Annotated in this window: 44 protein-coding genes (2 of these 44 running past the window's edge); 22 read left to right on the top strand and 22 right to left on the bottom strand. The window is 60.4% G+C overall.

The features are described from left to right. The 3 genes from xdhB to guaD form a co-directional block, all read left to right on the top strand. On the top strand, positions 1-1,560 hold the 3' portion of the coding sequence (gene xdhB, locus PSH90_RS09125; RefSeq protein ID WP_305382549.1) for a xanthine dehydrogenase molybdopterin binding subunit. The gene continues 840 nt to the left of window position 1, outside the view; 1,560 of the gene's 2,400 nt are visible here — the last part of the coding sequence; the start codon falls outside the window, past its left edge; the stop codon is at positions 1,558-1,560. A 118-nt stretch (positions 1,561-1,678) separates the two neighbouring features. After that, a complete protein-coding gene (gene xdhC, locus PSH90_RS09120; RefSeq protein ID WP_186565761.1) occupies positions 1,679-2,536 on the top strand; it encodes a xanthine dehydrogenase accessory protein XdhC in 858 nt (285 codons plus the stop codon). Between the two features lie 13 nt (positions 2,537-2,549). Next, positions 2,550-3,854 (top strand): guanine deaminase, encoded by a 1,305-nt coding sequence (gene guaD, locus PSH90_RS09115; RefSeq protein WP_305382547.1) that lies wholly within the window; start codon positions 2,550-2,552, stop codon positions 3,852-3,854. Positions 3,855-4,032: 178 nt separating this feature from the next. On the opposite strand, the gene PSH90_RS09110 is transcribed toward guaD, so the two are convergent. Continuing rightward, positions 4,033-4,797 (bottom strand): GntR family transcriptional regulator, encoded by a 765-nt coding sequence (locus PSH90_RS09110; RefSeq protein ID WP_007918375.1) that lies wholly within the window; start codon positions 4,795-4,797, stop codon positions 4,033-4,035. 358 nt (positions 4,798-5,155) lie between these two features. On the opposite strand from PSH90_RS09110, the gene PSH90_RS09105 reads away from it, so the two are divergent. Then, the gene (locus PSH90_RS09105) at positions 5,156-6,346 is read left to right on the top strand and encodes a benzoate/H(+) symporter BenE family transporter (protein ID WP_305382546.1); all 1,191 of its coding nucleotides are present in this window, start codon (positions 5,156-5,158) and stop codon (positions 6,344-6,346) included. Between the two features lie 141 nt (positions 6,347-6,487). Here the strand turns inward: PSH90_RS09105 and PSH90_RS09100 are convergent, their stop codons facing one another. Further along, entirely contained in the window at positions 6,488-6,832 is a 345-nt protein-coding gene (locus PSH90_RS09100) for a YggL family protein (protein WP_056784184.1), read from the bottom strand. A 234-nt stretch (positions 6,833-7,066) separates the two neighbouring features. Between PSH90_RS09100 and dacB the strand changes: the two genes are divergently transcribed. Beyond that, on the top strand, positions 7,067-8,527 hold the full coding sequence (gene dacB / locus PSH90_RS09095; RefSeq protein ID WP_056784182.1) for a D-alanyl-D-alanine carboxypeptidase/D-alanyl-D-alanine-endopeptidase: 1,461 nt from the start codon (positions 7,067-7,069) through the stop codon (positions 8,525-8,527). 159 nt (positions 8,528-8,686) lie between these two features. Here the strand turns inward: dacB and PSH90_RS09090 are convergent, their stop codons facing one another. Continuing rightward, complete coding sequence (locus tag PSH90_RS09090) at positions 8,687-11,071, bottom strand: diguanylate cyclase (protein ID WP_305382545.1); 2,385 nt, start codon at positions 11,069-11,071, stop codon at positions 8,687-8,689. Between the two features lie 144 nt (positions 11,072-11,215). Continuing rightward, a complete protein-coding gene (rlmKL, locus tag PSH90_RS09085; protein WP_150741382.1) occupies positions 11,216-13,486 on the bottom strand; it encodes a bifunctional 23S rRNA (guanine(2069)-N(7))-methyltransferase RlmK/23S rRNA (guanine(2445)-N(2))-methyltransferase RlmL in 2,271 nt (756 codons plus the stop codon). A 530-nt stretch (positions 13,487-14,016) separates the two neighbouring features. Here rlmKL and rmf point away from each other — a divergent pair. After that, positions 14,017-14,232: a ribosome modulation factor gene (rmf, locus tag PSH90_RS09080; protein WP_003223300.1), complete on the top strand. Its 216-nt coding sequence runs from the start codon at positions 14,017-14,019 to the stop codon at positions 14,230-14,232. 300 nt (positions 14,233-14,532) lie between these two features. Here the strand turns inward: rmf and PSH90_RS09075 are convergent, their stop codons facing one another. Then, a complete protein-coding gene (locus PSH90_RS09075; RefSeq protein ID WP_252877767.1) occupies positions 14,533-15,552 on the bottom strand; it encodes a quinone-dependent dihydroorotate dehydrogenase in 1,020 nt (339 codons plus the stop codon). Between the two features lie 218 nt (positions 15,553-15,770). Here PSH90_RS09075 and PSH90_RS09070 point away from each other — a divergent pair, with 218 nt between their 5' ends. From PSH90_RS09070 to cobA, 8 genes are all read left to right on the top strand, one after another. Next, positions 15,771-16,982 carry a CmpA/NrtA family ABC transporter substrate-binding protein gene (locus PSH90_RS09070; RefSeq protein ID WP_258707840.1) on the top strand — a complete coding sequence of 404 codons (1,212 nt, stop codon included), beginning with the start codon at positions 15,771-15,773 and terminating at the stop codon, positions 16,980-16,982. 15 nt (positions 16,983-16,997) lie between these two features. After that, entirely contained in the window at positions 16,998-17,573 is a 576-nt protein-coding gene (locus tag PSH90_RS09065; RefSeq protein WP_007916390.1) for an ANTAR domain-containing response regulator, read from the top strand. Between the two features lie 562 nt (positions 17,574-18,135). Continuing rightward, on the top strand, positions 18,136-19,347 hold the full coding sequence (locus PSH90_RS09060) for a NarK/NasA family nitrate transporter (protein ID WP_305382544.1): 1,212 nt from the start codon (positions 18,136-18,138) through the stop codon (positions 19,345-19,347). A 7-nt stretch (positions 19,348-19,354) separates the two neighbouring features. Beyond that, positions 19,355-21,025 carry a bifunctional protein-serine/threonine kinase/phosphatase gene (locus PSH90_RS09055; RefSeq protein ID WP_305382543.1) on the top strand — a complete coding sequence of 557 codons (1,671 nt, stop codon included), beginning with the start codon at positions 19,355-19,357 and terminating at the stop codon, positions 21,023-21,025. Between the two features lie 418 nt (positions 21,026-21,443). Continuing rightward, on the top strand, positions 21,444-23,897 hold the full coding sequence (nirB, locus tag PSH90_RS09050) for a nitrite reductase large subunit NirB (RefSeq protein ID WP_016773837.1): 2,454 nt from the start codon (positions 21,444-21,446) through the stop codon (positions 23,895-23,897). After that, positions 23,894-24,211, top strand: coding sequence for a nitrite reductase small subunit NirD (gene nirD / locus PSH90_RS09045; protein ID WP_016773836.1), 318 nt, complete (start codon positions 23,894-23,896; stop codon positions 24,209-24,211). The genes nirB and nirD overlap by 4 nt, the downstream gene beginning before the upstream one ends. Continuing rightward, on the top strand, positions 24,211-26,922 hold the full coding sequence (locus tag PSH90_RS09040; protein WP_305382542.1) for a nitrate reductase: 2,712 nt from the start codon (positions 24,211-24,213) through the stop codon (positions 26,920-26,922). Before nirD ends, PSH90_RS09040 begins: the two co-directional genes overlap by 1 nt. A 13-nt stretch (positions 26,923-26,935) precedes the next feature. Then, on the top strand, positions 26,936-27,706 hold the full coding sequence (gene cobA / locus PSH90_RS09035; RefSeq protein WP_305382540.1) for a uroporphyrinogen-III C-methyltransferase: 771 nt from the start codon (positions 26,936-26,938) through the stop codon (positions 27,704-27,706). A gap of 69 nt (positions 27,707-27,775) precedes the next feature. Here cobA and PSH90_RS09030 read toward each other — a convergent pair whose 3' ends face one another. From PSH90_RS09030 to ppsA, 8 genes are all read right to left on the bottom strand, one after another. Further along, on the bottom strand, positions 27,776-28,810 hold the full coding sequence (locus tag PSH90_RS09030; protein WP_039762998.1) for an OmpA family protein: 1,035 nt from the start codon (positions 28,808-28,810) through the stop codon (positions 27,776-27,778). Between the two features lie 107 nt (positions 28,811-28,917). After that, entirely contained in the window at positions 28,918-29,508 is a 591-nt protein-coding gene (gene sigX / locus PSH90_RS09025) for an RNA polymerase sigma factor SigX (RefSeq protein ID WP_016773832.1), read from the bottom strand. 90 nt (positions 29,509-29,598) lie between these two features. Then, positions 29,599-30,423: a mechanosensitive ion channel domain-containing protein gene (locus tag PSH90_RS09020; protein ID WP_016773831.1), complete on the bottom strand. Its 825-nt coding sequence runs from the start codon at positions 30,421-30,423 to the stop codon at positions 29,599-29,601. A gap of 2 nt (positions 30,424-30,425) precedes the next feature. Then, positions 30,426-30,674 carry a hypothetical protein gene (locus tag PSH90_RS09015; RefSeq protein WP_003223293.1) on the bottom strand — a complete coding sequence of 83 codons (249 nt, stop codon included), beginning with the start codon at positions 30,672-30,674 and terminating at the stop codon, positions 30,426-30,428. 63 nt (positions 30,675-30,737) lie between these two features. Next, positions 30,738-31,733 carry a zinc transporter ZntB gene (locus PSH90_RS09010; RefSeq protein WP_016773830.1) on the bottom strand — a complete coding sequence of 332 codons (996 nt, stop codon included), beginning with the start codon at positions 31,731-31,733 and terminating at the stop codon, positions 30,738-30,740. Positions 31,734-31,754: 21 nt separating this feature from the next. Beyond that, positions 31,755-32,246, bottom strand: a complete 492-nt coding sequence (gene rraA, locus PSH90_RS09005) for a ribonuclease E activity regulator RraA (RefSeq protein ID WP_039762996.1) — start codon at positions 32,244-32,246, stop codon at positions 31,755-31,757. A 211-nt stretch (positions 32,247-32,457) separates the two neighbouring features. Next, the gene (locus PSH90_RS09000; RefSeq protein WP_252877761.1) at positions 32,458-33,447 is read right to left on the bottom strand and encodes an alpha/beta fold hydrolase; all 990 of its coding nucleotides are present in this window, start codon (positions 33,445-33,447) and stop codon (positions 32,458-32,460) included. Positions 33,448-33,632: 185 nt separating this feature from the next. Then, positions 33,633-36,008, bottom strand: coding sequence for a phosphoenolpyruvate synthase (gene ppsA / locus PSH90_RS08995; RefSeq protein ID WP_056784146.1), 2,376 nt, complete (start codon positions 36,006-36,008; stop codon positions 33,633-33,635). A 174-nt stretch (positions 36,009-36,182) separates the two neighbouring features. On the opposite strand from ppsA, the gene PSH90_RS08990 reads away from it, so the two are divergent. Continuing rightward, positions 36,183-37,001: a pyruvate, water dikinase regulatory protein gene (locus PSH90_RS08990; RefSeq protein WP_016773826.1), complete on the top strand. Its 819-nt coding sequence runs from the start codon at positions 36,183-36,185 to the stop codon at positions 36,999-37,001. Positions 37,002-37,134: 133 nt separating this feature from the next. Here PSH90_RS08990 and prpD read toward each other — a convergent pair whose 3' ends face one another. The 6 genes from prpD to PSH90_RS08960 all read right to left on the bottom strand — a co-directional run bounded on the left by prpD (position 37,135) and on the right by PSH90_RS08960 (position 45,719). Beyond that, positions 37,135-38,619 (bottom strand): 2-methylcitrate dehydratase, encoded by a 1,485-nt coding sequence (prpD, locus tag PSH90_RS08985; RefSeq protein WP_305382539.1) that lies wholly within the window; start codon positions 38,617-38,619, stop codon positions 37,135-37,137. 186 nt (positions 38,620-38,805) lie between these two features. Next, positions 38,806-39,996 (bottom strand): 2-methylaconitate cis-trans isomerase PrpF, encoded by a 1,191-nt coding sequence (gene prpF, locus PSH90_RS08980; RefSeq protein WP_305382537.1) that lies wholly within the window; start codon positions 39,994-39,996, stop codon positions 38,806-38,808. Positions 39,997-40,049: 53 nt separating this feature from the next. Continuing rightward, positions 40,050-42,644 carry a Fe/S-dependent 2-methylisocitrate dehydratase AcnD gene (gene acnD, locus PSH90_RS08975; protein ID WP_305382536.1) on the bottom strand — a complete coding sequence of 865 codons (2,595 nt, stop codon included), beginning with the start codon at positions 42,642-42,644 and terminating at the stop codon, positions 40,050-40,052. A gap of 198 nt (positions 42,645-42,842) precedes the next feature. Then, complete coding sequence (gene prpC / locus PSH90_RS08970; RefSeq protein WP_076566881.1) at positions 42,843-43,970, bottom strand: 2-methylcitrate synthase; 1,128 nt, start codon at positions 43,968-43,970, stop codon at positions 42,843-42,845. 136 nt (positions 43,971-44,106) lie between these two features. Continuing rightward, a complete protein-coding gene (gene prpB, locus PSH90_RS08965) occupies positions 44,107-45,000 on the bottom strand; it encodes a methylisocitrate lyase (RefSeq protein ID WP_150635869.1) in 894 nt (297 codons plus the stop codon). Then, the gene (locus PSH90_RS08960; RefSeq protein ID WP_177180867.1) at positions 44,997-45,719 is read right to left on the bottom strand and encodes a GntR family transcriptional regulator; all 723 of its coding nucleotides are present in this window, start codon (positions 45,717-45,719) and stop codon (positions 44,997-44,999) included. Before PSH90_RS08960 ends, prpB begins: the two co-directional genes overlap by 4 nt. A gap of 404 nt (positions 45,720-46,123) precedes the next feature. Between PSH90_RS08960 and PSH90_RS08955 the strand changes: the two genes are divergently transcribed. From PSH90_RS08955 to pabB, 4 genes are all read left to right on the top strand, one after another. Then, a complete protein-coding gene (locus PSH90_RS08955; RefSeq protein ID WP_016773819.1) occupies positions 46,124-46,660 on the top strand; it encodes an ATP-dependent zinc protease in 537 nt (178 codons plus the stop codon). A 5-nt stretch (positions 46,661-46,665) separates the two neighbouring features. Next, the gene (locus PSH90_RS08950) at positions 46,666-48,201 is read left to right on the top strand and encodes an inactive transglutaminase family protein (RefSeq protein ID WP_024012295.1); all 1,536 of its coding nucleotides are present in this window, start codon (positions 46,666-46,668) and stop codon (positions 48,199-48,201) included. Further along, positions 48,201-49,187 (top strand): alpha-L-glutamate ligase-like protein, encoded by a 987-nt coding sequence (locus PSH90_RS08945; RefSeq protein WP_056784132.1) that lies wholly within the window; start codon positions 48,201-48,203, stop codon positions 49,185-49,187. The genes PSH90_RS08950 and PSH90_RS08945 overlap by 1 nt, the downstream gene beginning before the upstream one ends. A 303-nt stretch (positions 49,188-49,490) precedes the next feature. Then, entirely contained in the window at positions 49,491-50,834 is a 1,344-nt protein-coding gene (gene pabB / locus PSH90_RS08940) for an aminodeoxychorismate synthase component I (protein ID WP_305382535.1), read from the top strand. A gap of 94 nt (positions 50,835-50,928) precedes the next feature. Here pabB and thrH read toward each other — a convergent pair whose 3' ends face one another. Then, positions 50,929-51,546, bottom strand: coding sequence for a bifunctional phosphoserine phosphatase/homoserine phosphotransferase ThrH (thrH, locus tag PSH90_RS08935; protein ID WP_305382533.1), 618 nt, complete (start codon positions 51,544-51,546; stop codon positions 50,929-50,931). 165 nt (positions 51,547-51,711) lie between these two features. On the opposite strand from thrH, the gene PSH90_RS08930 reads away from it, so the two are divergent. From PSH90_RS08930 to PSH90_RS08915, 3 genes are all read left to right on the top strand, one after another. Further along, positions 51,712-52,452: a phosphoadenylyl-sulfate reductase gene (locus PSH90_RS08930; protein WP_243241704.1), complete on the top strand. Its 741-nt coding sequence runs from the start codon at positions 51,712-51,714 to the stop codon at positions 52,450-52,452. 576 nt (positions 52,453-53,028) lie between these two features. After that, complete coding sequence (locus PSH90_RS08920) at positions 53,029-54,567, top strand: NCS1 family nucleobase:cation symporter-1 (protein WP_236169904.1); 1,539 nt, start codon at positions 53,029-53,031, stop codon at positions 54,565-54,567. Between the two features lie 54 nt (positions 54,568-54,621). Continuing rightward, entirely contained in the window at positions 54,622-55,350 is a 729-nt protein-coding gene (locus PSH90_RS08915; RefSeq protein ID WP_305382532.1) for an aspartate/glutamate racemase family protein, read from the top strand. Positions 55,351-55,481: 131 nt separating this feature from the next. Here the strand turns inward: PSH90_RS08915 and PSH90_RS08910 are convergent, their stop codons facing one another. Together PSH90_RS08910 and PSH90_RS27485 are read right to left on the bottom strand one after the other, a co-directional pair. Beyond that, a complete protein-coding gene (locus PSH90_RS08910) occupies positions 55,482-56,405 on the bottom strand; it encodes a LysR family transcriptional regulator (protein WP_150741370.1) in 924 nt (307 codons plus the stop codon). A gap of 1,070 nt (positions 56,406-57,475) precedes the next feature. Beyond that, on the bottom strand, positions 57,476-57,671 hold the 3' portion of the coding sequence (locus tag PSH90_RS27485; protein ID WP_370695121.1) for a retron Ec48 family effector membrane protein. 176 nt of this gene lie beyond the right edge of the window; the window shows 196 of its 372 coding nt (coding positions 177-372); its start codon lies beyond the right edge, outside the window; it ends in the stop codon at positions 57,476-57,478.

Below are 57,671 nucleotides of genomic sequence, written 5' to 3'. Positions count from 1 at the left end.
CCGCGCGTCGAAGACATGCTGATGACGGGCAAGCGCCACCCGTTCTACGTTGAATACGACGTCGGCTTCGACAGCAGCGGCCGTCTGCACGGGATCAACATGGAGCTGGCCGGCAACTGCGGCTGCTCGCCGGACTTGTCCGCCTCGATCGTTGACCGGGCGATGTTCCACTCGGACAACTCCTACTATCTCGGCGATGCGACCATCAACGGTCACCGTTGCAAGACCAACACCGCCTCGAACACCGCTTATCGTGGTTTCGGTGGCCCGCAAGGCATGGTCGCCATCGAGGAAGTGATGGACGCGATTGCCCGGCACCTGAAGCTCGACCCGCTGGCGGTGCGCAAGGCCAACTACTACGGCAAGACCGAGCGCAACGTCACCCACTACTACCAGACCGTCGAGCACAACATGCTCGAAGAGATGACCGCCGAACTGGAAGAAAGCAGCCAGTACGCCGAGCGCCGCGAAGCGATCCGTCGCTACAACGCCAACAGCCCGATCCTGAAAAAAGGCCTGGCGCTGACCCCGGTGAAATTCGGCATTTCCTTCACCGCCAGTTTCCTCAATCAGGCCGGTGCGCTGATCCACATCTACACCGACGGCAGCATCCACCTGAACCACGGTGGTACGGAAATGGGCCAGGGCCTGAACACCAAAGTCGCTCAGGTCGTGGCGGAAGTTTTTCAGGTCGAAATCGATCGTGTACAGATCACCGCGACCAACACCGACAAAGTGCCCAACACCTCGCCGACCGCTGCTTCCAGCGGCGCCGACCTGAACGGCAAAGCCGCGCAGAACGCAGCACAGACCATCAAGCAACGCCTGGTCGAATTCGCCGCGCGGCACTACAAGGTCAGCGAAGAAGACGTCGAATTCCGCAACGGCCACGTGCGGGTGCGCGAGCAGATCCTGACGTTCGAAGCGCTGATCCAGCAGGCGTATTTCAATCAGGTTTCGCTGTCGAGCACTGGCTTCTACAAGACCCCGAAAATCTACTACGACCGCAGTCAGGCGCGGGGCCGTCCGTTCTATTACTTCGCCTTTGGCGCAGCCTGCTGCGAAGTGATCGTCGACACCCTGACCGGCGAGTACAAGATGCTGCGCACCGACATCCTGCATGACGTCGGCGCCTCGCTGAACCCGTCGATCGACATCGGTCAGGTCGAGGGTGGTTTCGTGCAAGGTATGGGCTGGCTGACCATGGAAGAGCTGGTATGGAACAACAAGGGCAAGCTGATGACCAACGGCCCGGCCAGCTACAAGATCCCGGCGGTGGCGGACATGCCGCTGGATCTGCGAGTGAAGCTGGTGGAAAACCGCAAGAACCCGGAAGACACGGTGTTCCATTCCAAAGCTGTCGGTGAACCGCCGTTCATGCTCGGGATCGCCGCGTGGTGCGCAATCAAGGACGCGGTGGCGAGCCTCGGTGATTATCAGCATCAGCCGAAAATCGACGCCCCGGCCACGCCGGAGCGGGTGTTGTGGGGCTGCGAGCAGATGCGTCAGCTCAAAGCGGTGAAGGCTGTCGAAGCTGAAACCGAGCTGGCTCCGCTCTAGGACCGAGGCGCGGCCATTCGCGAGCAGGCTCGCTCCCACATTTGGAATGCATTGCCAATGTGGGAGCGAGCCTGCTCGCGAAGAGGCCGGCACAGACAACGAAGATGTCGAGGTGAACATGTACAACTGGATCGACGCCCTCGCCGACCTGCAGAATCAGGGCGAGCCCTGTGTGCTGGTGACGATCATCGAAGAACTCGGTTCGACGCCACGCAACGCCGGCTCGAAAATGGTCGTCAGTGCCGACCGCATGTTCGACACCATTGGTGGCGGGCATCTGGAATTCAAAGCCATGCAGATCGCCCGCGAAATGCTCGCCAGCGGCAAGCAGGACACCCATCTGGAGCGCTTCAGCCTCGGTGCCAGTCTCGGCCAGTGCTGCGGCGGCGCCACGGTGTTGCTGTTCGAACCGATGGGCCAGGTCCAGGCGCAGATTGCCGTGTTCGGTGCCGGCCATGTTGGTCGCGCCCTCGTGCCGCTGCTGGCCAGCCTGCCCTGCCGGGTGCGCTGGATCGATTCGCGCGAGGCCGAGTTCCCTGAACACATCCCCCACGGCGTGCGTAAAATCGTCAGCGAAGAGCCGGTGGACGAAGTCGATGATCTGCCCGCCGGCAGCTACTGCATCGTCATGACCCACAACCATCAGCTCGATCTGGAGCTGACCGCGGCGATTCTCAAGCGTAACGATTTCACTTGGTTCGGCCTGATCGGCTCGAAAACCAAACGCGCCAAATTCGAACACCGTCTGCGTGATCGTGGTTTCGACCCGAGCGTGGTGCAGCGCATGCGCTGCCCGATGGGCATCGGCGAAGTCAAAGGCAAATTGCCTGTGGAAATCGCCATCTCCATCGCCGGCGAAATCATCGCCACTTACAACGCCAATTTCGGCCAGCACAGCGCCCGCGCCGAACCGATTGCCCGATTGCTGCCAGCTTCGCGCCGCAGTCAGGCCGCCAAACTCAAAGCCTCAAACTGATTAGAGAACTCTCATGCCTCTGACTCGCAAAGCCTACCGCGCCGCCATCCTGCACAGCATCGCCGACCCTGCCGAAGTGGGCATCGAAGCCTCCTATGAATATTTCGAGGATGGCCTGCTGGTGGTCGACGACGGCAAGATCAGCGCCCTCGGCCACGCCAGCGAACTGCTGCCAACCCTGCCGGCGGATATCGAGATCAACCATTATCAGGATGCGCTGATCACCCCCGGCTTTATCGACACGCACATTCACCTGCCGCAAACCGGCATGGTCGGCTCCTATGGCGAGCAACTGCTCGACTGGCTGAACACCTACACCTTTCCCTGCGAAAGCCAGTTTGGTGATAAGGCTCACGCCGACGAAGTGGCCGATAATTTCATCAAGGAACTGCTGCGCAACGGCACCACCACGGCGCTGGTGTTCGGCAGCGTGCATCCGCAATCAGTGAATTCGTTTTTCGAAGCGGCGGAAAAGCTCGACCTGCGCATGATCGCCGGCAAGGTGATGATGGACCGCAATGCCCCGGACTATCTGGTCGATACCGCTGAATCCAGCTACGTCGACAGCAAGGCGCTGATCGAGCGCTGGCACGGCAAGGGCCGCTTGCACTATGCGGTGACGCCGCGCTTCGCTCCCACCAGCACCCCGGAACAACTGACCTTGGCCGGGCAACTGCTGACGGAATACCCGGATCTGTACATGCAGACCCACATCAGCGAAAACCTCAAGGAAATCGAGTGGGTCAAAGAGCTGTTCCCGGAGCGCAAGGGTTACCTCGACGTCTACGATCATTACCAGTTGCTCGGCGAACGCTCGGTGTTCGCCCACGGCGTGCACCTGTGTGACGAAGAATGCGCGCGACTGGCAGAAACCGGCTCGGCAATCTCGTTCTGCCCGACCTCAAACCTGTTCCTCGGCAGCGGCCTGTTCAACCTGCCGATGGCCGAGAAACACAAGCTCAATGTCGGCCTCGGCACCGACGTCGGCGGCGGCACCAGTTTCTCCCTGCTGCAAACCCTCAACGAAGCCTACAAGGTCATGCAACTGCAGGGCGCGCGGTTGAGCCCGTTCAAGTCGCTGTACCTGGCAACCCTGGGTGGTGCGCGGGCGCTGCGTCTGGAAGACAGGATCGGCAATCTGCAACCGGGCTCCGATGCCGACTTCCTCGTGCTGGATTACAACGCCACGCCGCTGCTGAGTTATCGCTTGAAGCAGTCCAATAACATTGCCGAGACGTTGTTTGTATTGATGACGCTGGGGGATGACCGGACTGTGCAGCAGACGTATGCGGCGGGGGCGCTGGTGCATCAGCGCTAACCTCTTCGCACTGATCGTTCCCACGCTCTGCGTGGGAACGATCATCCCCGGTGGTGTTTACCACGGAGGATTTTTGTTGCCTGTCAGATTGTCTTCGCGAGCAGGCTCGCTCCCACCTTTGAAATGCATTCCCCTGTGGGAGCGAGCCTGCTCGCGAAAGCCGCGACTCGGTTTCAGCTTAGAGCTTGGCCGCTGGACGCCCCGGCTTCTTGGTCTGCAACAAATGCGAGAACACCGCATGCAGATCATCCGACGCGCCTTCCTCGTCGAGGTTGAGCTTGCTGTCGATGTGATCCATGTGATGCATCATCAGATTCACCGCCAGTTCGCCGTCGCGCTTTTCAATGGCGTCGATCAACTGCGTGTGTTCGTCGTACGAGCAGTGTGAACGGTTGCCGCTTTCATATTGGGCAATGATCAGCGAGGTCTGCGAAACCAGGCTGCGCTGGAAGCTGATCAACGGTGCGTTCATCGCCGCTTCCGCCAGTTTCAGGTGGAATTCGCCCGACAGACGAATACCGGCACCGCGATCGCCACGGGAGAAGCTGTCGCGCTCATCGTTGACCATCTGCCGCAGTTCGGCGATCTGCTCGGCCGTGGCGTGCTGCACGGCCAATTCAGTGATCGCACGCTCGACCAGACGGCGGGCGAGGAACACTTGACGCGCTTCTTCAACACTCGGGCTGGCGACCACGGCGCCACGATTCGGCCGCAACAGCACCACGCCTTCATGGGCCAGACGCGACAGCGCGCGGCGAATGATGGTGCGGCTGACCCCGAAGATTTCCCCCAGCGCCTCTTCGCTCAACTTGGTACCGGGCGCCAGACGCTGTTCGAGGATGGCCTCGAAGATATGCGCGTAGACAATATCGTCCTGGGTTCCGCTGCGGCCGGCTTTGCCTGCTCGCGGTTGTTTCTTGAGGGGTTGCAACTGTTCGTTCATGGGCACTCGAGTCGGGAAAACTGCGGCGAATAGACCGTGACTGTAATACGGCACAGTAGGTCGCTGGCAAGTATCGCGTAAAAAACAGCGCGATTGTACACAATGAATGGTGGCAACACGACTGTACGGCTGTTTGCGCCTGCGGCTGTATTGCAACGGTTTGTCAGGTTTGAGTTTAGGCTTGATCGCAGAATCCGCTGCATGACCGCAATCCCCCGTGGGAGCGAGCCTGCTCGCGAAAGCCATTTCACATTCACTATGAATGTTGACTGACATAGCGCTTTCGCGAGCAGGCTCGCTCCCACAGAGGTTCTGTGTTGTGGCGGACATCTCCATTGGTATAAGGAACACCGCCGTCATGACCGACGCCACCCACGCCCGCCTGCGCCCTCTGGCCGACACTTCGCCTTCCGCCATCGTCGCCGGTTTCATCGCGATGATGACCGGTTACACCAGTTCGCTGGTGCTGATGTTCCAGGCCGGGCAAGCCGCCGGCCTGAGCAACGGGCAGATTTCCTCGTGGATCTGGGCGATTTCGATCGGCATGGCGGTGTGTTCGATCGGCCTGTCGCTGCGCTATCGCACGCCGATCACCATCGCCTGGTCGACACCCGGCGCAGCGTTGCTGATCACCAGCCTGGGCGGAGTCAGTTACGGCGAGGCGATCGGCGCCTACATCACGTGCGCGGTACTGGTGACGATCTGCGGCCTGACCGGCAGCTTCGAACGGCTGGTGAAAAAGATCCCGGTCTCTTTGGCGGCAGCTCTGCTGGCAGGGATCCTGTTCAAGATCGGCAGCGAAATCTTCGTCGCCGCGCAACACCGTACCGGTCTGGTGTTGGGGATGTTCTTCACTTATCTGCTGGTCAAGCGCCTGTCGCCGCGCTACGCGGTGCTCGCGGCGCTGCTGATCGGCACCGCGCTGTCGGGCTTCATGGGGCTGCTGGATTTCAACGGTTTTCATCTGGAAGTGGCCACCCCGGTCTGGACCACGCCGCACTTCTCCCTGGCCGCAACCATCAGCATCGGCATTCCGCTGTTCGTGGTGGCGATGACCTCGCAGAACATGCCCGGCATCGCCGTGCTGCGCGCCGATGGCTATAACGTCCCGGCCTCGCCACTGATCACCACTACCGGCATTGCCTCTCTGTTGCTCGCGCCGTTCGGCTCACACGGTATTAACCTCGCGGCCATCAGCGCGGCGATCTGCACCGGTCCGCATGCTCATGAAGATCGCAACAAGCGTTACACCGCAGCGGTGTGGTGCGGGGTCTTCTACGGGATTGCCGGGGTGTTCGGCGCGACGTTGGCGGCATTGTTTGCGGCGTTGCCGAAAGAACTGGTGCTGTCGATTGCCGCGCTGGCGCTGTTCGGCTCGATCATCAATGGCTTGAGCATTGCCATGAGCGAGGTGAAGGAACGGGAAGCGGCGTTGATCACGTTTATGGTCACGGCGTCGGGGTTGACGCTGTTTTCCATTGGTTCGGCGTTCTGGGGGATCGTGGCGGGGGTTTTGACGCTGGTGATTTTGAATTGGCGTAAAGCCTAGAAGCAAAGATCGCAGCCTCGTTGCACTCGACAGCTCCTACAGGGGATCGCGAACAGGTAGGAGCTGACGAGTGAAACGAGGCTGCGATCTTTTGATCCACGAAAAAAAACGGCGACCCTCAGGTCGCCGTTTTTTTCAGTATCACTTAGCCGCGTTGATCGGCTTTTCCGGATACCACACATCCAGCAGCGGGCTGACTTCGTACTTGGTCAGCTCGGAGCGGTTTTTCAGCCAGGCTTCAACGGCAGCGCGCTGCTCTTCGTTGACCGAGCCACGCTTCTGCAGGCACACCAGACCGAAGTCGTCGCCGCCAACATAACCCAGACCGTTGGCTGCCATGGCTTCTTTGATGAATGCTTCGAGGAAAGCGTCAATGGCTTCTTCGGACAAGTCTTCTTTGAAGTCCAGGTTCAGTTCGAAACCCAGCTCTTGAAATTCATCTACGCACAGTTTTTTGCGCAGACGCTGGGAACGGTTAGTCGCCATTGGAACAATCCTCTTAAGTAATAACGGCCGGCACTTTACCAGTTTAAGCCAGCGATTGCCCGACTCTCTGGTCGCTGCGGCCGACCGCCTGTAAAAAAATAAGCGATTGGCCGGTCGCGACACGGCACAAGCTGTTACAGCTTGGGGCATAATGCCGACACTTTCATGACCACTGAGGGCCTTTTCATCCATGTCCTCGTCTTTCCCCCCCTCTTTTGCAGGGTTTTATTGCATATGATCAAATCGTTGCGTCCACTGTTTCTCGCCGGCCTTCTTCTGCCTCTGGCCCTGCCTGTCTCCGCTGCCACCATCAACACTTCCCTCACCCCGAACGTCGAAAAAGCCCTCAAAGCCAGCAAGCTGCAGCCCACTGCGCTGTCGCTGGTGATGGTGCCGCTCGACGGTCCGGGCACGCCGACCGTGTTCAACGCCGACGTCTCGGTCAATCCGGCCTCGACGATGAAACTGGTCACCACTTACGCGGCGCTGGAAATGCTCGGGCCCAACCATCAGTGGAAAACCGAGTTCTACACCGATGGCACCCTGAGCGGCGGCATTCTCAACGGCAACCTCTACCTCAAGGGCGGCGGTGACCCGAAGCTGAACATGGAGAAACTCTGGCTGTTGATGCGCGACCTGCGCGCCAATGGCGTGACCCAGATTACCGGCGACCTGATTCTCGACCGCAACTTCTTCGTGCAGCCGCAATTGCCGGAATTCAACGATGACGGCAACGACGACAACAAGCCGTTCCTGGTCAAGCCCGACTCGCTGCTGGTCAACCTCAAGGCCCTGCGCTTCGTCGCACGTAATGACGGTGGCCGCGTGTTGATTTCGGTTGAGCCGCCGATTGCCAGCATCCGCATCGAAAACACCGTCAAAGCCCTGCCGTCCAAGCAATGCACCGGCGGCGTGCGCTACAACCCGGTGCCGCAGGCCGATGGCAGCGTGACCGTAACCGTCGGCGGCCAGTTGGGCGAAGGCTGCAGCTCGCAGACTTACCTGTCGCTGCTCGACCACGCGACCTACACCGCCGGCGCCGTGCGGGCGATCTGGAAGGAACTGGGTGGCAGCATTCAAGGCAAGGATCGTCTGGCGCCGACGCCGAGCAGCGCCAAACTGCTTGCCCGCGCGTACTCGCCGGATCTGGCCGAGATCATCCGCGACATTAACAAATACAGTAACAACACCATGGCCCAGCAGCTGTTCCTCAGCCTTGGCCAGCGTTTCCGCAACGATGCCGACGGTGACGACGCCCGGGCTGCGCAGCGCGTGGTGCGTCAGTGGCTGGCGAAGAAAGGCATCACCGCGCCGCATCTGGTGATGGAGAATGGTTCTGGTCTGTCGCGGGCCGAGCGGGTCAGCGCGCGTGAGATGGCCAACATGCTGCAAGCCGCCTGGCACAGTCCGTACGCCGCCGAGTACATCAGCTCGCTGCCGATTGCCGGCACCGACGGCACCATGCGCAAACGCCTGAAAACCACGGCGATGCGCGGCGAAGCCCACGTCAAGACCGGCACCCTGAACACCGTGCGCGCGATCGCCGGTTTCAGTCGCGATGTGAATGGCAATACCTGGGCGGTGGTAGCGATCCTCAACGACAAGGCCCCGTTCGGCGCCTCGTCGGTGCTCGATCAGGTGCTGCTGGATCTGTACAAACAGCCGAAACTGCCGCAGACCGCTTCGGTGCTGTAAGCGCAGCAGGTGCAATTGTGGGAGCGAGCCTGCTCGCGAAGGCGTCGGTTCAGTAAGCATGTTCAGTGACTGTCACACCGCTTTCGCGAGCAGGCTCGCTCCCACAGAAAATCAGCGCCAGGTCCCCTCTGCCCCACAGGGTCAGGTGTCAGGTTCGAATCAGCACATCTCCCGCTCAACCCGATCCCGGCCATTCTGCTTCGCTGCATAAACCCCTGAGTCAGCGCGCAGCAACAATGCATCTGCGCCCTCCCCCGGGCGCCAACTGGCGATGCCGAAACTGGCGGTGACTACGCCGACCACGTCCACCGGCGCGCCGCGCAAACCTTCCCACAATTCCCTCGCCAGCATGTAGGCGTGTTCGCCGTCGATGTCCGGGCACAGCACCATGAACTCTTCGCCGCCCAGACGGCAGAACACGTCGGTGCGGCGCAAGCGATGGCCGATCCGTTCGCAAACTGCTTGCAGCACGCGGTCGCCGACAGCGTGGCCGAACTGATCGTTGATGCGTTTGAAGTGGTCGATGTCGAGCATGATCACCGACAACTCACCGCCGCCACGCTCGACCCGGGCCATTTCGGTGGTCAGGCGTTCCTGGAAATAGCGGCGGTTGTGTATGCCGGTCAGCGAATCGGTGATCGACAACGCGCGCAATTCTTCTTCCACGCGCTTGAGATCGGAGATATCCGAGATGTAACCGTGCCACAGCACCCCGCCGCCCGGCAGTTCTTCAGGCGTCGCCTCGCCGCGCACCCAGCGCAGGCCGCGTTCAGGCAGTTGCACGCGGTATTCCTCGCGCCACGGGCTGAGGTTTTCCGCCGATTCGCGGATGGATGAGCGCACGCGAATCGCGTCCTGCGGGTGAATGCGACTGAAGATCGCCTCGGAGTCGAGCAGCAGCACATCCGGCTCCAGCTCGTAGATTTCGCGGATGCCATCGCTGGCGTAGATCACGCTGAAGCGTCCGTCGAATTCCATTTTGAATTGGTAGATGCCACCGGGAACATGGGCGCTGAGCTTCTTCAGCAATGTGTCGCGTGCTGCCAGCACCTCGTGCACTCGCTTGCGTTCGGTGATGTCGATGCAGATCGCCAGATGACCGACCCACAGGCCTTGCTCGTCAAGCACCGGCGTGGCGAGCATGTTCACCGGCAGATGACTGCCATCGCTGCGCACCAGGGTCCATTCGCGTGCTTCATGACCGCCGACTTCGCCGCCCTCGACCAGCATCGCGTGGCAGGTCGGAATGCTTTTGCCGTAGCGCGCGCTCAGCTCCGCCGAACGCGCCGCCAGCTCCCGGGGTAAATGCAGGTTCTCCAGGGTCATGCGCCCGACCACTTCGGCGCTGCTGTAGCCGAGCATTTGCTCGGCACCGGGATTGAAAGTGTTGATCACCCCGCGCAGGTCGGTGGCAATGATCGCGACCTGAGTGGCGGCATTCAGCACGCCGCGCAACTGACCGTGGGTGCCGCGCAGTTCCTGCTCGCGCTCGTGCAATTCCTGGGTGCGCACCTCGACCAGCCGCACCGCGCGCTGGCGCTGGCTGACCAGCACGTAAAGCAAGGCGCTGAGCAGTGCGCTGAGCAAGCCGCCCAGAATGATCACGCTGCCCACCGACGAATGGTTGGCTTGCATGAAGGCGTAGCTTGGCAGGATATCGACCTGATAGTCGTGATCGGCCATGCGTAGCAAGCGCGTCGCCGCCAGATCGCCGGGCACCGCCTCGTTGGTCGATTCGAACAGCGCCTCGTGCTGACTTTGGGTCGAAAGGTCGAGAATGCGCACCGACAGATAATCGTGCAGGGCATCGGGCAGTCCGTCGGCGAGCAACTGGCGCATGCTGATCACCGCCATCACATAGCCGAACGGCTGCGATTCTCCGGCGCGACTGACCGGCGCCAGTAGCAACACCCCACGCGCGTAGGACGGCTCAATCCCGACCAGGTGCATCGGTTGCGACACCGCCATGCTGCCGAGCTGGTCGGCGCGTTGCAGGGTTTCGCGGCGCAAGGGTTGGGCGAGCAAGTCATAACCCAGTGGTGGCGCCAATCGGCTTTGGGTCTGGGTGTACAGCACCGGCACGTATTCCTCGCGCGGCGCCGCCAGTTGCAGCTCGCCCTTGGCGTCCAGTTCGCGAATGGTGAAATTGCTCAGGCCCTCATCACGCACCTGCTGTTCGAACGCGGCCCGCTCGGCACCACTGACTCTCGGGGCATAGGTATAGGCTTGGGTGCGCAGCAACAAAGGGCGGGAGTAACCATCGAATTCGGCGCGGGACACCGATTCGGAGTTGGCGAAGAACCGGCGCAGACCATCGAGACGTTGCTCCTGGTCCTGAAAACGTTCGGCGATGCGACTGTAGCGTTCATTGGCCAGCAGTTGAAAGCGCTGACGCGATTGTTGCTGAAACTGGTTGAAGGTGCCCCATGCGAGCAGCCCGGTGAGAATCCCGCCGGCAAGCAACACCAGCAAAGCGACCAGCCAGGCTGAGACGTCTTCACTGATGAAACCGAGGATTTTCGGGCGCACGGGGTGCAACGGCATAAGCACGACTCACTCCGCCAGATTTGCGGGAAAACCCCATTGGCGGTGTGTGAGTTATAGCTATTAGCCACTAATTTAGCTAGCACCGCTGGATCCACCGAGCCGTTAAAAATCAAGGCTCTGTGGATCCAACCAGTTAAAGCGTCAACGAGCCGTGATTTTCCAGGCGCGGTGGATCTTGGTATTGCGGGCGAAATCCGGATCAATGGTCTGCGCACTGATTTCCTCGACCGCATAACGCTCGGCGAGGTTTTCCTCCAACTGGAACTTGCGGAAGTTGTTGGAGAAATACAGCACGCCACCCGGTGCCAGCCGCGCCATCGCCAAGTCGATCAACTGCACCTGATCGCGCTGTACGTCGAAGATGCCTTCCATGCGCTTGGAGTTGGAGAACGTCGGCGGGTCGATGAAGATCAGGTCGTATTCGTCACGGCTGCTTTCCAGCCACGACATCACATCACCCTGCTCCAGACGGTTCTTGTCCGAGAAGCCGTTCAACGACAAGTTGCGCCGCGCCCAGTCCAGATAGGTTTTCGACAGGTCGACGCTGGTAGTGCTGCGCGCGCCGCCCTTGGCCGCGTGCACGCTGGCGGTCGCGGTGTAGCAGAACAGATTGAGGAAGCGTTTGCCGGCCGCCTCTTTCTGAATGCGCATGCGCATCGGCCGGTGATCGAGGAACAGGCCGGTGTCGAGGTAATCGGTGAGGTTGACCAGCAGCTTCACGCCACCTTCATTGACCTCGACGAACTTGCCCTGCGCAGCCTGACGCTCGTACTGCTTGGTGCCGCTCTGCCGCTCGCGGCGCTTGACCACCACGCGGTTCTTGTCGACGTTCAACGCCTGCGGAATGGCCGCCAGCGCATCGAACATGCGCGCCGAGGCTTTTTCCGGGTCGATGGATTTCGGCGCGGCGTATTCCTGAACGTGCACCCAGTCGTGGTACAGGTCGATGGCCATTGCGTATTCGGGCATGTCGGCATCATAGACGCGGTAGCAATCTATGCCTTCGCGCTTGACCCACTTGCCCATCGCCTTGAGATTTTTCTGCAAGCGATTGGCAAACATCTGCCCGCCTTCGCTCAGGCGCGGCTGTTCGATCACTGGCGCCGGGGCTGGCGTCGGCTTGATCGGGTTGCCGTTCTTGTTGAACTTGCGCTCTTGCGGTTCGTCCGGGGTCTGATCGTAAGCCGCTTGCTCGCGCTCGGCCTGGCGCTGTTCCGGAGTGCGGCGTTCGCCAGTGACGAACTGATCGGGCAGAACCTTGATCAGCAGCAGCTTGCACGGCAGCGCGCCGTTCCAGAACGAATATTGTTTATGGCTGCGGATACCCATGCGTTTGCCTAGATCCGGGGCGCCGGTGAACACCGCCGCTTCCCAGTTCAGGCAGGCCTGACGCAGACGCTCGCCGAGATTCTGGTAGAGATACAGCAGGCTGGCTTCGTCACCGAGACGCTCGCCGTACGGCGGGTTGCAGATCACCAGACCTTTCTGGTTCTGGTCCGGGCGCGGCTCGAAGGTCGCCACTTCGCCCTGGTAGATCTTGATCCACTCGCTGAGGCCGGCACGTTCAACGTTGTTGCGGCCTGGCTGAATCAGTCGTGGATCGGCTTCGTAACCGCGAATCCACAGCGGCGGTTTGGCCAGACCGGCAGCGGCGCGCTCGACGGCTTCTTCGTGGAGTTTTTTCCACAGTGCCGGCACGTGACCGAGCCACGCGGTAAAGCCCCACTGCTCGCGACGCAGGTTCGGCGCCATGTCGGCAGCGATCATCCCCGCTTCGACGAGGAACGTACCGACACCGCACATCGGGTCAGCCAGTGCGCCACCTTCGGCGGCAATGCGCGGCCAGCCGGAACGAATGAGGATTGCCGCCGCGAGGTTTTCCTTCAGCGGCGCGGCGCCCTGCTGCAAGCGATAGCCGCGCTGGTGCAGGCTGTGGCCGGACAGGTCGAGGGACAGAATCGCTTCGCCGCGATCCAGTCGCAGGTGAATGCGCAGGTCCGGGTTGAGTTTGTCGATGGATGGACGATCGCCCTGTGGCGTGCGCAGTTTGTCGACGATGGCATCTTTGACTTTCAGCGCGCCGAAGTGGGTGTTGTCGATGCCCGAGCCGTGGCCGCTGAATTCGACGGCCAGGGTGCCGTCGCTGAGCATGTGATCCTGCCAGTCGATGTCGAGCACGCCGTGGTAGAGGTCTTCGGCGTCCTTCATCGGGAAACGCTTGAGCACCAGCAACACACGGTTGGCCAGACGCGACCAGAGGCACAGGCGATAAGCGGTTTCCATGGTCGCCATGCCACGCACGGCGGAGGTGTGCTCGCGCGCTTCTTCAAGGCCAAGCCCGACGGCTTCCTCGATGAGCAGGCCTTCAAGGCCTTTGGGGCAAGTGAGGAAGAGTTCGAAACGATCGGACATGGTAATTCCAGAGCCTTTGGCTAGTGGGCCGGCAACGCATTGCCGACCCGGTTTTCAATCAGGCGCTTTTCTGAAAGAGCGCCCGCGTGGCACGAAGGTGTGCCGTTCCATCCCCGCTGCTCGGGTTAAAAGAGCTTAGATGCCGGGACAGATAAAAAAGTTGGTGAAACAAAAAGACTGAAAGCGACCCTTCGTCGAATATTACCCAAGCGCAAACGTGGGTCATTCTCACTAAAGGATTAACCCCCTGAGTCAGCGGGGCGCCGATCATACCGGGGTTTGCGCAATGAACGTTGAATAAATACGCGGTTACTTATCGCCATAGCATCCTTTACGTTACGTGCTTATGACAAAACGATCATTCCCTCGGTGTGACTCATTGGTTAGAACTGAGCACAGGTTGACGTCGCAACGGCGTCAACACCTTGGCTCGCCACGCCGGCAGCGAGCCGCACGATGGCAGGTTTTTTCTGCCAGACCTCAATTGAGGTCAACGCGACACTACAGTCAACAAGTGAGGGAAACACCCTATGAGAAGACTTAAGCGTGATCCGTTGGAAAGAGCATTTTTGCGCGGATATCAATATGGCGTTGGTGGCAAATCCCGTGAGCTTTGCCCATTTACTCTACCGTCGGTACGTCAAGCCTGGATCAACGGCTGGCGAGAAGGACGCGGCGACAACTGGGACGGTATGACCGGCACTGCGGGAATCCACAGACTCAACGAACTTCACGCCGTCGGCTGACACAGGGCATTTATTCCGACACGACAATCTGAATTTGCATTGAATTAACCACGCACGTCCCTCCCGGACGGCGGGCTACGGCCCAGGGGCTCCTTCGAGGAGCCCTTTTTTATGCCTGCAAAAAGGGTTAACCGGGATCCACGTGGCGAGGGGATTTATCCCCGCTCGGCTGCGCAGCAGTCGCGAAGTCCGAATTTCAATTTACCTGGCGTATCAATGTGCAAGGCTTTGGGGCTGCTGAGCAGCCCAGCGGGGATAAATCCCCTCGCCACAAAGGCTCCGACAAGTCCTCGGCAATCCTCAGCGCAACGCGGCGATGGCGTCTACCGATTCACGAATCAGCGCCGGGCCTTTGTAGATGAAGCCCGAATAGATCTGCACCAGGCTTGCACCGGCCGTGATCTTCTCCGCCGCGTGCTTGCCCTCGGTAATCCCGCCCGCAGCAATGATCGGCAAACGCCCGGCCAATTCGCCCGCCAGCACCTTCACGGTATGGGTGCTCTTTTCACGCACCGGCGCACCCGACAGACCGCCCGCCTCGTCACCATGCTCCATGCCTTCGACGCCGACACGGCTCAGAGTCGTATTGGTGGCGATCACCGCATCCATGCCGGTTTCGATCAACGCCTGGGCGACCTGCGCAGTTTCTTCGTCGGTCATGTCCGGCGCGATCTTGATCGCCAGCGGCACATGCTTGCCGTGACGCAGAGCCAGTTCGGCGCGGCGCGTGGCCAGGTCCGCGAGCAATTGTTTGAGCGAGTCGCCGAACTGCAGGCTGCGCAGGCCCGGGGTATTCGGCGAGCTGACGTTGACCGTGATGTAACTGGCGTGGGCGTAGACCTTGTCCAGGCAGATCAGGTAATCATCCACCGCGCGCTCGACCGGGGTATCGAAGTTCTTGCCGATGTTGATGCCCAGCACGCCTGTGTATTTCGCCGCAGCGACCCGCGCCAGCAGGTTATCCACGCCAAGGTTGTTGAAGCCCATGCGGTTGATGATCGCCTCGGCTTCCGGCAGGCGGAAGATCCGTGGTTTCGGGTTACCCGGCTGCGGACGCGGGGTCACGGTGCCGATTTCGACAAAGCCGAAACCCAGTTGCGCAAAGCCGTCGATGGCCGCGCCGTTTTTGTCCAGACCTGCCGCCAGCCCTACCGGGTTCGGGAACTCCAGGCCCATGACGGTCACCGGCATTTTCGCCGGAGCCTTGCACAGCAAGCCGTTGAGGCCCAAACGTCCACCCGCGCCGATCAGATCCAGCGACAGATCGTGGGAGGTTTCCGGGGAAAGTTTGAACAACAGCTGACGGGCCAGGGTGTACATGGGCGGCAATGACTCGGGCGGCGAAAAGAGGCGGCGATTATAGCCGGGCATCGTCCCCCGGCGCGAGGCGCCTGCGCGAATCAGGCGACTGGCATATGCCTTGCACCACCCTGCTCATCAGTCTGCCGACCAATGACGGCGCGCAGGCCAGGACAATGGCGTCGTCCCCGGGTTTTGCCTGCGCAGAATCCGGGACGACGTTTTTTTTGAGGTAGCGTATGAACGAAACGTCCTTGGGGCCTCTGGCCTGGGTCAATGGCAGCGATGCGCCGGAAAAGAGCGCGATCAATCTCGGCTTCATGGCGCTGAGCGACTGCGCCTCGGTGGTGGTCGCCGCCACCCAGGGCTTCGCCCAGCCCTACGGCCTGACGCTGAACCTCAAACGTCAGGCCTCATGGGCCAACCTGCGCGACAAACTGGTCAGCGGCGAACTGGATGCCGCGCACAGCCTGTACGGACTGATTTACGCGGTGCACCTGGGCATCGGCGGCGTCGCCCCGACCGACATGGCAGTGCTGATGGGCCTGAACCAGAATGGCCAGAGCCTGAACCTGTCCCATGGTTTGCAACAGGCTGGCGTGAACAGTCCTGAAGCGCTCGATCAGCATGTGCACCAAAGCCGCGCAAAACTGACCTTCGCCCAGACCTTCCCCACCGGCACCCATGCGATGTGGCTTTATTACTGGCTGGCGAGCCAGGGCATTCATCCGTTGCAGGACGTCGACAGCGTGGTGGTGCCGCCGCCGCAAATGGTTGCGCACCTGCAAGCCGGGCGCATCGACGGCTTTTGCGTCGGCGAACCGTGGGCGGCCAGCGCCGTGCAGCAGAATCTCGGTTTCACCCTGGCGACCAGCCAGAGCATCTGGCCCGACCACCCGGAAAAAGTCCTCGGCTGCACCCGCGAATTTGTCGAGCAATACCCCAACACCGCGCGGGCGCTGGTCATGGCCATTCTTGAGGCCAGCCGCTTCATCGAAGAAAGCCCGGAAAACCGCCGCAGTACCGCGCAATTGCTCAGCGCCACCGAATACCTCGACACCCCCGCCGCCTGCATCGAGCCGCGTTTCATGGGCGACTACGCCGACGGCCTCGGCAATCGCTGGCAGGACCCGCATGCGCTGCGTTTTCACGGCGGTGGCGAGGTCAATCTGCCGTACCTCTCCGACGGCATGTGGTTCATGACCCAGTTTCGTCGCTGGGGTCTGTTGCGCGAGGATCCGGATTATCTGGCCGTAGCCCGCCAGGTTCAGCGTCTGGATCTGTATCGCGAGGCCGCCAGCGCTGTCGGTGTTGCGACTTCGTACGCAGACCTGCGCAGCAGCCAGTTGCTCGACGGCAAGGTCTGGGACGGCAGCGACCCGGCGGGTTATGCGCGCAGTTTCAAACTGCATGCCCTGAGCGACACCGCCCCCCTTCTCGCCCAGCGCTGACAGGAGACCGCGAACATGTTGCGCATTCTGCTGATCAACGACACCGCGAAAAAAGTCGGACGCCTGAAAGCGGCGCTGACCGAGGCCGGCTTCGAGGTAATCGACGAGTCCGGCCTGACCATCGACCTGCCGGCGCGCGTCGAAACGGTGCGCCCGGACGTGATCCTGATCGATACCGAGTCACCGAGCCGCGATGTCATGGAGCAAGTGGTGCTGGTCAGCCGCGACCAGCCCCGGCCGATCGTGATGTTTACCGACGAACATGACCCGGGGGTGATGCGTCAGGCGATCAAGTCCGGGGTCAGTGCCTACATCGTCGAAGGCATTCACGCACAACGGTTGCAGCCGATTCTCGACGTGGCGATGGCGCGCTTCGAGAGTGACCAGGCCTTGCGCGCGCAATTGCAGGCGCGCGATCAGCAACTGGCCGAGCGCAAGCGCATTGAACTGGCCAAGGGTTTGCTGATGAAGATGAAGGATTGCAACGAGGAAGAGGCCTACACGCTGATGCGCCGCCAGGCGATGAGCCGCCAGCAGAAGCTGATTCAGGTGGCGGAGCAGATCATTGCCATGAGTGAGTTGCTGGGCTGAAATTTTCGCTGCAAATCAAGGGCCCCTCACCCTAGCCCTCTCCCGGAGGGAGAGGGGACCGACCGCGTTGTCTTGCGCTGTCCGCCGACCTGAACGACCGAGTCGATTATGGATTCACTCGAAATCGTTCAGATCGGCAAATGATTCGGCCATCCCCCGCTCGGTTCCCTCTCCCGGAGGGAGAGGGGACCGACCGCGTTGTCTGGCGCTGTCCGCCGACCTGAACGACCGAGTCGATTATGGATTCACTCGAAATCGTTCAGATCGGCAAATGATTCGGCCATCCCCCGCTCGGTTCCCTCTCCCTCTGGGAGAGGGCTAGGGTGAGGGGCTTTTGCTTTTCAGCTGTTGGCACAAATCTCGCTAAGTAAACCGCACAGGTAACCAACGGCGGTTGCCCCACCTACGACAAAGACGTCGCTCACCCCGTTCGCCCCTCGGCGAATCAGGTAGCGGCGTTTTTGCGTTTTGGCCCCACAGAACGGGGCCGGTGGTGCGGCCGTGAGGCGCTCCACCTGCTGTGCATGACTCCTTTCGAGACTCTTTTCAGCCGAGGTGCGCGATGAATTCAAACTTCTGGAAATCCGGCCATACCCCGACCCTGTTCGCGGCCTTCCTGTATTTCGACCTGAGCTTCATGGTCTGGTACCTGCTCGGCCCGCTGGCGGTGCAGATTGCCGCCGACCTGCACCTGACCACCCAGCAGCGCGGCCTCGTCGTCGCCACGCCAATTCTCGCCGGCGCGGTGTTGCGCTTCGCCATGGGCATGCTCGCCGATCGCTTGTCGCCGAAGACCGCCGGACTGATCGGCCAGGTCATCGTCATCTGCGCGCTGTTCGGCGCCTGGAAACTCGGCATCCACAGTTATGAACAGGCGCTGATCCTCGGCCTGTTCCTCGGCATGGCCGGCGCGTCGTTTGCCGTGGCCCTGCCGCTGGCCTCGCAGTGGTATCCACCAGAACATCAAGGCAAAGCCATGGGCATCGCCGGTGCGGGGAACTCCGGCACCGTGTTCGCCGCGCTGCTGGCGCCAGTGATTGCCGCCGCGTTCGGCTGGAGCAATGTCTTCGGTTTCGCCCTGATCCCGCTGGTTCTGACCTTGGTGCTGTTCGCCCTGTTGGCAAAAAACGCCCCGCAGCGGCCAAAACCGAAAGCCATGGCCGACTACTTCAAGGCCCTCGGTGATCGCGACAGCTGGTGGTTCATGTTTTTCTACAGCGTCACCTTCGGCGGCTTCATCGGCCTGGCCAGCGCGCTGCCCGGTTACTTCAACGATCAATACGGTCTGAGCCCGGTGACCGCCGGCTATTACACCGCTGCCTGCGTGTTCGGCGGCAGCCTGATGCGGCCGCTGGGTGGCGCGCTGGCCGATCGCTTCGGCGGCATCCGCACCTTGCTGGCGATGTACACCGTCGCTGCGATCTGCATCGCAGCGGTGGGCTTCAATCTGCCAAGTTCCTACGCGGCGCTGGCGCTTTTCGTCTGCACCATGCTCGGCTTGGGCGCCGGCAACGGTGCGGTTTTCCAATTGGTGCCGCAGCGTTTTCGTCTGGAGATCGGCGTGATGACCGGGCTGATCGGCATGGCCGGCGGCATCGGCGGCTTCGCCCTCGCCGCCGGTATGGGCGCGATCAAGCAAAGCACCGGCAGCTATCAATTGGCGCTGTGGTTGTTCGCCAGCCTCGGCGTGCTGGCATGGTTTGGCCTGCACGGCGTCAAGCGTCGCTGGAGAACCACCTGGGGCTCGGCGGCGGTGACAGCGGCGCGGGTCTGAGGCTCGAATGGCCCTGCAACTGAGTTTCGCCGAAGCCAGCGCCACCGGCCCGCGCGCGGAGAATCAGGACGCCCTGCGTTCAGTGACACCGGCGCCGGCACTGGCGGTGAGCAAGGGTTATCTGTTCGCCATCGCCGACGGCGTCAGCCAGTGCGCCGATGGCGGCCTCGCCGCGCGTTCGACCTTGCAGGCCCTGGCGCTGGACTACTACGCGACGCCGGAAACCTGGAGCGTGGCCCAGGCGCTGGATCGCCTGCTGCTCGCGCAAAATCGCTGGCTGCAGGCCAACGGCGGCGGGCAACCGCTGCTGACCACGGTCAGCGCGCTGGTGATGCGTGGTCGACGCTTCACCCTCGCCCATGTCGGCGATTGCCGGGTCTATCGCTGGCACGCCGAGCGCTTGCAGCGCATCAGCGAGGATCACGTCTGGGAGCAACCGGGCATGCAACACGTGCTCAAACGTGCGCTCGGGCTCGATCAGCATCTGGTCCTGGATTTCCTCGACGGCGAACTGCGTGAGGGCGAAAGCTTCGTGCTGCTCAGCGACGGCGTCTGGTCGACCTTGGGCGATACCGCGATCGCCGCGATTCTGCGCGATCAAGTGGATCTGCACAGCGCGGCGCAAACCTTGGTCAACGCCGCGCATCTGGCCGGCAGTCAGGACAACGCCAGTGCCCTGCTGGTGCGCGTCGATGCGCTGGGCGAAGCGAGCATCGGCGATGCGCTGGTGCAATTGCAGCAATGGCCACTGCCGCCAACGCTGAAACCCGGGCAAGCGTTTGAAGGCTGGCAGGTGCAAGGCATCATCGGCCAGAGCCAGCAATCATTGCTGTATCGCGTGCTTGATGGTCAGGGCCAGTCTTGGCTGTTGAAGACCTTGCCGACGCGCCTGGCCGACGACCCGCAAGCCGGGCAGGCGCTGCTGTCCGAGGAATGGTTTCTCAAGCGCGTGGCCGGCCGGCATTTTCCGCAAATCCATGCCTGCACTCAGCGTCAGCATTTGTATTACGTGATGCGCGAATACGCCGGGACGACGCTGGCCGAAATGTTTCAACACAGCGGCCCGTTGCCACTGGCGCAGTGGCAGGACATCGCCGAGCGGCTGTTGCGCGCGGTCGGGCTGCTGCATCGACGGCAGATTCTGCACCGCGACATCAAACCGGAAAACCTGCTGCGGGGTGACGATGGCGAGCTGCGCCTGCTGGATTTCGGCTTGGCTTATTGCCCGGGACTGTCGGAGGACGCACCGTCGACCCTGCCGGGAACGCCTAGTTTCATCGCCCCGGAAGCGTTTCGCGGCGAACCACCGAGTGCGCAGCAGGATTTGTATTCTGTCGGTGTCACTCTCTATTACCTGCTCACCGGGCATTTTCCCTATGGCGAAATCGAAGCGTTCCAACGGCCCCGATTTGGCGTGCCGGTGAGTGCCAGTCGCTATCGCCCGGACCTGCCGGACTGGCTGGCGCAAAGTCTGGAACGCGGCGTCGCCGCCGATCCGCAGCAACGCTTCGAAACCGCTGAAGAGTGGCTGCTGGTGCTGGAACAGGGTGAGCGGCAAAGTTTGAGTGTGCGGCCCCGGCCTTTGTTGGAACGGGAGCCGTTGAAGGTCTGGCGGACGATGGCGCTTCTGGCATTGCTCGGGAATGTGGTGCTGCTGGTTTTGTTGTTTCACAGTTGAACCGCACCGCGCCATTCGCGAGCAGGCTCGCTCCCACAGGGAATTTGTGTCGTTCGCAGACACCTTGTGGGAGCGAGCCTGCTCGCGAAGGCATTCGGCTTCACACCGCATAACCCCAAGAATTAACGCGCCACGAACGAGCAACACGCCTCGATTCGGTGCAAAAAAATCTCCTGTCACAACCCCAATCCCCAATAAATCCGCGTCCCCCCGAGTTGGCACAACCACTGCATTACCCTTTTCACCATACATAAAGCCCAACCTTCAACGACGAAGGCTGCGCTTCCCGAGAGAACGGGACCAGGACAAAGGCGTCCTCGCTAGGCAACTAGCGGGACGCCTTTTTTTGTTTGCGCAAAATTTGTCGAGCAAGGCCCGACGGCCCACCAGAGGCCAGCCGCAGCTCCCGGAGAACCTGATGAAAAAACTCAAACTGGTGATGATCGGCAATGGCATGGCCGGGGTGCGTACCCTGGAAGAACTGCTCAAGCTGAGCGACGAGCTCTACGACATCACCGTCTTCGGCGCCGAACCGCACACCAACTACAACCGCATCCTGCTGTCGCCGGTGCTAGCCGGTGAGCAGACCTTCGAAGAGATCGTGCTCAACGACCTCGACTGGTACCTGGAAAACAACATCAAATTGCTGCTCAACCGCAAAGTGGTGGAGATCGACCGGGTCAAACGCCGAGTGATTGCCGAGGACGGCACCGAGGCCGAGTACGATCGCCTGCTGATCGCCACCGGCTCGACCCCGTTCATCCTGCCAATCCCCGGCAACACTTTGCAGGGCGTGATCGGTTACCGCGACATCGCCGACACCCAGGCCATGATCGACACCGCCAGGACCCACAAGCACGCCGTGGTCATCGGCGGCGGTCTGCTCGGCCTCGAAGCGGCCAACGGCCTGATGCTGCGCGGCATGCACGTGACCGTGGTGCACCTCGGCGAATGGCTGCTGGAGCGGCAACTGGACAAGACCAGCGGCCAGCTTCTGCAATCGGCGCTGGAATCCCGTGGCCTGCATTTTCGCCTGTGCGAACAGACCCAAGCCCTGCACGACGCCGGCAATGGCCGGGTCGGCTCGGTGCAGTTCAAGAACGGCGACATCATCCCTGCCGATCTGGTGGTGATGGCCGCCGGCATCCGTCCCAACACTGAACTGGCAGAAAAGGCCGGCATTCCGTGCAATCGCGGGATTCTGGTCAATGACACCCTGCAAACCTACGACCCGCGCATCTACGCAATCGGCGAATGCGCCAGCCATCGCGGCATCGCCTACGGTCTGGTCGCGCCGCTGTTCGAACAAGCCAAGGTCTGCGCCAATCACCTCGCGCAACTGGGTTTCGCTCGCTATCAGGGTTCAGTGACCTCGACCAAATTGAAAGTCACCGGCATCGACCTGTTCTCCGCCGGCGATTTCATGGGCGGCGAAGGCACCGAGACCATCACCCTCTCCGACCCGATCGGCGGCGTGTACAAAAAACTGGTGATCAAGGATGACGTGCTGGTCGGCGCCTGTCTGTACGGCGATACGGCAGATGGCGGTTGGTATTTCCGGCAGATTCGTGAGAATCACGCCATCGGCGAAATCCGCGATCACCTCATGTTCGGCGAAAACGCCTTAGGCGACGTAGGACATCAGGGCCAGGACAAAGCCATGGTCATGGCCGACAGCGCCGAAGTCTGCGGCTGCAACGGTGTGTGCAAGGGCACCATCGTCAAGGCGATTCAGGAACACGGCCTGTTCAGCGTCGATGAAGTGAAGAAACACACCAAGGCTGCGAGCTCCTGCGGCTCCTGCGCCGGGCTGGTCGAGCAGATCCTGATTAACACCGTCGGTGGCGCGGCGGACGTCAAACCGAAAAGCGAAAAAGCCATCTGCGGTTGCAGCGACCTCAACCACGGGCAGATTCGTCAGGCGATCCGTCAGGAACACCTGCTGACCATCGCCGAGACCATGAGTTACCTGAACTGGCGCACACCCAATGGCTGCGCGACCTGTCGCCCGGCGCTCAACTACTACCTGATTTCCACCTGGCCGGGCGAAGCCAAGGACGATCCGCAATCGCGCCTGATCAACGAACGCGCCCACGCCAACATCCAGAAGGACGGCACCTATTCGGTGGTGCCGCGCATGTGGGGCGGCGTCACCAACCCATCGGAACTGCGGCGGATTGCCGATGTGGCCGACAAGTACAACGTGCCGATGGTCAAGGTCACCGGCGGTCAGCGCATCGACTTGCTGGGGATCAAGAAACAGGATCTGCCCGGCGTCTGGAAAGACCTCGACATGCCGTCCGGCCACGCCTACGGCAAATCCATCCGCACGGTGAAAACCTGCGTTGGCAGCGAGTTCTGCCGTTTCGGCACGCAGAACTCGACGCAACTGGGCATCGAGCTCGAGCACGACCTGTTCAACATGTGGTCGCCGCACAAGGTGAAGCTGGCGGTGTCCGGTTGCCCACGCAACTGCTCGGAAGCGGGCATCAAGGACGTAGGAATTATCGGCGTCGACTCCGGCTGGGAGATGTACATCGGTGGCAACGGCGGGATCAAGACCGAAGTCGCCGAGTTCTTCGTCAAGCTCAAGACCGCCGAAGAAGTCCGCGAATACAACGGCGCATTCCTGCAGCTCTACCGCGAAGAAGCCTTCTACCTTGAGCGCACCGTGCATTACCTGCAACGGGTCGGCATGGAGCACATCAAGAAGAACGTGCTCGAAGACGCCGAGCGGCGCAAGGCCCTGAACGAGCGCCTGCAATTCTCCCTGTCGTTCGAACAGGACCCATGGAAAGAGCGCCTGGCGCAGCCGCAACTGAAGAAAGAATTCGACGTGATCCCCGTGAAAAACCTGGAGGTGCCGGCATGAACTGGCTCGACATCTGTGCGCTGGAAGAGATCAACGCCCTCGGTTCGCGGATCATTGCCGGGCCGAAAGGAGACATCGCGATTTTTCGTACAAGCGACGACGAGGTTTTCGCCCTCGATGATCGCTGCCCGCACAAGGGCGGCCCGCTGTCGCAAGGTCTGATCTATGGCAAGCGCGTGGCCTGCCCGCTGCATAACTGGCAGATCGACCTCGAAACCGGCGAAGCCCAGGCGCCGGACATCGGCTGTGCGCACCATCATCCGGCGCGGGTCGAGAATGGCCGGGTGCAACTGGCCCTGCGGGACGCCATCTGATGAACCGCCAGACGACCGCCTCGACCTGCTGTTACTGCGGGGTCGGCTGCGGCGTACTGATCGAGCATGACGGCGAGCGCATCCTCGGCGTCAGCGGCGATCCGGCGCACCCGGCCAACTTCGGCAAACTGTGCAGCAAAGGCTCGACGCTGCACCTGACCGGCGACCTCGCCGCCCGCGCCTTGTACCCGGAACTGCGCCTGGGCAAAGGCCTGGCGCGCAGCCGTACTGACTGGGATACCGCCCTCGACCACGCGACCAACGTGTTCGCCGAAACCATCGCCGAGCACGGCCCGGACAGCGTGGCGTTCTACATCTCCGGACAGTTGCTCACCGAGGACTACTACGCCTTCAACAAGCTCGCGCGGGCGCTGGTCGGCACCAACAACATCGACAGCAATTCGCGGCTGTGCATGTCCTCGGCGGTGGTCGGCTACAAACGCAGCCTCGGCGCCGACGCGCCGCCGTGCAGTTACGAAGACCTGGAGCTGAGCGACTGCGTGATGATCGTCGGCAGTAACATGGCCTACGCCCATCCGGTACTTTTCCGTCGGCTGGAGGAAGCCAAATCCCGTCGCCCGCAGATGAAAGTCATCGTGATCGACCCGCGTCGCACCGACACCTGCGATTTGGCTGACCTGCACCTGGCGATTCTTCCGGGCACCGATGTCGCTTTGTTCCATGGGATTTTGCATCTGCTGTTGTGGGAAGACTGGATTGATCGCGATTTCATCAAGGCGCACACCGAAGGCCTCGCCGAACTCAAAACCCTGGTGCGCGATTACACCCCGCAAATGGTTTCGCAACTGTGCGGCATCAGCATCGAGCAACTGCAGCAATGCGCAGAATGGGTCGGCACTGCGCCGAGCTTCCTGTCGCTGTGGTGCATGGGCCTGAATCAGTCTACCGCCGGCAGCGCGAAAAACAGCGCGCTGATCAATCTGCACTTGGCCACCGGGCAAATTGGCCGGCCCGGCGCAGGACCTTTCTCACTTACAGGTCAGCCGAACGCCATGGGCGGACGGGAAACCGGCAGTCTGTCCAATCTGTTGCCGGGCCATCGCGATGCCGGCAATGCGGAACATCGCGCCGAGGTGGCGGCGTACTGGGGCGTCGAGAGCTTGCCCGAGGCGCCGGGCCTGAGCGCCATCGAACTGTTCGAAAACCTGCGCAGCGGCAAAATCAAAGCACTGTGGATCGCCTGTACCAACCCGGCGCAATCGATGCCAGACCAGAGCGCAGTCCGCGCAGCGCTTGAGGCCTGCCCTTTTGTGGTGTTGCAGGAAGCCTTTCGCACCACCGAAACCGCTGCATTTGCCGACCTGCTGTTACCCGCCGCCAGTTGGGGCGAGAAAGAAGGTTCGGTGACCAACTCCGAACGGCGCATTTCCCACGTGCGCAAAGCGGTTGTCGCACCGGGCGAAGCGCGGCCGGACTGGGCCATCACGGTGGATTTCGCACAGCGTCTGGAGAAACGTCTGCGTCCTCGGCAGCCAAGTCTGTTCGCTTTCGATCAGCCTTCGCAGTTGTTTGATGAATTCAAACTGCTGACCCAAGGGCGAGACCTGGATCTGTGCGGAATCAGTCATGCCTTGATCGACGAGATCGGCCCGCAGCAATGGCCCTTCCCTGCCGGCGCCCGCCAAGGCACGCCACGACTCTACGAAGACGGCGTCTTTCCTACGGCCAGCGGCCGCGCGCAGTTCATTGCCGATCCGTACCGCGCCGCCAAGGAACAACGCGACGCGCGCTTCCCGCTGACTTTGATCACCGGTCGCCTGCGTGACCAGTGGCACGGCATGAGCCGCACCGGCACCGCCGCGCAATTGTTCGGCCACGTCAGCGAAGCCGTGCTGAGCCTGCACCCTGACGAAATGCGGCGGCACCGCTTGCAGCCCGGTGATCTGGTCAATCTGAAAAGCCGCCGTGGCGCGGTGATTGTTGCGGTCGGCAGCGACGACAGCGTGCGTCCGGGCCAGGCGTTTCTGCCGATGCACTGGGGCGATCGCTATCTCAAGGGCGGCGTCAACACGCTGACCTTGCCGGCGTTTGATCCGCTGTCCAAACAACCGGAGCTCAAGCACAGCGGCGTGCGTCTGGAGGCAGTCAACCTGCCGTGGCAACTGTTCGCCTTGATCGAGGGTGATGTTCAGCGGCATTTCGAGACGCTACGACCGCTGTGCGAGGCGTTTTCCTACGTCAGCCTCAGCCTTGTCGGGCGTGAGCGGCCAGCGTTGCTGATACGTGCTGCACACGCTGAGGCGCCCGATCCACAGCTGCTGGGCGAGATCGACCAGTGCCTCTCGCTGCTGGATGGCCCGGTTCTGGCCTATGACGATCCGCGTCGCGCCATTGGCAAGCGGGTGCGTATCGAAAACGGCCGTATCACTGCGATTCGCCTCGCCGGCGAAACCCTGGCGCAACACTGGCTGCAAAGCCTGTGGCTGGAGGGCCGTGCTGACCAACAACTGCGGCGCTGGCTGCTCGCGCCGATGAGCGCGCCGCCGGGCGCTGTCGGCGCCATTGCGAGCGACAAGACCTTGTGCAATTGCGAAAACGTCAGCCTCAACGCAGTCTGCGCCGGCATTCGCCAGGGACTGGATCTGCAAGGCCTGAAAAACAATCTCCGATGCGGTACGCAATGCGGTTCCTGCGTGCCGGAAATCAAGCGTCTGCTGGCTGCCGAAGCGCGGCCGGTCGCGGTCATTTAACGAGGACAACACCATGAATGCGAAAGTCTGGCTGGTGGGCGCAGGCCCTGGCGATCCGGAGTTGTTGACGCTCAAAGCGGTGCGGGCGTTGCGCGAGGCCGATGTGGTGATGATCGATGATCTGGTCAACGACGCCGTGCTGGAACACTGCCCGACTGCGCGGGTTATTCCCGTTGGCAAGCGCGGCGGCTGCCGTTCGACGCCACAGGCATTCATTCATCGGCTGATGCTGCGTTATTCACGCCAGGGCAAATGCGTAGTGCGCCTGAAGGGCGGCGATCCGTGCATTTTCGGCCGCGGTGGCGAAGAAGCGCAGTGGTTGCGCGAGCGCGGGGTTGAAGTGGAATTGGTCAATGGCATTACCGCCGGGCTGGCCGGGGCGACGCAGTGCGATATTCCGCTGACGTTGCGGGGCGTGGCGCGCGGAGTAACGTTGGTGACTGCGCACACCCAGGATGACAGCCAGTTGAACTGGCAGGCGCTGGCGCAAGGCGGGACGACGCTGGTGGTTTACATGGGCGTGGCCAAGCTGGGCGAGATTCGTGATCAGCTGCTCGCCGGAGGGATGGCGGCGGATACGCCAGTGGCAATGATCGAAAACGCTTCTTTGGCGCATCAGCGTGAATGTCGCAGTGACCTGAGTGCGATGGCTGAGGATGCCTCGGCGTTTGAATTGAAGAGCCCGGCGATTCTGGTGATTGGCGCGGTGGCGGCCGTTGCTCAAGAGCAAAAGATCGCAGCCTTCGGTAGCTGCGGGACGGCGTTCAACGCGCAGGCGCGTTAAGCGGCGAAGCCAAATCGCAGACAAAGAAAAGCCCGGCCTGAGCCGGGCTTTTCCATCAGCGGCAGCTAATTACTTAGCTTGAGCTTCAACCTGCGCTTCTACGCGACGGTTTACAGCGCGGCCAGCTTCAGTTTTGTTGTCAGCAACTGGGCGGGATTCGCCGTAGCCAACAGACTGAACGCGGGACGATTCAACACCGTACTGGTTGGTCAGAACTTGCTTAACGGCGTTTGCACGACGCTCGGACAGTTTCTGGTTGTAAGCGTCAGGACCGACGGAGTCAGTGTGACCTTCAACAGTAGTGGTGGTGGATGGGTACTGCTTCATGAAGTCAGCCAGGTTTTTGATGTCGCCGTAGCTGTTAGGCTTGACTACCGACTTGTCGAAGTCGAATTTCACGTCCAGCTCAACACGAACAACTTCAGCAACTGCTGGGCAGCCATCAGCGTCAACGGTTACGTTGGCTGGGGTGTCCGGGCACTTGTCAACGTTGTCGCAAACGCCATCGTTGTCGCTGTCGGAGCAGACTTCAGCAGGTGCTGGAACTGGAGCAGCAGCTGGCTTGGAGCCGCCACCGAAGTTCACACCGATACCGACGCTAGGAGCCCACTCGGTGTCGCCCTGGTCGATGTTGTACTGAGCTTCAACGCCGGCACGGGCGTAGAAGTTCTCGGTGAAGTACAGCTTGGCACCGCCGCCAACGTTGGCGAAGGTGGAACGGTTACGACCGTTCGAACCGTTCTGGTCGATGCTCTGGTCAGAGAAACCGGCCGAAACGTATGGACGAATCATGTCGCCTGGGTTGTTGAAGTGGTACAGAGCGTCCAGAGCGGTGTTAGCGCCTTTGACGTTCTTGCCATCGTCGGCACGAACGTTGTGCACTTCGTCGTAGCCCAGACGCAGTTCAACGTCGTCGGTCAGGAAGTAACCGATCGAACCGCCGAACAGGTTGCCGTTGTTCTTGAAGTTACGAGCGCTGTCGAATTGTTCTTTCTTAGCGAAGCCTTCGATTTCAACTGCGCCTTGGCCTTGTGCCAGAGCGCCGAACGAAGTGGCGGCAATCAGAGAACCAATGGCCAAGCCCAAGGTGTTTTTCAGTTTCATCCGTTAAATCCCCATCTGGTGATTGTGAAGCAGTCCCGCAAACCGGGGGACAACTCGGCGGCAAGTCTATCAGAACTTGCCTACACGTAAGAGATATTTGCGCTGAACTAAGTTTCAGCAATGCCTGCAAATTTCTCACGCAATTTATCTAGAGCGCGTTTGTAACGCATTTTTGTCGCACTCAAACCCATGTGCATGATGTCTGCGATCTCCTGAAACTCCAGCTCTGCGACAAATCGTAGCACCAGAATTTCGCGGTCAATCGGATTCACATACACCAGCCAGCGATCAAGCCCACCCTTCTCCTCCGGCTTCGGCGCCTTTTCTTCAGACGCTTCTTCAAGAGGGTCCAGACTGAGAGCGTCCATCAAGCGACGCTTACGCCGTTCCTTCCGATACTGCGTGATGCATTCGTTGTAAGTGATGCTGTAAAGCCAGGTTTTGAACTTCGATTTCCCCTCGAAGTTCTTCAGGCCGTACAGCACCTTCAGCATCACTTCCTGACAGACATCGTCTGCGTCGCGATCGTTCCCAAGATATCTCGCGCAGACGTTAAATAATGTTCGCTGGTAACGCCGCATCAACTCTTCGTAGGCGCGCGTTACGTGAAACAGCTCGGTATGCGAGCGCGCGACCAACTCCTCATCAGAGAGCTCGCGGGGGTCGTAGCGCGTGGATAGCGGTTGGGCTTTATTCAAAACAAGTCGTGCCGACAGTCAGGTCAATGTCCGCCACAACCAGCCTCGGCTGGCATTTTGCGGCGGCATACATTAGCAGGGTTTGCCGGTTTAGCGGCTACTCACATGCTGTTCCAGCAGGATCCGATTGGAGAGAGAGACTAGCTCACCCTCATCGGTCAGCAATGTGGTTTTAACCGTGCCGATCTCTTCGATCTGGCCTTCGACCTCGCCAACACGCACTTGTTGCCCAACCTCGTACAGCTCACGCACATAGATTCCCGCAAGAATCTGACCGGCGATTTCCCGGCTTCCCAAACCCATGGCCAGCGCAACTGCCAGACCAACGGTAATCAATACGATGACAATCACATGGTTCAGCAGGTCGGTCTTGACCTCGAGCTGGCTGATCGCCACCGAGATGCTGATGATGATCACCAGCCCCTGCGCGATCCGTCCCAACCCGGAAGCGTAGTCCAGGCCTACGCCTTCTGCTGCGCCGCGCACCAGCCCGTTAGCCAGTTGCGCCAGCAGGACACCGACCAGCAACACCAGCGCGGCGCCGAATACTTTCGGCAGATACAACGCCAGCATGTCCAGCGTAGCTGAAACTCGCTCAAGGCCAAGGGATTCTGCTGCGGAAACCAGAAAAATCAGCAGAACGAACCAGTAGACGATTTTACCGATCAGCGTCGAGATCGGCACTTGCAGCCCGGCGCGCGACATCAGCTTGGTCAGCCCGGTGCCGCCCATCAGACGATCAAGGCCGAGTTTGGCGAGCAATTTGGAGAGCAAGGTGTCGAGCAGCTTGGCCACGACGAAACCCAACAGCAGCACAACCAGTGCGCCGAACAGGTTCGGAATGAAATTAGCGACTTTGGTCCACAACGCAGTCATTGCAGTGACGAGGCTCTGAGTCCAGAGATCAAGTTCCATATTCAATCAGCCTTATCAGCAGTGCGAGCAGTGGTTTTACGAAGACGGGAAACCGGCGAGACATGCGCCGAGCCATTGTTCAGGGCGATCATCAGCGCGGGCAGCCAGCGGCCCAGCAGGCTGAACAGATCACCGGCGCCAACCTGGCGGTTGGCGGTTTTGAGTACGCGGCCCAGGCAGGCATCGTCGTCGCGGCTGGACGGCGAAGCGTTGAGCATGTCGCGCAAAGACTGTTCAAACGGATCGTGCATACGCACCTCTCGTGATGTCTGTGAAAGACGCGGGCAGTTTTACTCGGGTCACATGCGCCATGTTCACACCCAGCGCAATCGACGGAACAACCACCACTGACCGAACGCCAGGGCGAGTACCGTCAGGCAGGCAATCAGGAAACCATACGGGCTTTCGGCAAACGGAATACCGCCGACATTTATCCCGAGCAGACCGGTGATGAAACTCATCGGCAAAAAGATGCAGGTAATGATGCCGAAGCGGTACATGGTGCGATTCATGTGCACGCTCAAACGCCGATCTTCGGCCTCCAGCACAAGCCCCACGCGCTCTCGGGTCAATTCGAGCTCTTCCAGATAGCGGGTGAGGCTGTTGTTCAATTCGTTCCAGTAGTCGGCGTCGTCTTCGACGAACCACGGCAATTTTATCCGGGTCAGCTGTCCGAAAATATCCCGCTGTGGCGCAAGAAAACGCTTCAGCCCGGCCGCTCTGCGGCGGATGTGCAAAATCGCCCCGTGCTCGGGCGTATACCGTTCGTCGGCGTCGAGTTTTTCTTCCTCTTCATCGACCACTTCCGACAGGCACGTGACCAGATCCTGCACTTTATTGGTGAGGAACTGCGCCAGATACAGCATCAATTCAGAAGACGTTTTCGGCCCTTTGCCCTCCCCCAGCAGCGCCAGCAACTCATCTGTAGCGCGCAACGGACGCAAGCGCAGGGAAATCACGCGCTGAGCGGAGGCAAAAATCCGCACCGAGACCATGTCTTCCGGCTCGGCGCCCGGGTTGAGATTGACCCCGCGCAGAAACAGCAGCAGCTCGGAGTCGGGCAATGGCAACAGACGCGGGCGGGTGTTCTCTTCCAGCAGCAGATCGCAGGTGAATTCGTTGAGCCCGCTGGATTTGCGCAGCCAGGTTTGGGTCTGCGGATGGCTGCGATCCCAGTGCAGCCACAGGCTTTCATGGGCCTGCAACTGCAAATCGTCGAGCTCAGTCCGGGCTATCGAACGCGCACCGCCCTTGCCGTCCAGTACCAGGGCATGTACCAGCCCCCATTGCGCGTTTTCTTCCTCGAACATCCGCATCCCTTGTCGAAAACCTTATTCAGGCATTTTCAGCGGAGTCGGCGAAACGATCACGCCGTTGTTGTCCGCATAAATGTACTGGCCAGGGTGAAACGTCACACCGGCGAAAGTCACCGGGACGTTGAGGTCGCCAATGCCGCGCTTGTCGGTTTTCATCGGGTGACTGGCCAGCGCCTGCACGCCGAGATCGGTCTGGGCAATGACGTCGACGTCACGGATGCAACCGTAGATCACCAGCCCTTCCCAGCCGTTCTGCGCGGCCTTGGCGGCGATCATGTCGCCCAGCAGGGCGCGGCGCAGCGAACCGCCGCCATCAACCACCAGCACTTTGCCTTTGCCGTTGAGTTCGGCTTGCTCCTTGACCAGCGAATTGTCTTCGAAGCACTTGATGGTCACGATTTCGCCGCCGAAGGAATCCCGGCCGCCGAAATTGCTGAACATCGGTTCCAGCACCTGCACCAGCTCCGGGTAGGCGTCGCACAGGTCAGGCGTAAGGTAATGTTCCATCGAAAAACTCCTGTAACAAGGAAGACGATCAAGGGATGCCGCATTCTGATGAGACGAGTTCCGGCGGTCGCTGTTTACCTTAGTCCATGCCATGGTCGCTGACGCAACCTGAACAAACCCTGAAACGTAATAGCTAAACAGTCACGAAATATGACCAGAACCGCACAATGCGTCATATCTTAGCCGCAAGCCAGGCTGAACGGAACGCCCCTCACACTGCGGAGGCCAGATTCGCTGGCTGCGCAAGCAACGGTGTCTGCTGATCCTTCAACCAGCGCGCCACCAGCGGCCACACTTCAGCCTGCGCAGCTTTGCTCACCAGCATTTCGACATGGCCGAAATTATCCGAGAAGCCCTGCTCGCGGCCCAGGTTGATGAACTGCTTGCACTCTGAGCCGATCTGCTCGAACAGCTTGCGGCAGGCCCACGCCGGATCCTGATGATCGCCCGCTGCCGTCACCGCCAGCACCGGTACCTGAACCTCGGCAAGTCCGGCCCACCAGTCCTTGTCCTTGTCGCCGAAGCGACCGAACAAGCCGTACCAGCGCATGCTTTCGATGGCCAGGCCGATCGGTTCGTCTTCCGGACCGCGTTTGAGGCGTGAGCCGGACAACTGCGCGAAACGCTTGAGAATAAAGCGCCCGCCCCACTCCACCGGTGGAATCTTCAGTGGCCAATAGGTGCGGCTGACCTGGGTGCCGAAAAACGCCGCCGAGGCCACGGCCGGTTCGCCGAGATACTCGCCGCCGAGCGCTGCTGCCAGGGTGATGCCGCCCAGCGAATGGCCGATCCAGTGCGGGATCTGTCCGCTTTGCTCACGCACGAACGCGGCAATCGCCGGCAGATCGTAACGGGCATAATCGGCCACGCGGTTGCGCCGATAGTCTTCGTTGCGCTGGGACAGGCCGTGACCGCGCATTTCCGGAATCCACACGTCGAAGCCCAGCCGCGTCAGATACGCGCCGAGCCCGAGGCCTTTGGGGGAAAACCAGAAGCGCCGATTGGAAAAGCTGCCGTGCAACAGAATCACCGGCACGCCGCGTGGCGCCGTGTCATCGGCCATGCCCAGGCGGGTGACGGCGATCTCTACGGACCAGTCCGGGCTGTTGCCGGGTTTCAATCGATAGACGTCTTCGCTCAGATCGCCGCGCCGCTCGGCGCTGATCAGCGCGACAGGAAACAGGTTGCTGCTGCTTTGCATAATGCTCTTGCACAAAAAAGGGCGGCATCCGATGGAGCCCGCCCTACTTCAATCTCAAGGCCCGGCCCATGTGGGAGCGAGCCTGCTCGCGAAAGCGGTGTATCAATCAACATCCATGGTGAATGTTGCTCCGTCTTCGCGAGCAGGCTCGCTCCTACAGGGGGCGCGGCCCGTTCACATGTTGATCAAGCCTGCGCCTGACCTTCGGCGAGGAAGAACCAGGTTTCCAGCACGGTGTCCGGGTTCAGCGACACGCTCTCGATGCCCTGTTCCATCAGCCACTTGGCCAGATCCGGGTGGTCCGAAGGACCCTGACCGCAGATGCCGATGTACTTGCCAGCCTTGTTGCAGGCCTGAATGGCGTTGGCCAACAGTTTCTTCACCGCCGGATTACGTTCGTCGAACAGGTGCGCGATGATCCCCGAGTCACGGTCCAGACCCAGCGTCAGTTGGGTCAGGTCGTTGGAGCCGATCGAGAAACCGTCGAAGAATTCGAGGAATTCCTCAGCCAGAATCGCGTTGGATGGCAGCTCGCACATCATGATCACGCGTAGACCGTTCTCGCCACGCTTCAAGCCGTTCTCGGCGAGCAGATCGACCACCTGGCTGGCTTCGCCGAGAGTACGGACGAACGGCACCATGATTTCCACGTTGGTCAGGCCCATCTCGTTGCGCACGCGTTTCAGCGCGCGGCATTCGAGTTCGAAGCAGTCGCGGAACGATTCGCTGATGTAACGCGAAGCGCCACGGAAGCCCAGCATCGGGTTTTCTTCTTCCGGCTCGTAGAGCTTGCCGCCGATCAGGTTGGCGTATTCGTTGGACTTGAAGTCCGACAGACGCACGATGACTTTTTTCGGCGTGAACGCTGCAGCCAGGGTGCTGATGCCTTCCACCAGTTTGTCGACGTAGAAGTCGACGGGGTCGCTGTAACCAGCAATACGCTTGTCGACGCTGTCCTTGATTTCCTGCGGCAGACCGTCGTAGTTCAACAGCGCTTTCGGGTGCACGCCGATCATGCGGTTGATGATGAATTCCAGACGCGCCAGACCGACGCCGGCGTTCGGCAATTGGGCGAAGTCGAAGGCGCGATCCGGGTTGCCGACGTTCATCATGATCTTGAACGGCAGCTCCGGCATGGCGTCGACGGAGTTCTTCTTGATGTCGAAGCCCAGTTCGCCTTCGAAGATGTAACCGGTGTCGCCTTCGGCGCAGGATACGGTCACGCCCTGGCCATCCTTCAGCAGCTGGGTGGCGTTGCCGCAACCGACCACCGCCGGAATGCCCAGCTCACGGGCAATGATCGCCGCGTGGCAGGTACGTCCGCCACGGTTGGTGACGATGGCGCTGGCGCGCTTCATCACCGGTTCCCAGTCCGGGTCGGTCATGTCGGAAACCAGCACGTCGCCCGGCTGGACCTTGTCCATTTCCGAGACGTCTTTGATGATCCGCACTTTGCCGGCGCCGATGCGCTGGCCGATCGCCCGACCTTCCACCAGCACGGTGCCGGTTTCTTTCAGCAGGTAACGTTCCATGACGTTGGCCTGGGTGCGGCTTTTCACGGTTTCCGGACGGGCCTGCACGATGTACAGCTTGCCGTCGTCACCGTCCTTGGCCCACTCGATGTCCATCGGGCAGCCGTAGTGCTTCTCGATGATCATCGCCTGCTTGGCCAGCTCGCTGACTTCGGCGTCGGTCAGGCAGAAACGCGCGCGTTCGGCCTTGTCGACATCGACGGTTTTGACCGAACGACCGGCCTTGGCCTCGTCGCCGTAGATCATCTTGATGGCTTTGCTGCCCAGGTTGCGACGCAGGATCGCCGGACGACCGGCCTCCAGCGTGCCTTTGTGTACGTAGAACTCATCCGGGTTGACCGCGCCTTGTACGACGGTTTCACCCAGGCCGTAGGCGCCGGTGATGAATACCACGTCACGGAAACCGGATTCGGTATCGAGGGTGAACATCACGCCGGCGGTGCCGGTTTCCGAGCGCACCATGCGCTGCACGCCAGCCGACAGGGCGACCAGTTTGTGGTCGAAGCCCTGGTGCACGCGGTAGGAAATCGCACGGTCGTTGAACAGCGAAGCGAACACCTCTTTGGCGGCGCGGATTACGTTTTCCACGCCACGGATGTTCAGGAAGGTTTCCTGCTGACCGGCGAACGAGGCGTCCGGCAGGTCTTCGGCGGTAGCAGAAGAACGCACGGCCACGGCTACGTCAGGGTTGCCCGCCGACAGCGCGGCGAACGCGGTGCGGATCTCGGTGTTAAGTTTTTCCGGGAATTCGGCGTCCATGATCCATTGGCGGATCTGCGCGCCGGTCTTGGCCAGGGCATTGACGTCGTCGACGTCAAGCGCGTCGAGGGCCTTGTGGATCTGCTCGTTCAGGCCGCTCAGTTCGAGGAAGTCACGATAGGCCTGAGCCGTCGTGGCGAAGCCGCCGGGGACCGAAACACCGGCGCCTGCCAGGTTACTGATCATCTCGCCCAGGGATGCGTTCTTGCCCCCCACATGCTCAACATCGTGTTTGCCGAGCTTATCGAGGGAAACTACGTACTCTACCAAGGTGATCTCTCCACTAACTGTGTTGGAAAAGCTCAGAAACCGGCGGCCCGGGGGAGCCTTGGCCGGTTGTATGGCCTGGACCTGGAAAATAAGTGAGAATGCGGGCCAATGGCGGCCGGCAAATCGCGCCTATCATATCCAAGATTCGTTACTAGCTTAAGGCCCAAGGTGCAAATGAAACGATCTGCTTTCTTCATCTCCGATGGCACCGGCATTACCGCCGAAACCCTGGGTCAAAGCCTGCTGGCGCAGTTCGAAAACATTACCTTCAGCAAATTCACGCGGCCCTACATCGACAGCGTGGAAAAAGCGCGGGCCATGGTACAACAAATCAACAAAGCCGCTGAAACCGACGGCTTTCGGCCGATCATCTTCGACACCATCGTCAATCAGGACATTCGTGAGATTCTCGCAACGTCCAATGGTTTCATGATCGACATTTTCTCGACCTTCCTCGCGCCGCTCGAACAGGAGCTCACCGAGCACTCTTCCTACACCGTCGGCAAGTCCCATTCCATCGGGCACAACTCCAATTACATGGAGCGCATCGAGGCGGTGAACTTCGCCCTCGACAACGATGACGGCGCGCGCACCCACTATTACGACAAAGCCGATCTGATACTAGTGGGCGTGTCGCGATGCGGCAAAACGCCGACGTGTCTGTACATGGCCATGCAGTTCGGTATCCGCGCGGCCAACTATCCGCTGACCGAAGACGACATGGAGCGCCTGACCCTGCCGACGGCCCTGCGCGCCCATCAGCACAAGCTGTTCGGCCTGACCATCGACCCGGACCGCTTGACCGCGATCCGCAACGAGCGCAAGCCCAACAGCCGTTATTCGAGCTACGCCCAGTGCGAATTCGAAGTGCGCGAAGTGGAGAACCTGTTCCGCCGCGAGAACATTCCGCACATCAATTCCACGCATTTCTCGGTGGAAGAGATTTCGGCGAAGATTCTGGTGGAGAAAGGGGTTGAGCGGCGGTTCAAGTAGGTTTGCGGTGCCTGATCTGACGCTATCGCGGGCAAGCCCGCTCCCACAGGTTCTGAAGGTGTTCACAATTTCTGTGTTCATCACCATTCCCTGTGGGAGCGGGCTTGCCCGCGAAGAACGATAACGCGGTCCGTCAGATCACAAACAGGTCGATGAATCGATTCACCGCTGTGGCTTCCAGCCGCGCCTGATCCTCACAGAGCGCAAATATCTCAGCGCAACGCTGCCCGGCAAACCGCGTGGCCAGGTTGGCCTTGAACTTGTCCTCCAGCAACGGAATACCTTCGGCGCGGCGGCGGCGATGGCCGATCGGGTACTCCACCACGACGTCCTCGGTGCTGCTGCCGTCCTTGAAAAACACCTGCACGGCATTGGCAATCGAGCGTTTGTCGGGCTCAAGGTATTCGCGGGTGAAGCGCGGTTCTTCAACGATGAGCATTTTTTCGCGCAGCACATCGATGATCGGATGCGCCTTGTGGAAGTCGTCTTCGTAGTGCTCCGCCACCAGATTGCCGAATGCCAGCGGCACGGCGGTCATATATTGCAGGCAGTGGTCGCGGTCGGCTGCGTTGGCCAGCGGGCCGACCTTGGAAATTATGCGGATCGCCGATTCATGGGTGGTGATGACAATGCGGTCGATCTCGTGCAGGCGATTGCGCACCTGCGGATGCAGGGTCACCGCCGCCTCGCACGCCGTCTGCGCATGGAATTCGGCGGGGAAACTGATCTTGAACAGCACGTTTTCCATCACGTAACTGCCGAACGGCCGGGAGAAGCTGAAAGCGCGTTTGTCCGCGGGTTTCAGCGCCAGATCGTTGTTGGTGTGGCTGAACGAAACGTCATAGAAGCCCCACTGCTTCGCGCTCAAAACGCCGGGAATGCCCATCTCACCGCGCATGGCGATGTCGGCCAGACGCACGCCACGACTCGCCGCATCCCCCGCCGCCCAGGATTTGCGCGAGCCGGCATTGGGTGCGTGGCGATAGGTGCGCAGCGCCTGACCGTCGGCGAAGGCATGGGACAGCGCCGACAGCATCTGCTCGCGATTGGCACCCATCAGTCTGGCGCTGACGGCGGTCGAGGCGACTTTCACCAGAATGACGTGGTCGAGTCCAACCCGGTTGAAGGAGTTTTCCAGAGCGATCACGCCTTGAATCTCGTGGGCCATGATCATCGCTTCCAGCACATCACGAACCGTCAGCGGCGCCTCACCGTGGGCGACGCGTTTCTGCGACAGGTGATCAGCAACGGCGAGGATGGCGCCGAGGTTGTCCGATGGATGCCCCCACTCAGCGGCAAGCCAGGTGTCGTTGTAATCGAGCCAGCGGACGATACAGCCGATGTCCCACGCGGCCTTGACCGGATCGAGGCGATAACTGGTGCCCGGCACTCGTGCGCCGAACGGCACCACCGTGCCCTCGACGATCGGGCCGAGGTGTTTCGTGCATTCAGGGAAACGCAGGGCCAGCAGACCGCAGCCCAGCGTGTCGATCAGGCAGTTGCGCGCGGTGTTCAGCGCCTCGGCGGATTCGGGCTTGAAGGTGAGGACGTAGTCGGCGATGTCCTGCAGGACTGCGTCGTAATCGGGACGGTTGTTCAGGTCGACGTTGGCGCTCATGTTCGATTCACTCGTAAAGTGGTTCGTTGATGGGACCTCGGTTCAGGGCTAACGATTTCTTATGATTGAAATGCAATCCACTGTGGGAGCGAGCCTGCTCGCGAAGGCTGAGTGTCAGTCAACCTTTGCATGTCTGATGCATCGCTTTCGCGAGCAGGCTCGCTCCCACAAGGATATTGCTGTCGCTTAAAAGGAATCTCCGGGCACGCGGACGTAACCTTCCATGAGCACCCGCGCACTGCGGCTCATGATGGCTTTCTTCACCACCCACTCGCCATTCTCCAGCGTCGCTTCAGCGCCCACGCGCAAAGTCCCCGACGGATGCCCGAAACGCACCGCGTTGCGTTCAATGCCTCCCGCAGCGAGATTCACCAACGTGCCGGAAATCGCTGCCGCCGTGCCGATCGCCACTGCCGCCGTGCCCATCATGGCGTGGTGCAGCTTGCCCATCGACAACGCGCGCACCAGCAGATCGACATCACCAGCGGCAATCGCTTTTCCACTCGACGCTACGTAATCCGCAGGCTTGGCGACGAACGCAACTTTCGGCGTGTGTTGCCGCTTGGCGGCTTCTTCCAGATTGGCGATCAGGCCCATGCGCAACGCACCGTAAGCACGAATCGTCTCGAACATCAGCAGCGCTTTTGGATCGCCGTTGATCGCGCCCTGGAGTTCGGTGCCGGTGTAGCCAATGTCTTCGGCGTTGACGAATATCGTCGGGATCCCGGCGTTGATCATGGTCGCCTTGAACGTGCCGACACCCGGGACCTCAAGCTCATCGACCAGATTGCCGGTGGGGAACATCGAGCCACCGCCGCCCTCTTCTTCCGCCGCCGGATCCATGAATTCAACCTGCACTTCGGCCGCCGGAAAGGTCACGCCGTCGAGTTCGAAATCACCGGTTTCCTGCACTTCGCCGTTGGTGATCGGGACGTGGGCAATGATGGTCTTGCCGATGTTGGCCTGCCACACGCGCACCACCGCCACACCGTTGTGCGGAATGCGGCTGGCGTCGACCAGACCGTTGCTGATGGCGAACGAACCGACCGCCGCCGAGAGATTGCCGCAGTTGCCGCTCCAATCGACGAACGGCTTGTCGATCGACACTTGGCCAAACAGGTAATCGACGTCGTGATCGGCACGGGTGCTTTTCGACAGGATCACGGTTTTGCTGGTGCTCGACGTTGCGCCGCCCATGCCGTCGATTTGCTTGTCGTACGGGTCGGGACTGCCGATCACCCGCAGCAGCAGCGCATCGCGTGCCGCGCCAGGTAGCTGCGCGGCTTCGGGCAGATCGGTCAGGCTGAAGAACACGCCTTTGCTGGTGCCGCCGCGCATGTAAGTCGCAGGGATTCTTATCTGTGGTGCGTGAGCCATGGTGCTCCTTACCGAAGGCATGGGACTTGAAAATCCCATGCCCACAAGTTGATTTAGACGGCTACCGCCGAGCCTTCGAGGAAGTCCTGCGCGAAGCGCTGCAACACGCCGCCGGCCTCGTAGATCGACACTTCTTCAGCGGTATCGAGACGGCAGGTCACCGGCACTTCGACACGCTCGCCATTCTTGCGATGAATCACCAGAGTCAGGTCCGCGCGCGGCTTGCGTTCGCCGATCACGTCATAGGTTTCGCTGCCATCAATGGCCAGGGTGTGGCGGTTGGTGCCAGGTTTGAATTCCAGCGGCAACACGCCCATGCCCACCAGGTTGGTGCGGTGAATGCGTTCGAAACCTTCAGCGGCAATCGCCTCGACGCCGGCCAGGCGCACGCCTTTCGCCGCCCAGTCGCGGGACGAACCCTGGCCGTAGTCAGCGCCAGCGATGATGATCAGCGGCTGCTTGCGCTGCATGTAGGTTTCGATGGCTTCCCACATGCGCATGACCTGGCCTTCCGGCTCGACACGCGCCAGCGAACCCTGCTTGACCTTGCCGTTTTCCACGACCATTTCGTTGAACAGCTTCGGATTGGCGAACGTCGCGCGCTGTGCCGTCAGGTGGTCGCCACGGTGGGTGGCGTAGGAGTTGAAGTCCTCTTCCGGCAGGCCCATTTTTGCCAGGTATTCGCCGGCGGCGCTGTCGAGCATGATCGCGTTCGACGGCGACAGGTGGTCGGTGGTGATGTTGTCCGGCAGCACCGCCAATGGGCGCATGGCCTTGAGCGGACGGGCGCCGGCCAGTGCGCCTTCCCAGTACGGCGGACGGCGGATGTAGGTGCTCATCTCGCGCCAGTCGTACAGCGGCGCGACTTTCGGCCCGGTGTCTTCATGCACGGCGAACATCGGAATATAGACCTGACGGAACTGCTCAGGCTTGACCGAAGACTTCACCACCGCATCGATTTCTTCGTCGCTCGGCCAGATGTCTTTCAGGCGAATTTCCCGACCATCGACCACGCCCAGCACATCCTTCTCGATATCGAAACGGATGGTCCCGGCGATCGCGTAGGCAACCACCAGCGGCGGCGAAGCAAGGAATGCCTGTTTGGCGTACGGGTGAATGCGGCCGTCGAAGTTGCGGTTGCCGGAAAGCACGGCGGTTGCGTACAGATCGCGGTCGATGATCTCTTGCTGGATCAGCGGATCGAGCGCGCCGGACATGCCATTGCAAGTGGTGCAGGCAAACGCGACGACGCCGAAGCCGAGCTGTTCAAGTTCAGTGGTCAGCCCCGCTTCATCGAGGTACAGCGCCACGGTTTTCGAGCCCGGCGCCAGCGAGGATTTGACCCATGGCTTGCGGGTCAGGCCGAGCTTGTTGGCATTGCGCGCCAACAGGCCGGCGGCGATGACGTTGCGCGGGTTGCTGGTGTTGGTGCAACTGGTGATCGCGGCGATGATCACCGCGCCGTCGGGCATTTGCCCCGGCACGTCATCCCACTGGCCGGAGATGCCTTTGGCCGCCAGATCGGACACCGCGACGCGGGCGTGCGGGTTGCTCGGGCCGGCCATGTTGCGCACCACCGAGGACAAATCGAAGGTCAGGCCGCGCTCGTATTGCGCACCTTTGAGGCTGTCAGCCCACAGGCCGGTGAGTTTGGCGTACTGCTCGACCAATTGAACCTGCTGGTCTTCACGACCGGTCAGTTTCAGGTAATCGATGGTCTGCTGGTCGATGTAGAACATCGCCGCCGTGGCGCCGTATTCCGGGGCCATGTTGGAAATGGTCGCGCGGTCGCCGAGGGTCAGCGCTGCTGCACCTTCACCGAAGAATTCCAGCCACGCGCCGACGACTTTCTGTTTACGCAGGTACTCGGTCAAAGCCAGGACCATGTCGGTGGCGGTGATGCCCGGTTGCAACTTGCCGGTCAGTTCGACGCCAACGCTTTCCGGCAGGCGCATCCACGACGCGCGACCGAGCATCACGCTCTCGGCTTCGAGGCCGCCGACGCCGATGGCAATCACACCCAGCGCATCGACGTGCGGCGTGTGGCTGTCGGTGCCGACGCAAGTGTCGGGGAACGCCACGCCTTCGCGCACCTGAATCACCGGGGACATTTTCTCCAGGTTGATCTGGTGCATGATGCCGTTGCCCGGCGGGATCACATCGACGTTCTTGAAGGCCTTTTTGGTCCAGTTGATGAAGTGGAAACGGTCTTCGTTGCGGCGATCTTCGATGGCGCGGTTCTTCTCGAAGGCCTGGGCATCGAAACCGCCCGCCTCGACGGCCAGCGAGTGGTCGACGATCAATTGCGTCGGCACCACCGGGTTGACCTGCGCCGGGTCACCACCCTGCAAAGCGATGGCGTCACGCAGACCGGCGAGGTCGACCAGCGCGGTCTGGCCGAGGATGTCATGGCAGACCACCCGCGCCGGGAACCACGGGAAATCGAGGTCGCGCTTGCGTTCGATCAGTTGCTTGAGCGAGTCGGTGAGCGTGGCCGGGTCGCAGCGACGCACAAGGTTTTCCGCCAGCACGCGGGAGGTGTACGGCAGGGTGTCGTAGCTGCCAGGCGCAATCGCCTCGACCGCCGCGCGGGTGTCGAAGTAATCCAGCGGCGTGCCGGGCAGGTTCTTGCGGAATTCTGTGTTCATCGGGTCAGGACTCGGGTCACGGTAATTTCAAAGGGTGAGGCCAGACACCTGAGTTGCACACCGTCCACTGTGGGAGCGAGCCTGCTCGCGAAAGCGATAGATCAGTCGACATCCTTGTTGGATGCCAGTCCGTCTTCGCGAGCAGGCTCGCTCCCACAGGGTCTAGCGGGGTTCTCTGGTTCCGGGTCAGCTCACCATTCAGCGACGTTCGATTGGCACGAACTTGCGCTGTTCGACGCCGGTGTACTCGGCGCTCGGGCGGATGATGCGGTTGTTGGCGCGTTGTTCGAACACGTGCGCGGCCCAGCCGGTCAGGCGCGAGCAGACGAAGATCGGCGTGAACAGCTTGGTCGGGATGCCCATGAAGTGGTAAGCCGAGGCGTGATAGAAGTCGGCATTCGGGAACAGTTTCTTCTGCTCCCACATGGTCTTGTCGATGGCTTCAGAGACGGGGAACAACACCTTGTCGCCGACCTCGTCCGCGAGTTTTTTCGCCCAGCCCTTGATCACCTCGTTGCGCGGGTCGCTGTCCTTATAGATCGCGTGGCCGAAGCCCATGATCTTGTCCTTGCGCTCGAGCATGCCGAGGGTGCCTTTGATCGCCTCTTCCGGCGACGAGAAGCGCTCGATCATTTCCATCGCCGCTTCGTTGGCGCCGCCGTGCAACGGGCCACGCAGCGAACCGATCGCCGCCGTCACGCACGAGTACAGATCCGACAAAGTCGAAGCGCAAACCCGCGCGGTGAAGGTCGAGGCATTGAATTCGTGTTCGGCGTAAAGGATCAGCGACACGTTCATGACTTTGACGTGCAGTTCGCTCGGTTTCTTGCCGTGCAGCAAATGCAGGAAGTGGCCGCCAATGGTCGGCTCGTCGCTGACGCAGTCGATGCGCTTGCCGTCGTGGCTGAAGCGATACCAGTAGCACATGATCGCCGGGAACGCGGCGAGCAGACGGTCGGTCTTGTCGCGCTGTTCGGAGAAGTCTTTCTCCGGTTCGATGTTGCCGAGGAACGAGCAACCGGTGCGCATGACGTCCATCGGATGCGCGTCGGCGGGAATTCGTTCGAGCACTTCTTTCAAAGCTTGCGGCAGGTCGCGCAGCTTGCTCAGTTTGGTCTGATAGTCGGCCAGTTGCGCTTTGGTCGGCAGTTCGCCGTACAGCAGCAGATACGCGACTTCTTCAAATTGCGCGTCGGCGGCCAGTTCACGCACGTCGTAGCCGCGATAGGTCAGCCCGGCTCCGGCCTGGCCCACGGTGGACAGTGCGGTTTGCCCGGCAACCTGGCCACGGAGCCCGGCGCCACTGAGTACTTTTGCTTCGGCCATTGTGTTCTCCAATCTTCTTGAATTTGTATGGGGAAACTTGTGGGAGCGAGCCTGCTCGCGAAAGCGTCGTGTCAGTCACTTTGACATTGCCTGATCCACCGCTTTCGCGAGCAGGCTCGCTCCCACAGGGTTTTGTTCAGCCTTTCTTCTGTGCAAACAACGCATCGAGCTTCTGCTCGAACGTGTGGTAATCGATACGATCGTAGAGCTCCATGCGAGTCTGCATGGTGTCGATGACATTCTGTTGCGTGCCATCGCGGCGGATCGCCGTGTAGACATTTTCCGCCGCCTTGTTCATCGCGCGGAATGCCGACAGCGGATACAGCACCAGAGAAACGTCGGCGCCGGCCAGTTGTTCGGTGGTGTACAGCGGCGTTGCGCCGAACTCGGTGATATTGGCCAGGATCGGCGCTTTCACGCGGTTGGCGAACAGCTTGTACATCTCCAGTTCAGTAATCGCTTCCGGGAAGATCATGTCAGCGCCGGCCTCGATGCACGCCGCCGCACGATCGAGTGCCGACTCCAGACCTTCCACCGCCAGTGCGTCGGTACGCGCCATGATCACGAAGCTGTCATCGGTACGGGCATCGACGGCGGCTTTGATGCGATCGACCATTTCCTGCTGGCTGACGATTTCTTTATTGGGGCGATGGCCGCAGCGCTTGGCGCCAACCTGATCCTCAATGTGAATCGCCGCCGCGCCGAACTTGATCATCGACTTGACCGTACGCGCGACGTTGAACGCCGACGAGCCGAAACCGGTGTCGACATCCACCAGCAGCGGCAGGTCGCAGACATCGGTGATGCGGCGCACGTCGGTCAGCACGTCGTCCAATCCAGTGATGCCCAGGTCCGGCACGCCCAGAGAACCTGCGGCTACACCGCCACCGGACAGGTAGATCGCCTTGAAACCGGCGCGTTTGGCCAGCAGCGCGTGGTTGGCGTTGATCGCGCCGACCACTTGCAAAGGATGCTCGCTGGCGACCGCATCGCGGAAGCGCTGGCCCGGCGTGTTCAGGTTGGAAGTCATGCATCACCTCGTTCAGTGGCTGTCTTGTTGTGGGCGCCGTCCTCGTAGTGACGGGCGATGTTGCGTTTCGAGGCGCCGATGTGGCGGCGCATCAACAATTCCGCGAGTTCGCCGTCACGGTCGGCGATGGCATCGAGAATGCGGTGGTGTTCGGCGAAGGCCTGGTGCGGGCGATTCGGCGTGGTGGAAAACTGGATGCGGTACATGCGCACCAATTGATACAGCTCGCCGCAGAGCATCTGCGTCAGCGTGCGATTGCCGCTGCCCTGGATGATCCGGTAATGAAAGTCGAAATCGCCTTCCTGCTGGTAGTAACCGACGCCGGCCTGAAACGCCGCATCGCGCTCGTGGGTTTCCAGGACCCGGCGCAGTTCGTCGATTTCCTCGACGCTCATGCGCTCGGCGGCGAGGCGGCAGGCCATGCCTTCAAGGGATTCACGGATTTCATAGAGTTCGATCAATTCGGCATGGCTGAGCGAGACCACCCGCGCACCGACGTGCGGCACGCGCACCAGCAAGCGCTGGCCTTCCAGACGATGGATCGCCTCACGCAGCGGCCCCCGGCTGATGCCATAGGTGCGCGCCAGCTCCGGCTCGGAGATCTTGCTGCCCGGGGCGATTTCGCCTTTGACGATTGCGGCCTGGATACGCCGGAAGACGTTTTCCGACAGCGTCTCGGAATCGTCGCCACTGATGACCGGGGGATCGAGTTGATCCAGCATGATTGTCGACACCTTTAAATCCAATGCGGCAAAAACTAGCCAATCTGGCCCGATGAGTCAAAGGATAAATAGGTATTGTCGACAATCGTCTAATAACCGCTGCCAATCGATCATCTATTACTGTGGGAGCGAGCCTGCTCGCGAAGGCGGCAGGTCAGTCGGCTTCTGCATCGAATGACACAGCGCATTCGCGAGCAGGCTCGCTCCCACAAGGGTGGCACCCCTTGCAGGTTTTGGGTCGGCGCAAGCGCTGGCGCCATAAAACCACCGTGCTAGAATGCCGCCCGCATTTGCGGGTCTTTTGTACGGCTTGCCATAAAAAGCTGCCAGGCACACGCGGGGGCTTGCGCACGGTTGTGCGGGCACCTGAACCGATAACGGAACGCTGCGCACCAGGATTTATGAGACTCAAGCCTTTCCCCACCTTTTTTGCTCTGTTTTGCCTGCCCGGCCTCGCCGCCGCGGGGGAAAAAACCGTGTACGGCCTCAACGAATACGCTTCGCTTGACGGCATCAATCTCGAAGTTGCGGCCAAACTCGACACCGGGGCGAAAACCGCCTCGCTGAGTGCCCGCGACATCAAACGCTTCAAACGCAACGGTGAATCCTGGGTACGTTTCTACCTGGCGATCGACACCGCGCATTCGCACCCCATCGAACGGCCGCTGGCGCGGGTCAGCAAGATCAAGCGCCGCGCCGGCGACTACGATCCGGAAGAAGGCAAGCAGTACACCGCCCGTCCGGTGATCGAGCTGGATATCTGCATGGGTTCGGCAATGCGCAGCATCGAAGTGAACCTCACCGACCGAAGTGCGTTCCAATACCCGCTTTTGATCGGCTCCGAGGCGCTGAAACGCTTCGACGCGCTGGTCGACCCCAGTCTTAAATACGCTGCCGGCAAACCTGCCTGCACCATCGCCGCTCACACCGCCGAGTAATTTCCATGCGTTCTCTAACCTTCCACCTGAAAATCCTGATCGCCGTGCTGGTGCTGCTGGGCGTTTCGGTTACGGCCTATCAGATTTTCGTGCTCGGCATCCCGGTGACCGAAGACGCCACCGACGACCTGTGGAACATCGACGCCAAGGTCGAGTTCGTCGCCAGCACCAAGGATCCGGTGAAGATCCAGATGTTCGTGCCGCCGTTGAGCCGCGATTACGTGAGCCTCAACGAAAGCTTCATCTCCAATAACTACGGCGTCGCGGTCAACCGCATCGACGGCAACCGCAAGGTGACCTGGTCGGCCCGTCGCGCCAAGGGCAACCAGACGCTGTATTACCGTTTGGTGCTGACAAAGCGCTACACCGCGGAAAAATCCAAGGTCAAAGGCCCGACCTTCCGTGACAGCATGGTCATCGAAGGCCCGGAAAAAATCGCCGCCGAAGCCCTGCTCGCGCCGATCCGCCAACATTCGGCCGACGTCGAAACCTTTATTGGCGAGGCGATCAAGCGCGTCAACAACGTCAACGACGACAACGTCAAATTGCTGCTGGCCGGCGATCCGTCGACTTCGCACAAAGCCAAGATCGTCGAACTGCTGCTGTCGATTGCCCACGTTCCGGTAGAAAAAGTCCACACCATCCGCCTCGTCGCCGATCAGCCTCAGACTCCCGAACTGTGGCTGCGCAGCTTCAACGGCAACGACTGGCTGTACTTCAACCCGGAAACCGGTGAGCAAGGCCTGCCGACCGATCGCCTGCTGTGGTGGACCGGCGACGAAAACCTGATCACCGTCGACGGTGGCAAGAAAGCCAACGTGACCTTCAGCTTGAACAACAGCGAGATGAACGCGATTCGTCTGGCCAAGCTGACCGACGAAAACACTGACGCCAACTTCCTCGATTACTCGCTGTACGGCTTGCCGCTGCAGACCCAGCAGACCTTCATGATCATGGTGATGATCCCGATCGGTGTGCTGGTGATCCTGATCCTGCGCAACCTGGTCGGCCTGCAGACCCTCGGCACATTCACCCCGGTGCTGATCGCCCTCGCCTTCCGCGAAACGCAGCTGGGCTTCGGCATCCTGCTGTTCACAGTGATCACGGCGCTGGGCCTGTCATTGCGCTCGTATCTCGAACATCTGAAGCTGCAAATGCTGCCGCGCCTGTCGGTGGTGCTGACGTTCGTGGTGGTGTTGATTGCGGCGATCAGTCTGTTCAGCCACAAGCTGGGGCTTGAGCGTGGCTTGTCGGTGGCGCTGTTCCCGATGGTGATTCTGACCATGACCATCGAACGTCTGTCGATCACCTGGGAAGAACGCGGCGCCAACCATGCGCTGAAAGTCGCCATCGGCACGCTGTTCGCCGCCTCCCTGGCGCACCTGATCATGACCGTGCCGGAGCTGGTGTACTTCGTATTTACCTTCCCGGCGATCCTGCTGATTCTGGTCGGTTTCATGCTGGCGATGGGTCGCTATCGCGGCTACCGCCTGACCGAACTGGTACGTTTCAAGGCCTTCCTGAAGAAGGCTGACGCCTGATGTTCGGTTTCTGGAAGACCTGGAAGGCCCTCGAGGCGCGCGGCATCATGGGCATCAACCGCCGAAACGCGGACTACGTGCTCAAGTACAACAAGCGCAGCCTGTACCCGATCGTCGATGACAAGATCCTCACCAAGGAACGCGCCATCGCCGCCGGCATTCATGTGCCGGAGCTGTACGGGGTGATCTCCACCGAGAAGGAAATCGACAAGCTCGACGAGATCATCGGCGGGCGCAGCGACTTCGTGATCAAACCGGCGCAGGGCGCGGGTGGCGACGGCATCATCGTCATCGCCGACCGCTTCGAAGGCCGTTATCGCACGGTGTCGGGCAAGATCCTCGCCCACGAGGAGCTGGAACATCACATCTCCAGCATCCTCACCGGCCTGTACTCGCTGGGCGGCCACCGCGACCGCGCGCTGATCGAATACCGTGTGACCCCGGACCAGATCTTCAAAAGCATCAGCTACGAAGGCGTGCCGGACATCCGCATCATCGTGCTGATGGGTTACCCGGTCATGGCGATGTTGCGTCTGCCGACCCGCCAGTCCGGCGGCAAGGCCAACCTGCACCAGGGCGCCATTGGCGTCGGCGTCGATCTGGCCACCGGCCTTACTCTGCGCGGCACCTGGCTGAACAACATCATCACCAAACACCCCGACACCACCAACGCGGTGGATGGCGTGCAACTGCCCTACTGGGACGGTTTCATGAAACTCGCCGCCGGCTGCTATGAGCTGTGCGGGCTGGGTTATATCGGCGTGGACATGGTGCTTGATCAGGAAAAAGGCCCGCTGATCCTCGAGCTGAATGCGCGGCCGGGGCTGAACATTCAGATCGCCAACGATTGCGGCCTGACCTTGCGTACCCACGCGGTTGAAGCGCGGCTGGAAGAGCTGAAGGCGCGGGGCGTGACGGAGTCGGTTGAAGAGCGGGTGGCGTTTACCCAGGAGATGTTTGGGCATATTCCAGCTGTCGAAGGCTAAAAGCTCAAGAGCCCCTCACCCTAACCCTCTCCCAAAGGGAGAGGGGACTGACCGAGGTGGATGTTGGAGGTACGCCGACCTGAACGTCTTGAGTCGAACTCAAGCTTTGAAAAGCATGAAGATCGGCTCCCTCCCCCAAGATATCGAGCCGAACCCAAGTTTTGAAAAGCCCCCGATCTGCTCCCTTTCCCCCTCGCCCCCTTGGGTGAGAGGGTTGGGGTGAGGGGGAGGCTTTTGACTTTGATCTGGCAGCGCAGAGGACTACAATCCCCACCCCGCCTCAACGGCCGATCTGCCCCGCCCATGCTGACCTGCTCCGTACACCCACTGCCCTACCGCGCCAATCCGGCCGACTATTTCGCGGCCATTCGCAACGCACCCGGCGCCGTGCTGCTCGACAGCGGCCGGCCGAGCGCTGAACGCGGCCGTTATGACTTGCTCAGCGCCTGGCCGCTGGAACAACTGGCGGTGTTGCCGGACGAAAGCGGTGCGCATTTCCTCCAGCGCCTGCGTGACCACCTCAGCCGCTTGGGCGAAGCGCAGTTGCCTGCCGGGTATGAATTACCATTCGCCGGCGGACTGATCGGTTATTTGAGCTACGACTTCGGCCGGCATCTGGAAAACCTGCCGAGTCAGGCACTGGATGACATGCAACTGCCCGATGCGCGTTTTGGCCTGTACGACTGGGCGCTGATCAGCGATCACCACGCGCAAACCAGCCAACTGGTCTTTCATCCTTCGCTTGTCGACAGTGAACGGCAGCGATTGGTCGCGCTGTTCACCCTGCCTCAAGTTGACGCGCTGGTGCCCTTCAGACTGAACGCCCCGATGGCCGGTGACCTCTCGGCCGACGATTACCGTCAGGCGTTCGAGCGCATTCAGGAGTACATCCAGGCCGGCGACTGCTATCAGGTCAACTTTGCGCAACGCTTCCGTGCCGAATGTCTGGGCGATCCATGGCTGGCCTATTGCGCATTGCGCCAGGCCTGCCCGACGCCGTTCTCCGGTTTCCAGAGCCTGCCCGACGGCGGCGCGGTGCTGAGCCTTTCACCGGAACGCTTCGTCAGAGTCAGCCAGCGTCAGGTCGAAACCCGTCCGATCAAGGGCACCCGCCCTCGCGGCCTGACTCCAGCCGAAGACGCCGCCAACGCCGCCGAACTGCTGGCCAGCCCCAAGGATCGCGCGGAAAACCTGATGATCGTCGACCTGCTGCGCAACGACCTCGGGCGCACTTGCCGCATCGGCTCGGTGCGGGTGCCGGAGTTGTTCAGTCTGGAGAGCTATCCGAATGTGCATCATCTGGTCAGCAGCGTGACCGGTGAACTGGCGGCGGATCGTGATGCGCTGGACCTGATCGCCGGCAGCTTCCCCGGCGGCTCGATCACCGGCGCACCGAAGATTCGGGCGATGCAGATCATCGACGAGCTGGAGCCAACCCGGCGCGGTCTGTATTGCGGCTCGTTGCTGTATCTGGACGTGCGCGGCGAGATGGACAGCTCCATCGCTATTCGCAGTCTGTTGGTCAAGGATGGCCAGGTGTGCTGCTGGGGCGGCGGCGGGATCGTCGCCGATTCGGACTGGCAGGCGGAGTATCAGGAGTCGATGACCAAAGTGCGGATCCTGCTCGATACCCTGCAAAACCTCTAAAAACTTAAAAGCTTCGCGAGCAGGCTCGCTCCCACAGGGAAATGTATTCCAAATGTGGGAGCGAGCCTGCTCGCGAAGACGTCCTTCCAGACAACTACAAACTCAACTCTCTATTAGAGGCCTTGAGAAATTCCTGCTTCAGCTCTTCAAACGTATGCACCGCCGGGAACTGCGGAAACTCGCGAATCACGTTGTCCGGCGCATGAAACAGAATCCCCGCGTCCGCCTCGCCGAGCATGGTCGTGTCGTTGTATGAATCCCCCGCCGCGATCACCCGGTAGTACAGGCTCTTGAACGCCAGCACCGACTGGCGCTTGGGATCTTTCTGACGCAGTTGATAGCTGGTCACCCGCCCGCTGTCGTCAGTGATCAAGCGATGGCAAAACAAGGTCGGGAAGCCCAGTTGGCGCATCAGTGGCTGTGAAAACTCATAAAAGGTGTCCGAGAGAATCACCACCTGGAAACGCTCGCGCAGCCAGTTGACGAACTCCACCGCGCCGTCCAGCGGTTTCAGTGTCGCGATCACTTCCTGAATGTCCGCAAGCTTGAGGCCGTGCTCGTCGAGGATGCGCAAACGCTGCTTCATCAATACGTCGTAATCGGGAATGTCCCGGGTGGTGGCCTTGAGGGCGTCGATTCCGGTTTTTTCGGCGAAGGCGATCCAGATTTCCGGTACCAGTACCCCTTCAAGATCCAGGCAAGCAATTTCCACAAGACACTCCCGTTTATAGTGATTATTTGAGTCAAGCGAGGCCGAACTCTAGCGTCTGCACCCGAGGCGCGCAACGCAGAGGACGCCCCGGCCGCGGCAGCTTTTTGTTACCATCGGCTCCCTATAGAGCGCCCGAGCGCCACTGACCTGTAGGAAGCCGACCTGATGAGCCCAACGTTCGACGTCGTGGAACTCGCCACGACCTATGCCAACAAATCCGCCCAGGACATCCTCAAGCTCGCATTCGCCGAATTCGGAGATGACTTGTGGATATCTTTCAGCGGCGCCGAGGACGTGGTGTTGGTGGACATGGCGTGGAAGCTGAACAAGAACGTCAAAGTCTTCAGCCTCGACACCGGCCGCCTGCATCCGGAGACCTACCGCTTCATCGAGCAGGTGCGCGAGCATTACAAGATCGATATTGAAATCGTCTCGCCGGACTACACGAAACTCGAACCGTTCGTGAAGGAAAAAGGCCTGTTCAGTTTCTACAAGGACGGCCACGGCGAATGCTGCGGCATCCGCAAGATCGAGCCGCTGCGCCGTAAGCTGTCCGACGTCAAAGCCTGGGCCACCGGCCAGCGCCGCGATCAGAGCCCGGGCACCCGCAGCGCCGTGGCGGTGCTGGAAATCGACACAGCCTTCTCGACACCGGAACGCACCCTGTACAAGTTCAACCCGCTGGCGCAGATGACCAGCGAGGAGATCTGGGGTTACATCCGCATGCTCGAACTGCCCTACAACAGCCTGCACGAGCGCGGCTTCATCAGCATCGGCTGCGAACCCTGCACCCGCCCGGTGCTGCCGAACCAGCACGAGCGTGAAGGCCGCTGGTGGTGGGAAGAAGCCACGCAGAAAGAATGCGGACTGCACGCGGGGAATATCATCAGCAAGAGCAAGGCTTGATCATTTGCTGAAATGAGTTCCCCTGTGGGAGCGAGCCTGCTCGCGAAAGCGCCGTTCCAGTCAACGTTTCAGTTGCCTGATACACCGCATTCGCGAGCAGGCTCGCTCCCACATTGATATGTGCCAGGCACGCAAAAGGTGTACACAAGGTTGTCACCATCGGTGCCATTTATGTGTGCACTTTCAGTTCTGACGCCCTGAAAAGTTACATCCCCCAGCACAATCCCCATCTGCTTGCCCCTCTGCAAACTCCCTCCCCTGAAAAAAATTCCTGTCCAATCGATCAATTTATATCGCCGGTTTTTCAGTCACTTACCCCGCATTGATAACTATTCGAAATGAGCCCTAGCGCTTATAGATTGGCAACTGGCACAAATCTGGCTTTATCGCATACATGTTTTGTATACAAAACTGCAAAACATGCACACTTTCGATCCGCAAGCCTGAAGCGCCCTATCCCGTACAGGCTGCAGATGCCCCGTAACCAGTGATGTTTTCACCGCCGCGACGAAGATTTGTCGAGCCTGAGCGCTCATGCACAGTCATCGCGGGAGTGAACGTCAGGAGCCTGCCGGAATGCGTACAAGTCTTTCGAATAACATCGCGCTGAATCTGCCCTCCTCCACGCTTGATCAACCGTTGCTTGATGACGGACTGAGCGAGCCGCTGCAACTGAGCCCGCGTCTGCACAACAGCGATCTGGCGCCGACCAAAGCCGAAGGGCGGCGCTGGGGCCAGTACAGCATCTTTGCCCTGTGGACGAATGACGTGCACAACATCGCCAACTATTCGTTCGCCATCGGCTTGTATGCACTGGGTCTGGGCGGCTGGCAAATCCTCTTGTCACTGGGGATCGGCGCGGCGCTGGTGTACTTCTTCATGAACCTGTCCGGGTACATGGGGCAGAAAACCGGGGTGCCGTTCCCGGTGATCAGCCGGATCAGTTTCGGCATCCACGGTGCGCAAATTCCTGCATTGATCAGGGCGGTTATCGCCATCGCCTGGTTCGGTATTCAGACGTACCTCGCCTCGGTGGTATTCCGCGTCCTGCTGACCGCCGTGCATCCCGGCTTTGCCGAATACGATCACGACTCAATTCTGGGCCTGTCGAGTCTGGGCTGGGTGTGCTTTGTAGCAATCTGGCTGGTGCAACTGGCGATCCTCGCCTACGGCATGGAGATGGTGCGCCGTTACGAGGCATTTGCCGGGCCGGTGATTCTGCTGACCGTAGCCGCACTCGCCGGGTGGATGTACTTCCAGGCCAACGCGACCATTGCCTGGTCGATCCGCGAGCCGCTGACCGGGGGCGAGATGTGGCGCAACATTTTTGCTGGTGGCGCGTTGTGGCTGGCGATCTACGGCACGCTGATCCTCAATTTCTGCGACTTCGCCCGTTCTTCGCCGTGCCGCAAAACCATCAAAGTAGGAAATTTCTGGGGCTTGCCGGTGAACATTCTGGTATTCGCCGCGATTACCGTACTGCTGTGTGGCGCGCAGTTCCAGATCAACGGGCGGATCATCGAAAGCCCGACCGAGATCATCGCTTCGATCCCCAACACGTTCTTTCTGGTGCTCGGCTGCCTGGCTTTTCTGATTGTCACCGTTGCGGTGAACATCATGGCCAACTTCGTTGCCCCGGCGTTCGTCCTCAGCAACCTGGCGCCGAAGTACCTGACCTTCCGCCGCGCCGGATTGATCAGCGCGACCATCGCCGTGCTCATCCTGCCGTGGAACCTCTACAACAGCCCGCTGGTGATCGTGTATTTCCTGTCGGGCCTCGGCGCCCTGCTCGGCCCGCTGTACGGGGTGATCATGGTCGACTACTGGCTGATCCGCAAAGGCCGGATCAATGTGCCGCAGCTCTACAGCGAAGACCCCAACGGCGCTTATTACTACAGCCGCGGCATCAATTTCCGCGCGGTGGCGGCGTTTATTCCTGCGGCGCTGATCGCCATCGTTCTGGCATTGGTGCCCGGTTTCCACAGCGTCTCGCCGTTCTCCTGGCTGATCGGTGCCGGCATCGCCGGCATGCTTTACCTGATCATCGCCAAGCGCCAGACCCATTACGCCGAAGTCAGCGGTGAATGCATCGCTGTGGATAACGTCAGCCACTGATCCCTTCGCGGCCCGGTTTTCGGGCCGCACCACTGCCCGCAATAAGGATTTTCCATGCGTATTCTCGTGGTCAACGTCAACACCACCGAATCCATCACCGACGCCATCGCCCGCTCGGCACAGGCCGTCGCTTCGCCCGGTACCGAAATCGTCGGCCTGACGCCGTACTTCGGCGCCGAATCGATTGAAGGCAATTTCGAAAGTTACCTGGCCGCCATCGCCGTGATGGATCGAGTGATGTCTTACGATCAACCCTTCGATGCGGTGATCCAGGCCGGCTACGGCGAACATGGCCGCGAAGGTTTGCAGGAACTGCTCAACGTGCCAGTGGTAGATATCACTGACGCGGCGGCCAGCACCGCGATGTTTCTCGGCCATGCCTACTCGGTGGTGACCACGCTGGATCGCACCGTGCCGCTGATCGAGGATCGGCTGAAATTGTCCGGCCTGTGGGATCGCTGTGCCTCGGTGCGCGCCAGTGGTCTGGCGGTTCTGGAGCTGGAACACGAACCGCAGCGCGCGCTGGAAGCGATCGTGCAGCAGGCCGAACTGGCGGTGAGCCAGGACAAGGCCGAGGTGATTTGCCTGGGCTGCGGCGGTATGGCCGGGCTGGACGAGCAGATTCGCCGGCGCACCGGCGTGCCGGTGGTGGATGGCGTGACAGCCGCCGTGATGATTGCCGAGTCGCTGGTGCGTTTGAAGTTGTCGACGTCCAAGGTGCGCACTTATGCGACGCCACGACCGAAGAATATTGTTGGCTGGGCGCAGCGCTTTGCTCGATAAACCGAGTTATCGTTCATCGCGGGCAAGCCCTCTCCCACAGGGTTTTGTGTTGTTTGCAAGATGTGTGAACAACTCAAAACTTGTGGGAGCGGGCTTGCCCGCGATAGCCGCAACTCGGTTTGATGCCTGGCTCAGATAGCACTAAACCGCCGCCCCAGTCCCTGCTCAGCAAACTGTTCAATCACGAAATCCACAAACGCCCGGGTCTTGCCCGGCAACAATTTGTGCTCGGCGTAATAGATCGAAATGTTGCCGTCATCGACAAACCAGTCCGGCAGCACTCGCTGCAACGTCCCTGCCTGAAGATACGCGACCGCAAACGGCATGCTCACCAGCGCAATGCCCAAACCTTGCATCGCCGTCGCGCACGCCGCCTCGGAATCACTCATGGTCATCCGCGTCCGCAATGTCAGCGGACTGTGTTGCTGATCGCGGTGAGTCAGTTGCCAGGAACGCACGCGCCCGGTCTGCGGTGAGCGAATCAGAATGCCGTCGTGTTGCCTGAGGTCATCGGGATGGCTGATCGGGGCATGTTTTTGCAGATAGTCCTCCGATGCCACCAACACCCGATGCGCCGGTGTCAGCCTGCGCGCAACCACGCCTTGTGGCAGTTCAAAGCCGCCGCCAATCGCCGCGTCAAAGCCCTGCCCGATCAGGTCGACCTGGCGGTTATCGAAATGCCAGTCCGGGTTGATCGCCGGATAGCGCCGCAGAAACTCACCGAGCAGCGGCACGATATACAGACGACCGAACACCGTGCCCATGCTGACTTTCAGCGTGCCGGCCGGTTGCCCGCCGGCACTGGCCAGATTGGCTACGGCATTCTGGATGGTGGTCAGGCTGGCGCTGACTTCACTCAAAAACAGCTGCCCCGCTTCGGTCAACGTCAGGCTGCGGGTACTACGCTGGAACAGCCGCACGCCAAGCCGCGCTTCCAGTTTCGCCACGCTCTTGCCGACCGCCGCCGGGGTCAGGCTCAAGCGTCGCGCGGCTTCGGCAAAGCTGCCGACTTCGGCGCTGCGCACAAAGCATTCGATACTGCTGAACGTTTCCATGATCGCCACTATAAACTTCTGGTTTACACAGACTATAGCAATCATGGTCTACCCGGCTTCGGCGGTCATTAGAAACTAAGATGGAGTCAATAGATTTTAAATCCGAGAAAAGCTGAATGCCTTTACCTAGGTGCATTGCCACCGATGCAGGTAATGGGAGCAGTGAGCGTGATGCTTCTAGCCAAGCAGCGCGGCTTGCGAACGGCGGCTGCCGGCCATACGCGGGGGATCTAGACGACCGCCTTGGTTAGGACTGAAAAAGTCGTCGCCGAATCCGACGATGCAAATACCCGTACTTGAGATCGACATCTAGGATCACCGATCTGTTTGTGGGGACTTTATCGCTGTTTAATTGCACGGACACATTTACGCAACATGTCGGCATGGGAAGGCCCAGCAACGCATTCAATAGCTAGTTTAAAACTCATCTGCAGCAACGTGAGGGTCTAAGCCGTTTGATCGTACACACGATCTAGCGAGAGGCGCCAAGTCATTGATGTCTCCCCCCCGTCAAGTAGCCTGAGCACAAGGCCTCTCTCTTGAAGGCCTCGATTACTACAGTAGGAAGGTTGGGCCCGCACAAAAAATACTCAAAATGCTTCAGGAAATGTGGGTGACAGAGTATTTCCTCCCCCAGAGGTTCCATTTCTTTCGAATATCTCTTCGCGTGACCTACCTCTCCCCCCAGGTTGAAGTTTGGGTCGGTAAAGTAGGCGATTCGAATTTTGGGAACTGCGGATCTTTCAAAAAGACTCAAAGCGAGCTGCGTCATCGGTTCTAGCGAGCATCGAAGCTCATCATGAGTTTTCCAGTTAAACCCTATCAACACAAAAAACGCTTGCTCTTCGCGCGTCAAAGTAATATCGGGATTTCTCATCATCAGTCCTAAACTAAAAGCTGACCACGGTTATAATATAAAATGAGATTTGGTGCTCAAACATAATCTCTTTTTACTAACGCGGGAACTTTATCCGAATAACAAAATGACTTATTTAGGCTTGATATTAGAGAAAACACCTGATCTTCAATTTCGTAAAAATCGTTTCTAGGATGATGGCTTAACTCAATACCTAAGCCTTTGACGAGTCTATTATTCTCTTTTGATGAGGCATATAACGGAATGAGCCTTGCATTGCGTTTATCGCTTGCTCATTAGAAAAAAGTATTTGATCATTAATGGCCAAAATCACACTGCAATATTCATCAGATATTGTCGTTTTACCGATGCGAGATTTTGAGAAAATTAAGTTATACCAAACGAATACA

Source organism: Pseudomonas sp. FP1762, from assembly GCF_030687105.1.
GTDB lineage: Bacteria > Pseudomonadota > Gammaproteobacteria > Pseudomonadales > Pseudomonadaceae > Aquipseudomonas > Aquipseudomonas siliginis.
This window is presented reverse-complemented; position numbering and strand designations above follow the sequence as displayed.

Excerpts from the sequence above, each read along its gene's own strand:
- xdhC (WP_186565761.1), top strand. The coding sequence starts at position 1,679 with ATGTACAACTGGATCGACGCCCTCGCCGACCTGCAGAATCAGGGCGAG.
- guaD (WP_305382547.1), top strand. The coding sequence starts at position 2,550 with ATGCCTCTGACTCGCAAAGCCTACCGCGCCGCCATCCTGCACAGCATC.
- PSH90_RS09110 (WP_007918375.1), bottom strand. The coding sequence starts at position 4,797 with ATGAACGAACAGTTGCAACCCCTCAAGAAACAACCGCGAGCAGGCAAA.
- PSH90_RS09105 (WP_305382546.1), top strand. The coding sequence starts at position 5,156 with ATGACCGACGCCACCCACGCCCGCCTGCGCCCTCTGGCCGACACTTCG.
- PSH90_RS09100 (WP_056784184.1), bottom strand. The coding sequence starts at position 6,832 with ATGGCGACTAACCGTTCCCAGCGTCTGCGCAAAAAACTGTGCGTAGAT.
- dacB (WP_056784182.1), top strand. The coding sequence starts at position 7,067 with ATGATCAAATCGTTGCGTCCACTGTTTCTCGCCGGCCTTCTTCTGCCT.
- PSH90_RS09090 (WP_305382545.1), bottom strand. The coding sequence starts at position 11,071 with ATGCCGTTGCACCCCGTGCGCCCGAAAATCCTCGGTTTCATCAGTGAA.
- rlmKL (WP_150741382.1), bottom strand. The coding sequence starts at position 13,486 with ATGTCCGATCGTTTCGAACTCTTCCTCACTTGCCCCAAAGGCCTTGAA.
- rmf (WP_003223300.1), top strand. The coding sequence starts at position 14,017 with ATGAGAAGACTTAAGCGTGATCCGTTGGAAAGAGCATTTTTGCGCGGA.
- PSH90_RS09075 (WP_252877767.1), bottom strand. The coding sequence starts at position 15,552 with ATGTACACCCTGGCCCGTCAGCTGTTGTTCAAACTTTCCCCGGAAACC.
- PSH90_RS09070 (WP_258707840.1), top strand. The coding sequence starts at position 15,771 with ATGAACGAAACGTCCTTGGGGCCTCTGGCCTGGGTCAATGGCAGCGAT.
- PSH90_RS09065 (WP_007916390.1), top strand. The coding sequence starts at position 16,998 with ATGTTGCGCATTCTGCTGATCAACGACACCGCGAAAAAAGTCGGACGC.
- PSH90_RS09060 (WP_305382544.1), top strand. The coding sequence starts at position 18,136 with ATGAATTCAAACTTCTGGAAATCCGGCCATACCCCGACCCTGTTCGCG.
- PSH90_RS09055 (WP_305382543.1), top strand. The coding sequence starts at position 19,355 with ATGGCCCTGCAACTGAGTTTCGCCGAAGCCAGCGCCACCGGCCCGCGC.
- nirB (WP_016773837.1), top strand. The coding sequence starts at position 21,444 with ATGAAAAAACTCAAACTGGTGATGATCGGCAATGGCATGGCCGGGGTG.
- nirD (WP_016773836.1), top strand. The coding sequence starts at position 23,894 with ATGAACTGGCTCGACATCTGTGCGCTGGAAGAGATCAACGCCCTCGGT.
- PSH90_RS09040 (WP_305382542.1), top strand. The coding sequence starts at position 24,211 with ATGAACCGCCAGACGACCGCCTCGACCTGCTGTTACTGCGGGGTCGGC.
- cobA (WP_305382540.1), top strand. The coding sequence starts at position 26,936 with ATGAATGCGAAAGTCTGGCTGGTGGGCGCAGGCCCTGGCGATCCGGAG.
- PSH90_RS09030 (WP_039762998.1), bottom strand. The coding sequence starts at position 28,810 with ATGAAACTGAAAAACACCTTGGGCTTGGCCATTGGTTCTCTGATTGCC.
- PSH90_RS09020 (WP_016773831.1), bottom strand. The coding sequence starts at position 30,423 with ATGGAACTTGATCTCTGGACTCAGAGCCTCGTCACTGCAATGACTGCG.
- PSH90_RS09015 (WP_003223293.1), bottom strand. The coding sequence starts at position 30,674 with ATGCACGATCCGTTTGAACAGTCTTTGCGCGACATGCTCAACGCTTCG.
- PSH90_RS09010 (WP_016773830.1), bottom strand. The coding sequence starts at position 31,733 with ATGTTCGAGGAAGAAAACGCGCAATGGGGGCTGGTACATGCCCTGGTA.
- rraA (WP_039762996.1), bottom strand. The coding sequence starts at position 32,246 with ATGGAACATTACCTTACGCCTGACCTGTGCGACGCCTACCCGGAGCTG.
- PSH90_RS09000 (WP_252877761.1), bottom strand. The coding sequence starts at position 33,447 with ATGCAAAGCAGCAGCAACCTGTTTCCTGTCGCGCTGATCAGCGCCGAG.
- PSH90_RS08990 (WP_016773826.1), top strand. The coding sequence starts at position 36,183 with ATGAAACGATCTGCTTTCTTCATCTCCGATGGCACCGGCATTACCGCC.
- prpD (WP_305382539.1), bottom strand. The coding sequence starts at position 38,619 with ATGAGCGCCAACGTCGACCTGAACAACCGTCCCGATTACGACGCAGTC.
- prpF (WP_305382537.1), bottom strand. The coding sequence starts at position 39,996 with ATGGCTCACGCACCACAGATAAGAATCCCTGCGACTTACATGCGCGGC.
- acnD (WP_305382536.1), bottom strand. The coding sequence starts at position 42,644 with ATGAACACAGAATTCCGCAAGAACCTGCCCGGCACGCCGCTGGATTAC.
- prpC (WP_076566881.1), bottom strand. The coding sequence starts at position 43,970 with ATGGCCGAAGCAAAAGTACTCAGTGGCGCCGGGCTCCGTGGCCAGGTT.
- prpB (WP_150635869.1), bottom strand. The coding sequence starts at position 45,000 with ATGACTTCCAACCTGAACACGCCGGGCCAGCGCTTCCGCGATGCGGTC.
- PSH90_RS08955 (WP_016773819.1), top strand. The coding sequence starts at position 46,124 with ATGAGACTCAAGCCTTTCCCCACCTTTTTTGCTCTGTTTTGCCTGCCC.
- PSH90_RS08950 (WP_024012295.1), top strand. The coding sequence starts at position 46,666 with ATGCGTTCTCTAACCTTCCACCTGAAAATCCTGATCGCCGTGCTGGTG.
- PSH90_RS08945 (WP_056784132.1), top strand. The coding sequence starts at position 48,201 with ATGTTCGGTTTCTGGAAGACCTGGAAGGCCCTCGAGGCGCGCGGCATC.
- pabB (WP_305382535.1), top strand. The coding sequence starts at position 49,491 with ATGCTGACCTGCTCCGTACACCCACTGCCCTACCGCGCCAATCCGGCC.
- PSH90_RS08930 (WP_243241704.1), top strand. The coding sequence starts at position 51,712 with ATGAGCCCAACGTTCGACGTCGTGGAACTCGCCACGACCTATGCCAAC.
- PSH90_RS08920 (WP_236169904.1), top strand. The coding sequence starts at position 53,029 with ATGCGTACAAGTCTTTCGAATAACATCGCGCTGAATCTGCCCTCCTCC.
- PSH90_RS08915 (WP_305382532.1), top strand. The coding sequence starts at position 54,622 with ATGCGTATTCTCGTGGTCAACGTCAACACCACCGAATCCATCACCGAC.
- PSH90_RS08910 (WP_150741370.1), bottom strand. The coding sequence starts at position 56,405 with ATGGAAACGTTCAGCAGTATCGAATGCTTTGTGCGCAGCGCCGAAGTC.